This is a genomic window from Achromobacter sp. NPDC058515 (assembly GCF_042721735.1).
Classification (GTDB): domain Bacteria; phylum Pseudomonadota; class Gammaproteobacteria; order Burkholderiales; family Burkholderiaceae_B; genus Achromobacter.
In genome coordinates this window covers 71,785-129,455 of the sequence record NZ_JBHXNI010000015.1, presented here as the reverse complement: position 1 = coordinate 129,455, position 57,671 = coordinate 71,785, and the positions used below count along the sequence as shown (strand labels likewise).

General features: G+C 66.1%; 42 protein-coding genes and 1 tRNA gene (1 of these 43 running past the window's edge). 17 read left to right on the top strand and 26 right to left on the bottom strand.

Annotation, left to right across the window (positions count from 1 at the left end; all coding sequences use genetic code 11):
- On the bottom strand, positions 1-1,202 hold the 5' portion of the coding sequence (locus ACFWP0_RS23285) for an LPS-assembly protein LptD (protein WP_377846091.1). 1,180 nt of this gene lie to the left of the window's left edge; only the first 1,202 of its 2,382 coding nucleotides appear in the window; its start codon is at positions 1,200-1,202; its stop codon lies beyond the left edge, outside the window.
- A 168-nt stretch (positions 1,203-1,370) separates the two neighbouring features.
- On the opposite strand from ACFWP0_RS23285, the gene ACFWP0_RS23280 reads away from it, so the two are divergent.
- From ACFWP0_RS23280 to ACFWP0_RS23255, 6 genes are all read left to right on the top strand, one after another.
- Positions 1,371-2,411, top strand: coding sequence for an aminoglycoside phosphotransferase family protein (locus ACFWP0_RS23280; protein WP_377846089.1), 1,041 nt, complete (start codon positions 1,371-1,373; stop codon positions 2,409-2,411).
- Positions 2,411-3,094, top strand: coding sequence for an N-acetylmuramate alpha-1-phosphate uridylyltransferase MurU (gene murU / locus ACFWP0_RS23275; RefSeq protein ID WP_377846087.1), 684 nt, complete (start codon positions 2,411-2,413; stop codon positions 3,092-3,094). The genes ACFWP0_RS23280 and murU overlap by 1 nt, the downstream gene beginning before the upstream one ends.
- A 147-nt stretch (positions 3,095-3,241) precedes the next feature.
- Positions 3,242-3,940: a DUF6776 family protein gene (locus ACFWP0_RS23270; RefSeq protein WP_377846085.1), complete on the top strand. Its 699-nt coding sequence runs from the start codon at positions 3,242-3,244 to the stop codon at positions 3,938-3,940.
- 123 nt (positions 3,941-4,063) lie between these two features.
- A complete protein-coding gene (locus tag ACFWP0_RS23265; protein WP_377846084.1) occupies positions 4,064-5,689 on the top strand; it encodes an FAD-dependent oxidoreductase in 1,626 nt (541 codons plus the stop codon).
- Positions 5,686-5,913: a hypothetical protein gene (locus tag ACFWP0_RS23260; protein WP_377846082.1), complete on the top strand. Its 228-nt coding sequence runs from the start codon at positions 5,686-5,688 to the stop codon at positions 5,911-5,913. The genes ACFWP0_RS23265 and ACFWP0_RS23260 overlap by 4 nt, the downstream gene beginning before the upstream one ends.
- Positions 5,910-6,365, top strand: a complete 456-nt coding sequence (locus ACFWP0_RS23255) for a MarR family winged helix-turn-helix transcriptional regulator (protein ID WP_377846080.1) — start codon at positions 5,910-5,912, stop codon at positions 6,363-6,365. Before ACFWP0_RS23260 ends, ACFWP0_RS23255 begins: the two co-directional genes overlap by 4 nt.
- Positions 6,366-6,377: 12 nt before the next feature.
- Here the strand turns inward: ACFWP0_RS23255 and ACFWP0_RS23250 are convergent, their stop codons facing one another.
- The 3 genes from ACFWP0_RS23250 to ACFWP0_RS23240 all read right to left on the bottom strand — a co-directional run bounded on the left by ACFWP0_RS23250 (position 6,378) and on the right by ACFWP0_RS23240 (position 8,217).
- Positions 6,378-6,704: a 4a-hydroxytetrahydrobiopterin dehydratase gene (locus ACFWP0_RS23250; protein WP_377846079.1), complete on the bottom strand. Its 327-nt coding sequence runs from the start codon at positions 6,702-6,704 to the stop codon at positions 6,378-6,380.
- Between the two features lie 83 nt (positions 6,705-6,787).
- Entirely contained in the window at positions 6,788-7,435 is a 648-nt protein-coding gene (locus tag ACFWP0_RS23245) for an OmpA family protein (protein ID WP_377846077.1), read from the bottom strand.
- 125 nt (positions 7,436-7,560) lie between these two features.
- The gene (locus tag ACFWP0_RS23240) at positions 7,561-8,217 is read right to left on the bottom strand and encodes an HAD family hydrolase (protein WP_377846075.1); all 657 of its coding nucleotides are present in this window, start codon (positions 8,215-8,217) and stop codon (positions 7,561-7,563) included.
- Positions 8,218-8,420: 203 nt separating this feature from the next.
- Between ACFWP0_RS23240 and ACFWP0_RS23235 the strand changes: the two genes are divergently transcribed.
- Positions 8,421-8,765, top strand: coding sequence for a hypothetical protein (locus ACFWP0_RS23235; RefSeq protein ID WP_377846073.1), 345 nt, complete (start codon positions 8,421-8,423; stop codon positions 8,763-8,765).
- 107 nt (positions 8,766-8,872) lie between these two features.
- On the opposite strand, the gene ACFWP0_RS23230 is transcribed toward ACFWP0_RS23235, so the two are convergent.
- Both ACFWP0_RS23230 and ACFWP0_RS23225 read right to left on the bottom strand, forming a co-directional pair.
- Positions 8,873-8,948 (bottom strand) — tRNA-Lys (locus tag ACFWP0_RS23230).
- Positions 8,949-9,099: 151 nt separating this feature from the next.
- Positions 9,100-9,846 (bottom strand): SDR family oxidoreductase, encoded by a 747-nt coding sequence (locus tag ACFWP0_RS23225; protein WP_377846071.1) that lies wholly within the window; start codon positions 9,844-9,846, stop codon positions 9,100-9,102.
- A 116-nt stretch (positions 9,847-9,962) separates the two neighbouring features.
- On the opposite strand from ACFWP0_RS23225, the gene ACFWP0_RS23220 reads away from it, so the two are divergent.
- Together ACFWP0_RS23220 and ACFWP0_RS23215 are read left to right on the top strand one after the other, a co-directional pair.
- Positions 9,963-10,610, top strand: a complete 648-nt coding sequence (locus tag ACFWP0_RS23220) for a TetR/AcrR family transcriptional regulator (protein ID WP_377846069.1) — start codon at positions 9,963-9,965, stop codon at positions 10,608-10,610.
- A gap of 11 nt (positions 10,611-10,621) precedes the next feature.
- Positions 10,622-12,205 (top strand): sensor domain-containing diguanylate cyclase, encoded by a 1,584-nt coding sequence (locus tag ACFWP0_RS23215; RefSeq protein ID WP_377846067.1) that lies wholly within the window; start codon positions 10,622-10,624, stop codon positions 12,203-12,205.
- Between the two features lie 4 nt (positions 12,206-12,209).
- On the opposite strand, the gene ACFWP0_RS23210 is transcribed toward ACFWP0_RS23215, so the two are convergent.
- A complete protein-coding gene (locus ACFWP0_RS23210) occupies positions 12,210-14,285 on the bottom strand; it encodes an AsmA family protein (protein WP_377846065.1) in 2,076 nt (691 codons plus the stop codon).
- A gap of 347 nt (positions 14,286-14,632) precedes the next feature.
- Between ACFWP0_RS23210 and ACFWP0_RS23205 the strand changes: the two genes are divergently transcribed.
- Entirely contained in the window at positions 14,633-16,552 is a 1,920-nt protein-coding gene (locus ACFWP0_RS23205) for an LTA synthase family protein (RefSeq protein ID WP_377846063.1), read from the top strand.
- 1 nt (position 16,553) lies between these two features.
- On the opposite strand, the gene ACFWP0_RS23200 is transcribed toward ACFWP0_RS23205, so the two are convergent.
- Positions 16,554-17,165: a DNA-3-methyladenine glycosylase I gene (locus ACFWP0_RS23200; protein ID WP_377846061.1), complete on the bottom strand. Its 612-nt coding sequence runs from the start codon at positions 17,163-17,165 to the stop codon at positions 16,554-16,556.
- 156 nt (positions 17,166-17,321) lie between these two features.
- Between ACFWP0_RS23200 and ACFWP0_RS23195 the strand changes: the two genes are divergently transcribed.
- Positions 17,322-17,783: a YkgJ family cysteine cluster protein gene (locus ACFWP0_RS23195; protein WP_377846059.1), complete on the top strand. Its 462-nt coding sequence runs from the start codon at positions 17,322-17,324 to the stop codon at positions 17,781-17,783.
- Positions 17,784-17,815: 32 nt separating this feature from the next.
- Here the strand turns inward: ACFWP0_RS23195 and ACFWP0_RS23190 are convergent, their stop codons facing one another.
- The gene (locus ACFWP0_RS23190; protein WP_377846057.1) at positions 17,816-18,595 is read right to left on the bottom strand and encodes a helix-turn-helix domain-containing protein; all 780 of its coding nucleotides are present in this window, start codon (positions 18,593-18,595) and stop codon (positions 17,816-17,818) included.
- A gap of 107 nt (positions 18,596-18,702) precedes the next feature.
- Here ACFWP0_RS23190 and ACFWP0_RS23185 point away from each other — a divergent pair, with 107 nt between their 5' ends.
- The 3 genes from ACFWP0_RS23185 (at position 18,703) to ACFWP0_RS23175 (ending at position 19,986) form a co-directional block, all read left to right on the top strand.
- Positions 18,703-19,143, top strand: coding sequence for a Fur family transcriptional regulator (locus ACFWP0_RS23185; protein ID WP_377846055.1), 441 nt, complete (start codon positions 18,703-18,705; stop codon positions 19,141-19,143).
- Positions 19,140-19,559, top strand: a complete 420-nt coding sequence (locus ACFWP0_RS23180) for a hypothetical protein (protein WP_377846053.1) — start codon at positions 19,140-19,142, stop codon at positions 19,557-19,559. Before ACFWP0_RS23185 ends, ACFWP0_RS23180 begins: the two co-directional genes overlap by 4 nt.
- Positions 19,560-19,695: 136 nt before the next feature.
- Entirely contained in the window at positions 19,696-19,986 is a 291-nt protein-coding gene (locus ACFWP0_RS23175; RefSeq protein WP_377846052.1) for an MSHA biogenesis protein MshH, read from the top strand.
- Positions 19,987-19,998: 12 nt separating this feature from the next.
- Here ACFWP0_RS23175 and ACFWP0_RS23170 read toward each other — a convergent pair whose 3' ends face one another.
- Positions 19,999-21,450 (bottom strand): GntP family permease, encoded by a 1,452-nt coding sequence (locus ACFWP0_RS23170; RefSeq protein WP_377846050.1) that lies wholly within the window; start codon positions 21,448-21,450, stop codon positions 19,999-20,001.
- A 4-nt stretch (positions 21,451-21,454) separates the two neighbouring features.
- Positions 21,455-22,498: a patatin-like phospholipase family protein gene (locus ACFWP0_RS23165; protein WP_377846048.1), complete on the bottom strand. Its 1,044-nt coding sequence runs from the start codon at positions 22,496-22,498 to the stop codon at positions 21,455-21,457.
- Between the two features lie 308 nt (positions 22,499-22,806).
- On the opposite strand from ACFWP0_RS23165, the gene ACFWP0_RS23160 reads away from it, so the two are divergent.
- The 3 genes from ACFWP0_RS23160 to ACFWP0_RS23150 all read left to right on the top strand — a co-directional run bounded on the left by ACFWP0_RS23160 (position 22,807) and on the right by ACFWP0_RS23150 (position 26,553).
- The gene (locus tag ACFWP0_RS23160; protein ID WP_377846046.1) at positions 22,807-22,980 is read left to right on the top strand and encodes a hypothetical protein; all 174 of its coding nucleotides are present in this window, start codon (positions 22,807-22,809) and stop codon (positions 22,978-22,980) included.
- 154 nt (positions 22,981-23,134) lie between these two features.
- Positions 23,135-24,382 (top strand): HlyD family secretion protein, encoded by a 1,248-nt coding sequence (locus ACFWP0_RS23155; protein WP_377846044.1) that lies wholly within the window; start codon positions 23,135-23,137, stop codon positions 24,380-24,382.
- On the top strand, positions 24,379-26,553 hold the full coding sequence (locus ACFWP0_RS23150) for a peptidase domain-containing ABC transporter (protein WP_377846042.1): 2,175 nt from the start codon (positions 24,379-24,381) through the stop codon (positions 26,551-26,553). Before ACFWP0_RS23155 ends, ACFWP0_RS23150 begins: the two co-directional genes overlap by 4 nt.
- On the opposite strand, the gene ACFWP0_RS23145 is transcribed toward ACFWP0_RS23150, so the two are convergent.
- The 15 genes from ACFWP0_RS23145 to ACFWP0_RS23075 all read right to left on the bottom strand — a co-directional run.
- Positions 26,492-27,127, bottom strand: a complete 636-nt coding sequence (locus tag ACFWP0_RS23145; RefSeq protein WP_377846040.1) for a response regulator — start codon at positions 27,125-27,127, stop codon at positions 26,492-26,494. The two genes, ACFWP0_RS23150 and ACFWP0_RS23145, sit on opposite strands and share 62 nt — an antisense overlap.
- On the bottom strand, positions 27,124-28,920 hold the full coding sequence (locus ACFWP0_RS23140; RefSeq protein WP_377846039.1) for a hybrid sensor histidine kinase/response regulator: 1,797 nt from the start codon (positions 28,918-28,920) through the stop codon (positions 27,124-27,126). The genes ACFWP0_RS23145 and ACFWP0_RS23140 overlap by 4 nt, the downstream gene beginning before the upstream one ends.
- Positions 28,921-28,957: 37 nt before the next feature.
- A complete protein-coding gene (locus ACFWP0_RS23135) occupies positions 28,958-29,668 on the bottom strand; it encodes a DUF2968 domain-containing protein (protein ID WP_377846037.1) in 711 nt (236 codons plus the stop codon).
- A gap of 101 nt (positions 29,669-29,769) precedes the next feature.
- Positions 29,770-30,393, bottom strand: a complete 624-nt coding sequence (locus ACFWP0_RS23130) for a hypothetical protein (RefSeq protein WP_377846035.1) — start codon at positions 30,391-30,393, stop codon at positions 29,770-29,772.
- A gap of 39 nt (positions 30,394-30,432) precedes the next feature.
- A complete protein-coding gene (locus ACFWP0_RS23125) occupies positions 30,433-30,744 on the bottom strand; it encodes a hypothetical protein (RefSeq protein ID WP_377846033.1) in 312 nt (103 codons plus the stop codon).
- Positions 30,745-30,842: 98 nt separating this feature from the next.
- On the bottom strand, positions 30,843-31,523 hold the full coding sequence (locus ACFWP0_RS23120) for a response regulator (protein ID WP_377846032.1): 681 nt from the start codon (positions 31,521-31,523) through the stop codon (positions 30,843-30,845).
- Positions 31,524-31,554: 31 nt separating this feature from the next.
- Positions 31,555-33,435, bottom strand: coding sequence for a TolC family protein (locus tag ACFWP0_RS23115; protein WP_377846030.1), 1,881 nt, complete (start codon positions 33,433-33,435; stop codon positions 31,555-31,557).
- A gap of 297 nt (positions 33,436-33,732) precedes the next feature.
- Positions 33,733-34,983, bottom strand: a complete 1,251-nt coding sequence (locus tag ACFWP0_RS23110; protein WP_377846028.1) for an HlyD family type I secretion periplasmic adaptor subunit — start codon at positions 34,981-34,983, stop codon at positions 33,733-33,735.
- Positions 34,984-34,994: 11 nt separating this feature from the next.
- Positions 34,995-37,289, bottom strand: coding sequence for a type I secretion system permease/ATPase (locus ACFWP0_RS23105; protein WP_377846027.1), 2,295 nt, complete (start codon positions 37,287-37,289; stop codon positions 34,995-34,997).
- Positions 37,290-37,459: 170 nt separating this feature from the next.
- Positions 37,460-44,593, bottom strand: coding sequence for an Ig-like domain-containing protein (locus ACFWP0_RS23100; RefSeq protein ID WP_377846026.1), 7,134 nt, complete (start codon positions 44,591-44,593; stop codon positions 37,460-37,462).
- 333 nt (positions 44,594-44,926) lie between these two features.
- The gene (locus ACFWP0_RS23095; RefSeq protein ID WP_377846024.1) at positions 44,927-46,111 is read right to left on the bottom strand and encodes a hypothetical protein; all 1,185 of its coding nucleotides are present in this window, start codon (positions 46,109-46,111) and stop codon (positions 44,927-44,929) included.
- Complete coding sequence (locus ACFWP0_RS23090; protein WP_377846022.1) at positions 46,108-49,671, bottom strand: Ig-like domain-containing protein; 3,564 nt, start codon at positions 49,669-49,671, stop codon at positions 46,108-46,110. Before ACFWP0_RS23090 ends, ACFWP0_RS23095 begins: the two co-directional genes overlap by 4 nt.
- Positions 49,672-49,773: 102 nt before the next feature.
- A complete protein-coding gene (locus tag ACFWP0_RS23085; protein ID WP_377846020.1) occupies positions 49,774-50,697 on the bottom strand; it encodes an OmpA family protein in 924 nt (307 codons plus the stop codon).
- A gap of 140 nt (positions 50,698-50,837) precedes the next feature.
- Positions 50,838-55,331: an Ig-like domain-containing protein gene (locus ACFWP0_RS23080; protein ID WP_377846018.1), complete on the bottom strand. Its 4,494-nt coding sequence runs from the start codon at positions 55,329-55,331 to the stop codon at positions 50,838-50,840.
- A 107-nt stretch (positions 55,332-55,438) separates the two neighbouring features.
- On the bottom strand, positions 55,439-57,671 hold a 2,233-nt coding region (locus tag ACFWP0_RS23075; protein ID WP_377846016.1), incomplete at its 5' end, for an Ig-like domain-containing protein.

Here is a 57,671-nt window from a genome sequence, read left to right as displayed (position 1 = left end):
TCCACATCGAAACCGCCCCAATCGTAGCGGGCGCCGCGCAGGTACAGTTCGGGTTCCTTGTCGTACGGCGGCACCAGCGGCGCATCGGGATCCTGCAGCGTCTGGTACTTGTAGACCTGGGCGTACGCGCTCCAGTAGTTCGAGGCCCAGCCCACCCGGCCGCGCTGCGGCAGGTAGGTCGTGGACGCCTGGTTCAGCCCCAGCTGGGAAATATCGCGGAAGTAATTGTCGTCCGAGACCTTGGCGATATCCCAGTCGGTGTAGAACCCGTGGGAGAACGTCTGCTGGTGGCGCCACCAGTACATCCAGCGGTCTTCGCCGGTGACGTTGTCATCGGGCAGGTAGGTGCCATTCAGGGCGCCGGTGTAGCCGTACCCCATATAGCGGAACTCGCCGCCCAGTTGCGTGCCGCGCTTGGAGAAATAGCGGGGCTGCACCGTCATGTCGTAATTCGGGGCCAGGTTCAGGTAGTACGGGATCGACATGTCGAACCCGCCCTGGCTGGTCGTGCCGTAGGTCGGTATCAGGAAGCCGGACTTGCGCTCGCGCTTGACCGGGAAGGTCAGGTAGGGCGAGGCCAGGATAGGCACATCCTTGAAGTACAGCACGCCGTTGCGCGCCACGCCTTCGTTCTCGTCGAAATCGATGTCGACCGTATTGGCCTTGATGTACCAGGACGGCTCCGGGCAGGGGCACCCGCTGTACGTGACCGTATGCAGCCGCATCTGCGACTTGCTGAAGATTTCCGCGTGCTCGGCGACGGCGAAGCCGCCCGTGGCGCCCATCCAGAAATTCGGCTTCTCGATCTCGCCCGAATACTTGTCCACATTGAACGTGGCGGTCGGGCCCGTGACCAGGGTGCCGTCGCGCATCATCCGGGCGTTGCCCTTGACGTCAACTTCGCCGGTATTCTTGCGGTAGTTGATCTCGTCGCCCTTGATCACGCCGTCGATGCGGCGCACTTGCGCGCTGCCGCTCAAGGTCAGGTCGGAGTCGGGGTCGCCCTGGATGCTGTCCGCTTCCATATAGGCGGGGATGCCGTCATCGGGCAGGCGATGGATGCGCAAGCCGGGAGACGTGCGCAGCTCCGGGGTGGGCGTGGCGGACGGCGCGGGGGCCGCGGCGCCAGGGCTGCCTTGAGCCTGAACGGCTCCGGCGGCGACGCTGACAGCAGAGAGGATCAACCACCGAACCTTGCGCACGAATGAAAACAGCCCTTTTTGACCATGGGAGAGCCAGACAAAGGCGCCCGAGCGGGGCCAATGCTAACGGAAACGAGCCGGTATTATAGAGAAGCCGCGAACAACGCCCAGCCTTATGTTCGCGGAACGAAAATTTCAGCAATATTGCCCATCTGACACGGATCTTCCTTGAAAAACGATCACGACCCCCGCCTGGAGCAGATCCGCAACTGGCTGGAAGGCCTGCCCGCCTCCCTGGACCTGGCCGTGGACACGCTGCGCCCGGCCTCCGCCGACGCCAGTTTCCGCCGGTACTTCAGGCTGGATGCCGGCCAGCGCACCCTGATAGTCATGGACGCGCCCCCCGAACACGAAGACTCCCGCCCCTTCCTGCATGTGGGCCAGCTGCTGGCGGACGGCGGACTGAACGTGCCCGCCGTGCTGGCGCAGGACCTGGAACAGGGGCTGCTGCTCTTGTCCGACCTGGGCGAGCAGACCTATTACCAGCGCATCCAGGCCGGCCTGGAAGATAGCCAGCTGCAGACGCTGTACCGCGAAGCGCTGGCCGCCCTGGTCAAGCTGCAGCAGGCCTCGACCGCCGGCCTGGCGTCCTACGACACGGCCCGCCTGGCCGACGAACTCAAGCTGTTCCCCGAGTGGTATGTGCAGAAGCACCACGACGCCACGCTGGACGACAAGACCGCCAACGCGCTTGAAAAGATTTTCGCCCTGCTGTCGGCCAGCAACGGCGGACAAGCGCAGGTCCTGGTGCACCGCGATTTCCATTCGCCCAACCTGATGGTCTGCGACCAGCCGCAGTACGGCCCCAATCCCGGCATCATCGATTTCCAGGACGCGCTGGCCGGCCCCATCACGTATGACCTCGCGTCGCTCGTGACCGACGCCCGGACCACCTGGGAAGAACCCCAGCAACTGGACTGGGCCATCCGCTACTGGGAAATGGCGCGCGCCGCCGGCCTGCCGGTGGAAGCCGATTTCGCGGACTTCCACCGCGCCTATGAATGGATGGGGCTGCAGCGCAACCTCCGCATCCTGGGCGTGTTCGCGCGCCTGAACCACCGCGACGGCAAGGCGCACTACCTGGCCCACATGCCGCGCGTGAATGGCTATGTGCGCCAGGTGGCCCAGCGCTACGGAGTCTTCACGCCGCTGCTGCGCCTGCTGGACCGCCTGGACGACCGCCAGGTCAGCGTGGGATACACGTTCTGATGCAGGCCATGATTCTTGCCGCGGGCCGCGGCGAGCGCATGCGCCCGCTGACCGACCGCCTGCCCAAGCCGATGCTCGCGGTGGGCGGCAAGCCGCTGATCGTCTGGCATCTGGAACGGCTAGCCGCGGCCGGCATCCGGGACATCGTCATCAACCACGCATGGCTCGGCCATGAGATCGAGCGCGCGCTGGGCGACGGCAGCGCCTACGGCGTGCGGATCCGCTATTCGCCCGAGGAAACCGCCCTGGAAACCGCCGGCGGCATCGCCCAGGCGCTGCCCATGCTGGGCGACGCGCCGTTCCTGGTGATCAATGGCGACATCTGGTGCGACTGGGATCCCGCCGCGGCCAGGGACGTCGCGCCGCGCCTGCCCGAAGCGGGCGCCTGGCTCCTGCTGGTGGACAATCCCGCCCAGCATCCCGCCGGCGATTTCCTGCTTGCCCCGGACGGCCGCGTCCACGCGCAGGGCGAGCCTCGTTTGACCTTTGCGGGCGTCGGCGTCTACCATCCCTCGTTGTTCGCGGATGTCCCGCCCGGCGCCGCGGCGCCCCTGGCTCCCCTGCTCCGGCAAGCCATGGCGCGGGACCTCGCGCGCGGCGCGCGCCACGCCGGACGGTGGACGGATGTCGGTACGCCGCAACGGCTGGCCGACCTGGACGCGGCGCTGCGCAAGGGCCTGTAACACCCACATATTTCACAATATCAAGGTGCGCAACCAGGATTGTCCGCGCACCCAACGCCCCCGGCTAACGGGGTATTCTCTGACGCTTTGGCATGCGCGCGCTGCGTGCCCACGAGCAAATACACAGGAAGTTTTCTAGGAATGGGGATGTTCGGAAGATCGCAACGGGCCGTATTCAAGCCCTCCGTATACCAGCCAGGCCAACGCACGCGGCGCATGCCGCGCTGGCTCGTCTTGCTGCTGGTGGGTATTGCCCTTGGCGCGGGCGGCGTGCTCTTCCTGCAAACCAACTACGGCCCGCAACGGCTGACCGTGGAGCAGTCCGAACAGCTGCACAGCGAGCTCAGCGCGGCCAACCTGGAACGCCAGCGCCTGCAAACCCAGCTCGAAGAAGCCACGCAGCAGCGCGACGCCAACAAGTCCGGCCACGAAAAGCTGACCAGCGACCTGGCCGAATCGCGCGCCCGCATCGACACGCTGAACAAGGAACTGGTCCTGTTCCAGGACGCCATGCCGCCCGATCCGCGCGGCGGCAATCTGGGCATCCGCTCGGCCACGTTCAAGCGCGCTCCCGGCCAGCTCGACTACCAGGTCCTGGTCATGCGCGAAGACCGCCAGGGCGCTCCCTTCAAGGGCACGCTGACCTTCTCCATCGACGGCACCCATTCCAATGGCCGCGCCGCCACGGTCACCCCCGAAGGCCCGGCCCTCAACGTAGACCGCTACGACTACGCGCTGGGCCAGCTCAAGCTGCCCGACGGCTTCACCCCCAAGGTGGTGGTGCTGCGCGTAATGGACGGCGCCCAGAAGCAGCAGGCGATGCGCATCTATTACGTGCGCAACTGAGTCCGGCCCGCCAGCCCCGAAAACCCGCCCCATCCGGCGGGTTTTTTTATGTGCTCCAAAATTGGTTGCGCGCGCAACTTATCAGGCATATAGTTGCGCAAACAACCAAATCATGGAGACAGCATGACGCTCCCCTCGCACGTTCCCGTCCTGATCGCCGGCGGCGGCCCGGTAGGCCTGACCTTGGCCGCGCTGCTGGCCGAATACGGCATCGCCTCGCTGACCGTGGAAGCGGACGACGACTATTGCAGCGGCAGCCGCGCCATCTGCATCTCGCGACGTTCGCAGGAAATCCTGGGGTGGGTGGACGCCGACCAGCCGCTGATGGCGACCGGATTGGCCTGGACCGGCGGGCGCAGCTACTTCCGCGATCGCGAGGTCCTGCATTTTGAAATGCCGCATGATCCCTTGCAGCGCTACGCGCCCATGGTCAACATCCAGCAGTACGCCATCGAGGAGTACGCCCACCAGGCCATGCAGCGCCGTCCCGGGCTGGCCGCGCTGCAATGGTCGGCGCGCGTGCTCGGCCTGCAGACCGATCCGGACGGCGTCTCCGTGCAAGTGCAAGCCGGCGACCAGCGCCAGACCGTGCGCGCCGACTGGCTGATCGCCTGCGACGGCGGACGCAGCACGGTGCGCGAGGCCATGGGGCTGAAGCTGGAGGGCATGCAGTACGAAGGGCGCTACGTCATCGTCGATATCGAACAGGAATCGCAGCGCCCGGTGGAACGCCTGGCCTGGTTCGACCCGCCGTCCAATCCCGGCTCCACCCTGCTCATGCACCGGCAGCCGGGCAACGTGTGGCGCGTCGACTACCAGATCCGCGACGGCGAAGATCCCGAGGAAGCGGTCAAGCCGGAAAATGTGCTGCCGCGCGTGCAAAGCCACCTGGACATGATCGGCGAAACCGCGCCCTGGAAGCCGCTCTGGATTTCCATCTACAACGCCAAGTGCCTGACGCTGGACCGCTACCGCCACGGGCGCGTGCTGTTTGCCGGAGACGCCGGCCACCTCGTGCCGATCTTCGGCGTGCGGGGACTGAACTCGGGGCTGGACGACGCGGGCAACCTGGCCTGGAAGCTCGCCTGGGTGCTGAAGGGCCAGGCGCCCGACAGCCTGCTGGACAGCTACAGCGTCGAACGCGTCCACGCCACCCGCCAGAATCTGGCCTACGGCGCCAAGAGCACCGAATTCATGGCGCCGCCGGACTTCGGCTTTCGCCTCATGCGCGAGGCCGCCCTGCGGCTGGCGCTGGTGGACGAAGCCGTCCGGCCGCTGATCAATCCACGCCAATCCGCGCCCATTTCGTATGACGCCTCGCCGCTGAACCTGGACGACGGCGCGCCGCAAGCCGGGCCGGCAACGGCCCCCGGCCAACCCGCCCCCGACGCCCTGCTGCAAGAAGGCGGCGCGCCGCGCTATCTCAGCGCATGCTTCGGCGCGGGCTTCGTGGCGCTGGCGCTCGCGCCCGACGCCGCCTTGTCGGCGGAGCTGGACGCCCTGGCCGCCGCCACCCAAGACGCGCCCCATCCGCTGCGCGTGCTGCGCGCCGGCGCGGACGGCCTGCGGGACGCGCACGGCCAATTGCGCCAGCGCTACGGCGACGCCCCCTCCACCGTGTACCTGCTGCGCCCGGACGGCTATGTGCTGGGCCGCTGGACGGCGCCCGACGCCGCCATCCTGCGCGCCGCGCTGGCGCCCTACTATCCTTCGGTCGCCGCGACCGCCACGAAGAAAGGCCAAGCATGAACAACGATGAACTGGACCAGGTCTACACCGGCATGGCGCAAGCGCTCACGCGCGTCGGGGAATCCCGGGCGCCGCTCTTCCTGTCGATACTGGGGCTGTCGCTGCTGAGCCGGCTGCCCGACGCGCAGGACGCGATGGCGCTCTTGGCGCAGGCCGAAGCGGCCAGCCTGGCCGACGGCCCTGTGGCAAACTATCCGGCCTCCACCCCTGCCCGCCCGACGTGAAACCGCCCGCCCTGGAACGATTCCTGACCTACCGCCTGCACGTGCTCAACAAGATCACGGACCGGGACACGAATCGCGCCTACCTGAAAGACTGCGATATTCCCTTGGGCGAAGCGCGCTGCCTCGCCGCGATCGGCCGCTACGCGCCCTTGTCGGTCAAGGACCTGGCGCGGACGGCCAACCTGAACAAGGGCCAGGCCAGCCGCTCGGCGCAGGCGCTGGTGGATCGCGGCCTGGTCGAAAAGACGGTATCCGCGTCCGACGGCCGCGGCGTGGTGCTGGCGCCGACCGCGGCGGGCCTGGCGCACTACCGGCGCATCATCGACCTGATCGCCCGGCGCAACGACGAGATCTTCGCCTGCCTGAGCGCCCATGAACAACGCCAGCTCGGCGACATGCTGGATCGCCTGATCGGGCACCTGCAGGCCGGCGCGGACACCGAAGACGACTGAGCGCGCAGCCGCTCAGGCGCCGGTTTTCGGCGCGGTCGCTCCCGCCTGCGCGGCGGCTTCGTCCATGAACTGCGCCATGCGCACATCCAGTTCGGTCACGCCGCCGGCGTCATGGGTGGTCAGGGTCACGTCCACGCGGTTGTAGACGTTGGTCCATTCGGGATGATGATTCAGCTTTTCCGCGAACATGGCCACGCGCGACATGAAACCGAAAGCGGCATTGAAGCTGGGGAAACGGAACCGCTTCTCGATGGCGTCGCGCATGGCTACCGCCTGCCAGCCGGTAAGCGCGGCGACGGCGGTATCGGTGCCGATACGGGCGGGAGGGAACATGCTCATGACAGACTCCGGAAACAAAAGGCGGCGACGCAATGCGCCGGCCGCCTTGGACAAGGGACGTGCCCGTGCTTGCCGCCCCGGGCTTAGTGCTGCACCGCGTACAGGTAGATCTCCACGCGCCGGTTCAGCGCGCGCCCTTCGGCGGTCGCATTGTCGCCGATCGGATCATTCGGGCCACGGCCCTCGACCGTCAGGCGGCCCGCCGCCACGCCCTGCTTGGCCAGGTAATCCGTGACGCTCCTGGCGCGATTCACCGACAGGGTCTGATTGTGCGCCAGCGCGCCGGTGCTGTCGGTATGGCCGACCACCTTGGCCCGCAGTTCGGGATGCTGGTTGAGCGAACGCGCCACGCTGTCCAGGACCGGCAGCAGCGCCGGCTTGAGCTGCGTCTTGTCCGTGTCGAACGACACGCCGCTAGGAATATTGACCTTCAGGCTGCCATCGGGCATTTCCACGACGTCGATGCCCAGCGACGAGGCGCCGGACTTCTGGACGTCGTCCTTGACGACCTTCCAGTTGTAGCCGACCAGGCCGCCCGCCACCGCGCCAATGCCGGCGCCGATCGCCGCGCCCTTGCCATGCCCGATCAAGGCGCCGATGCCGGCGCCCAGCGCCGCGCCCGCACCCGTTCCCACAGCGGTATTCGTTTGCTGTTGCGTGGCGCACCCCGCCAGCAACGCACCCGCGGCCGCAACCACGGCGATCCGGTTGAGCATTCTTCTTGAATTCATGGCAACCTCCACTGTCCCATCGGTGCGCCGGATCATTCCGGCCAGAATCATGCTAGCAAGCGTGAGTCTGCCGACGCGCAACATTTTGTATTGCCGCTGCGCGGGCCTGCGTCCGACCCGCCCGCTCAGCCGGCGCCGAATCGCGCAAGCCAGGGCAAGGCCGCCTCCAGCCGGGGCGACTGCGCCTCGGGCGCCGCGGCGCCCTCCGGCAGCGACAGGCCCACGCGGTTGTGCCAGTACGTGCGCAGCCCCACCTTGCTGGTGCCGAACATGTCGTAGCCCGAACCGGCAACGAACGCCGCCTCCGATGGCGCCACCCGCAAGCGCGCCAGCGCCAGCTCATAGGGGCGCGGATCGGGCTTGTAGTAGCCCGCGGCTTCCGAAGTCACCACCACATCCCAGTCCACGCCCAGCAGGCCGGCCGCGCGCCGTCCCAGCCGCTCGGAACAGTTCGTAACCACGCCCAAAAGGCAATGCGGCCGCAGCGCCTGCAGCAACTCGCGCGCGCCGTCCCAGGCCGGCAACTCGTCCCACTGGGCTTCCAGCGCGGCCGGCGCGCTGGCCGGCAATCCCACCGCCGCCGCGGCCTCTTCCACCAACTGCTCGTAGGGCTGATAGGCGCCGCAGCCATAGGTGCGCCGCAGATACTCCGCCCGCCAGGCCCGGCCTTCGGCTTCGGACCCCGCGGCGCGGTTCCAGACCGTCCAGGAATCAAGCAGCGCGGTCAGAAGATCGAACAGGACCGCGCGCGGAAAGGCGGTCGAAACAGCGGGACTGGACATGAGGGACTCTCCGGATGGCAATGCGGCCACTATAGAGAGCCCGGCCCCCGCTGTGGTTTAGCCGGCCTGCACCCATCGTTAAGCTCGCGCTTAATGCCGCTTTCTTTCACAAGCGGCCGGACTCAACAGCTTGCTCACGCGCAGTCCTTCCGGTTGACACGTATGCGCGCAAAGCTATCATGCCGATGTCGACGGAGGCCTCCATGTCCATAGCGCGCACCTACTTTTTCAACAAGATGGGCGACGATGATCTCGCCGGATTGTTTGGCAAGCGGGAGAATTTCTTTCTTGAAAACGTGGACGCGCTGAATCCGACCATTGCCCGCATCCAGGCCATGCTAAATAGCGAGGGCATGAGCAGCGCGGTGCTGCGCGCGCCCGCCAATCCGGCCCCGGCGTTCAGCGAACTGTTCCCGCCGCTAGGCTTGATCGGGGCTCTTTTTCGCGCCCTCGCATCCTCCGCCCGTCCCCGCGCCGACGTGACGTTGCGCCTCACCTCCAATACTTCAGTGAGCGTGATTTTTGCTCGCCCGAGATCGTCGGGCTAGGGAACTTCGCTTTCGCTCGACGCGCTGCCGCCAGCCGGCGGATGCGAGCGCGCAATGAAAAACGCCTTAGTCGCTAAGCGGCTAAGGCGTCATTTCATCAAGAATTCTGGTGGGCTGTGAGTGGCTCGAACACTCGACCTACGGATTAAGAGTCCGCTGCTCTACCAACTGAGCTAACAGCCCTGCAATTCACTCAGTCCCGATTCACTTTGCCGCGCTTTTTTGCATTGGCGCCGCTGCGTTTCGTTATGTGTGTAGTGCGAAGAAGCAAGATTATATGTAGCTTTTTTGGTTTGTGCAAGTCGCCTCGAAAAAAGCTGTCAGGGGACCTGAATCAGGCAGCGTATCCGCCATCCACCGACAGGCTTGCCCCCGTGACATAGCGGCCGTCCGGGCCCGCCAGGAACGCCACCATGCCCGCGATGTCGCGGGTCTCGCCATAGTGCGGCAGCGACAGCACCGCAACCAGGCTGCCCGCCCGCTCGCCGTCGGCCGGGTTCATGTCGGTGTCGATGGGGCCGGGATGCACCACATTGGCAGTGATGCCGCGCGCGCCCAGGTCGCGGGCCAGGCCTTGGGTCAGTCCCACCAGCGCCGACTTGCTCGCGGCATACAGCGCCACGCCGGCGCGGCCTGCCCTGCCCGCCAGGCAGCTGCCGATATTGATGATGCGCCCGCCATCCGGCATGGAGGCCTGCGCCGCGCGGATGGCGACGAAAGGCGCGCGCACATTGATGTCCATCGTCTGTTCGTAGTCCTCAAGGCTGGCGTCGCCGATGACGCCGGCCAGGAAAATGCCGGCGTTGTTCACCAGCACGTCTACCGGCCCCAGCTCCTTGATGGCTTCTTCGACCGCCTGCCTGACCGCTTCCGCATCCGCGGAATCGGCCTGGATCGCGCGCGCGCGGCGCCCCTGCGCGGCGAGCTCCTGCGCCAGCGCCTGCGCCCCGGCGGCGGACGATGCGCTCACATAGGTAAAGGCCACATCCGCTCCGTCGGCCGCCAGGCGGCGCACGATAGCCGCGCCGATGCCCCGGCTGCCGCCGGTCACGAAAGCCACTTTGCCAGTCAGATTCTGCATGTTTGAACCTCGTTTTGTAGTGATCAGTACAAATATAATCGCCGCATTTCGCCGCGGCCGTCAATCATTTTTTTATCGATCAACACAAAATATGCCTCGCAGGTAAAATCGCGGCTATGGCAGAACGTGGGCGTCCCCGGAACTTCGACCGGGCCCAGGCCTTGCAAAAGGCCATGGAAGTCTTCTGGTCGAAGGGATATGAAGGTGCATCGCTAACCGATCTGACGGCGGCGATGGGCATCAACTCGCCCAGCCTCTATGGCGCATTCGGCTCAAAGGAAGATCTTTTTCGCGAAGCCGTCCAGCTCTATCGCGAAACCGAAGGCGGCTCGGCAAGGCGCGCGCTGCAGGCCGCGCCCACCGCGCGCGACGCGATCCAATCGATGCTGCTGGCCTCCGCGGAACGCTTCACTGCGCCCGGCCGGCCGCCCGGCTGCATGATCGTGCTGGGCGCCCCCGCCGGCTGCGTAAACCACGCCAGCGTGGGCGACTTCCTCGGAGACAACCGCCGGGAAATGCAAAGCCGCATCCTCGCCCGCCTGAACGCAGGCGCCTCGCAAGGCGAACTGCCCCCCGGCGCGGACCTCAAAAGCCTGGCGGCCTTCTACACGACGGTCCTGCACGGCATGTCCATCCAGGCCCGCGACGGGGCCAGCCGCAAGACCTTGCAAGCCGTGGCGCGACAGGCGATGTGCGCCTGGGACGCATTGACCGGACACAGCCTGCCTCCCTCGGGGGTCCCCCCGGGCCGCGCCCGTTCCTGACGGACACTGCCATGTTCCGCATCGACCTACGGCGCCTCATCCTGTGGATCAGCTTGCTGTCGGTCATCCTGGTCCTGGCTGGCGGTCTGCATGCCAGCTACCTCGTGCAGCGCGACATGCTCCTGCGCAACGCGCTGGAGGTGAACCGCGTCTACGCGTCCAAGCTCGCCACCACCACCGACTCCTTCCTGAGCGATATCCGGCGCTACCTCTCCTACAGCGCCGACATGCTGGCCGACATGGAGGCCCATCCCGAGCTCATGAGCGCCGAAACGCGGCGCCAGGAGCAGCAGCTGGGCCACTTCAATTCCAGCTTCGTCGCTTCGCCGCAAGGCAAGGTGCTGGCGGTGTCGACGTCGTACCCGCAACTGCTGGGACAGCAACTGACCAGCGACGCCGTCGCCCACGCGCTGGCGACCAGGCAGCCGACCATCAGCGAACCCTTCCAGGCCCGCAACGGCCGCTGGCAGATCCTCTACACGCAGCCCATCTTTTCGCGCGACTACCGCTATCTGGGATTCATCGCCGGGTCGCTCTACCTGCACGAAGACAATGTGCTGGACCGCTTGCTGGACCGGCATTTCTACCGCGACGACTCCTTTCTTTACGTGGTCGACCGCAAGGGCACGCTGATCTACCACCCCGACCGCAGCCAGCTGGGAAAGACCGCGCCCGACAATGACACCTTCGCCTCCGCCCGGCGCGGCGAGACCGGCGAGATGCGCTACATCGACGATCAAGGCCGCGACATGCTGGCCGGCTACGCGCCCGTGCCCAGCACCGGCTGGTGCATCATTGCGCAACGGCCGGTCGCCAGCACCTTGCAGCCCCTGGGCGACCTGCTCATGGCCACCGCCCGCAACACCTTGCCGCTGCTACTGATCTCGGTGGCCTTGATCTGGCTGCTGTCGCGCTGGATCGCCCGGCCGCTGGGCGAGATGGCGGGCATCGCCAAGCGCATGCAGGACCCGGACTCGGCGGAGCGCATCCGCAACGTGCGCTCCTGGTACTTTGAAGCCGCGCAGCTCAAGCGCGCGCTGCTGATGGGGCTGGCCTCGATCCACAACAAGATCAGCGACCTGCGGCGCGAGACCACGACGGATACCCTGACCGGCCTGCTGAACCGGCGCGGCCTGGACGAAGCGCTGGCGCTCTTGCAGGCTGACGAGGCGCCCGTGGCGATTGTGGCCATCGACATCGACCATTTCAAGAGCATCAACGACCGCTATGGCCATGCCGCCGGCGACCGCGCCTTGCAGGTGCTGGCGACCATGATGCGCGAGGGATCGCGCAGCGGCGACACGCTGGCGCGCGCCGGCGGCGAAGAGTTCGTCATGCTGCTGCCGGGCGCCACCGAGACCGCGGCCATTGCCATTGCGGAGCGGCTGCGCAAGCGCCTGGCCGTGCACGACGCCCCCGCCCCCATCACCATTTCGGCGGGGGTGGCGCACTATCCCGAGCATGGGGCGACGCTCGCGGCGGTGTTCCAGCGCGCGGACCAGACGCTCTACTACGCCAAGAACCAGGGCCGGGACGCCGTCTGCGTCGCGGACGACGCCGCCAAGGACGGCTCGCGGCGCGTGTCCTCGGCCTGATCCGCTATTTCCCCTTGGCGGGGGCCGGCGCCTTGGGCGGCTTGCGCATCTGTTCCAGCAAGGGGCCGCAGGCGTTCTCGTCCGTGGTGCTGGGAGCAATCAGCGCCAGCAGGCCGGCCGCCGGCGTCAGCAGCACGCCCAGGGCAACCATGCCCGCGCCCCGCGCCGCCAGCGGCAGCACATGCACGCCCACGTCGGGCGAGCCGAAGGTGCCGCGCACGTACAGCGGCGAACGCAGCGAGAAGATGCGGAAGCCCTTGCTGTCGGGCGTGATGTCCATGTCCATCGTCTCGTTCTTGAAATCGGCCTTGCCGGTGATGCTGATCAGCGCGTTCTCGGTGTCGAACACGAACACGCGCGGCGTCATCACGCCGTTCTTCATCTCCAGGTCCGCCGCGCCGCAATTGATCTTCACCTCGTCGTCGCCGAACAGCTTCGAGACGACGTAGTTGCCGACGTTGAGCCCCGCGATCTCCATCAGGCTGCGGCTGATCACGCCATCGTTGACCAGCATCTTGACATCGCCCGTGGCCGACCCCAGCAACGCGGCCACCGAGTTGCCCGTGCCGCTCACCGCCAGGTCTCCGTTCAGCTCGCCCAGCGTCTTCTGCATGGCTTCGGTCGCCGGGAACAGCTGCTTGAGCCGCAGGCGGCGCGCATGCATCTCGACGCGGCCGGTGAGCGGCCCGCCCGAGCCGTCCAGGCGCGCCGTGGCGTTCATGGCGCCGCCCGCCATGCCAAAGCGGACCGGGTCGAGCGTCAGCTTTCCGTCTTGCAGCACCACATGCACGGACAAGTCGGACAAGGGCAGCTTGCTGTCGTGAACGATGCGCGCGGCGTCCAGGGCGACGTCGGCGTCCATGTCGCGCCACCGGTCGGTGCGGAAGGCCTGCGTGGGCAGCACCTTGCCGCCCTTGGGCTTGGCGGGCGCATCCTTGGCCTTGTCCGCGGCGGCCGGGGCGCCGCCCGACGGCACGCCGATCAGCGGCCCCAGGTCGGCCATGCGCAACAGCTTGGACGACAACTTGCCGGTCAGCTTGGGACGGGGCGAGCCCAGCGCGAAAGCGATGTCGCCATGCAGATCGCTGTTGCCGACCTTGCCGTTAAAGCCCTTGTAGTCGAACACCGCGCCGCCCGGATTCTGCAGCTTGGCCACCAGATGGCCGTCCGTGGAGTACGGCGGCGTATCCGGCAGGGTGACGCCGGTCAGCGGATACAGCTGGGCCATCGATGCGCCGGACAGTTTCAGCCGCAGGTCCAGCGCGCCCAGGTTTACCGGGTCGGTCAGGGTGCCCGCGACCGACGCCTTGGTGCCGCCGATGGCGACGTCGGCCTGGACCGGAAACGGTTGGCTGGCATCCTGCAGGGCCAGCATGCCCCCGACCTTGCCCTCGCCCTTGGTGGCCAGGCCCTTGTACTTGCCGTCCACTTTCCAGCCGAACACATAGTCGCGTGGCCGAGGCGCCGAGCCGTCTTCCGCCGCGAAGGCGGCCCCGGCCACGTCCGCGAACGGGACGGGCTTGCCCAAGGGATCCACCAGCACGGTCAGGTCAGCCTTGAGGATCTCGTCGACCAGCCCCACGCGGCCCTTGTCGAAGCCGATCTCATTGATGTCCAGCACCCAGGGCGAAGGCTCGCCGGATTCGGGCAGCGTGAAGACCCAGTTGGCCCGGCCGTCGGCCAGCCGCTCCAGGTCCGCGGCGGGCTCGGTCAATTGGATGCGGCGGATGACGACGCGCTGGCGCAGCAGCGGCAGGGGAGCCAGGCTGAACTCGCCGCGCTTGAGGGTGGCGAACTGGGGCGCCTTGGCCCATGGCGTGTTGGCCACCGAAATGTCGTTGGCGATCACGCGCGGCCATGGCACCCAGGCGCGCCAGCCGCCTTCGTCGGGTTCGCGCTCCCATTTCACGCTCAGGTCGCCATTGATGGCAAAGGGACGCCCGATGGCGGCGCTGGCCCGTTCGTTGATCATGGGCTTGGCGCGGTTCCAGTCGAAAGTGGCGATGGCCACCACCAGCACCACTGCCAGGAGGACAATGCCCCCTACAATCCCGATCGCTATTTTTCTTGTTCGCGTCATGGTTACTATCCTTGGCGTTGCAGCCGGCCTCGGTTGCCGGTCATTGTTACCGCCCAAGGGTATCGCGGCCCACCGCGCCGGTTAGGCGAGCCGGCCTCATAATGTGTGCGGATCTTTCCGCGCATGGCTGGCCGGGCGGCGTTGTGCGGCACACGCACCCAGGGTCCGCGCAGCACGAAGCGTGCCTGGGCCCGATCCGGGTCGTTACAAAACGAAATGGCTCAGGGCGACCGGAGATGACGGAAAGGCCTGCATTCGCCGAATATTCCACGCCGGCAAGGCTCCAATGCCTGAATGATTACCTCCGCCCCCCACCGGGCCGGATAGCAGAACAACCTGGAGGCCCGATGCGGCATTCAACCTTGATTTTCGTGGCGGCGGCGTTTGCGCTGCTGACGCTCAGCCGCCTGGCCTTCGCCGCGTGGCAGTGGCAGCGCGTGCGCAATGCCGGCGGCCTGTTCCCCCTGCTGCTGGGAGGGCTGCGCATCGACGCGCACCAGATCGCCGTGCTGGCGGCGCTGCCTGCCGTGCTGTCGCCCCTGCTGGGCCACTTCCCCGCCGCCGCCGCGGTGACAGCGGTCTGGTATCTGCTTGCCTTCATCCTGCTGGCCTTCCTGGAAGTCGCCACCCCGCCCTTCATCCTGGAATACGACAGCCGACCCAACCGGCTGTTCGTCGAATACCTGAAGCATCCCCGCGAAGTCTCCAGCATGCTCTGGCGCGGCTACAAGGCAGCGCTCGTGGGCGGGCTGGGCGCGCTGGCGCTGATCGGCTGGACCGCTTTCGAACTGCTGGGCCACGCGCGGCCCGATGCCCAACTGAGCTGGTGGCAGATGCCGCTCGCCAGCGTGGCGATCCTGGCCGTGGTCATCCTGGCCATCCGCGGCACCTTGGGCCACCGCCCCATCAACCCGTCCTCGGTCGCCTATTGCTCGGACGGCATGCTCAATACGCTGGCGCTGAACTCGCTCTACAACGTGTTCTACGCCATCTACAGCATGAAGAACGAAAAGTCGGCGTCGGCGGTGTACGGCGGCATGGACGACGACAAGATGCACGAGCTGGTGCTGGCGCAGTCCGGCCTGCCCAATCCCCCCGCCAACCCCGACTACCCCAGCCTGCACCGCCAGCCCGCCACGCGCAAGACGCCGCGTCCGCTAAACCTGGTGATCATCCTGGAAGAAAGCCTGGGCGCGCAGTACTGCGCCGGGCTGGGCGGCGCCGACCTGACGCCGGAGCTGGACGCCCTGGCGCGCGAAGCCTGGACCTTCACGCGCGCGTACGCCACCGGCACCCGCTCGGTGCGCGGCCTGGAAGCCGTGGTCACCGGCTTTTTGCCCACCCCCGCGCAAGCGGTGCTGAAGCTGCCCCGCTCGCAGCGCGGCTTCTTCTCGCTGGCCGACCTGCTGGGCCGCCATGGCTACCATTCGCGCTTCATCTACGGCGGCGAGTCGCACTTCGACAACATGAAGGGCTTCTTCCTGGGCAACGGCTTCCGGCAGATCATCGACCGCGCCGACTTCGTGGACCCCGCATTCGTCGGCACCTGGGGCGCCTCGGACGAGGACATGTTCACCCAGCTGGACCGTGTGCTGCGCGAAGACGGCGACCAGCCCACCTTCACGCTGGCCTTCAGCGTGTCGAACCATTCGCCCTGGGAGTACCCGGCGGGCCGCATCCAGACCGACGGCAACCCCGCCACCGTGGAAAACACCGTGCGCTACGCGGACTGGGCCCTGGGCCGGTTCTTTGAACGGGCCAAGGCCTCGCCCTATTGGGAGAACACGGTCTTCCTGGTGGCGGCCGACCACGACTCCCGCGTATTCGGCGCCAGCCTGGTGCCGGTGCGCCACTTCCATATCCCCGCCGTGATCCTGGGTGCGGGCATCCCGGCGCGGCGCGACGACCGCCTGATCAGCCAGATCGACCTGCCGCCGACCTTGCTGTCGCTGATCGGCGTGGACACCGAGCACCCGATGATCGGCCACGACCTGACCCGCAGCACGCCCGGCCGGGCCATCATGCAGTACGACAACACCTACGGATACCTGAAGGAAAACGACCTGCTGGTGATGGCGCCCAACAAGACGCCGGTGCAGTACCGCTACACGGCGCCGGAAGACTACGCGCCCGTGCCGCTCGACGCGGGCCTTGCGGCCGAGGCGCTGGCCCATGCGCTGTGGCCCAGCTGGGCCTACCGCGAAGGCCGGTATTGCCTGCCGGGGCAGGCGCCCGTGCAGACGGCCGAAGACAAGCCGGCAAGCTGAGCTACGCGGCCGGGGGCCGCCTGAACGCCTTGCGCTTTTTTTCGCTGAGGGCGTGGCAATGGCAGCCCGGACTGTGGTCGTTCACCATGCCCACCGCCTGCATGAAGGCATGGACCGTGGTGGGCCCGACGAACTTCCAGCCCAGCTTCTTGAGCGCCTTGGACAAGGCTATGGACTGCTCGGAGGTCGAGGCGCCATGGGCGACCGGCGCCCCCGGAGGCGCCTCGAAACGCCAGAGATACGCCGCCAGCGACCCTTCCCGCTCGATCATTTCCAGCGCGCGGGCGGCGTTGTTGATCATGGCCTCGATCTTGCCGCGGTGGCGCACGATGCCCGCATCGGCCAACAGCGCCAGCACTTCCTTTTCGCCGTAGCCGGCCAGCCGGGCCGGCTCGAAGTTGGCAAAGCCGCGGCGGAAGGCCTCGCGCTTGGCCAGGATGGTGCGCCAGCTCAGGCCCGACTGGAAGCCTTCCAGGCAGAGCTGTTCGAACAGCGCGCGGTCGTCTCCTTCGGGGCAGCCCCATTCGGTGTCGTGGTAGGCGATGTATTCGGCGGACGTATCCACCCAGCCGCAGCGGGCAAGGCCATCGGGAAAATCGGTTCTGGCAGTCAAGGAAGGCGCTCCTGGCGGCTATCGGGCTACCGATGCTACTCCAGCAACGTCCCTGAAAAAAGTCGTAGCAGCCGCGATTCAAATCCAGCTACTATTCCCAGCCTTGATCCCGCGCCGGCCCTCCCCGAGCGCGCCCCCGGATCGGACTTCCGCCCCATGTCCCTGCTAGAGACTTCCCTCCTCTCGTTCGTATCGCCCGCCGTGCTGGCCGGCGACGACCCGGCCGCCAATCCCTGCCTGGACTGCGGGGCATGCTGCTCGCACTTCCGGGTGTCGTTCTACTGCGGAGAGCTGGCCGGCGAAAACGGCGGCGTGGTGCCCCCGGAACTCGTCACCCAGATGAGCCCGCTGCGCGCCTGCATGAAGGGCACGGAAATGGGCGGCGGCCGCTGCATCTCGCTGCGCGGAGAACTGGGCAAGCCCGGCATCCACTGCGCCATCTACGAGAACCGCCCCACTCCCTGCCGCGAGTTCGATATCTGGATGCCCGACGGTTCCCCCAATCCCGACTGCCAGCGCCTGCGCCTGGGATTGGGCCTGCCCGCCGTGCCGCCCCGGCCCGACGCCGAAAACGACCCGCAAGGCCCCTTTCTGCCGGACCAGCCCGCCGCGGCCTGACGGCTCCCGCCGCCATGCGGCGCGGCCCGGCGCTATCCGCGGCCCGCGAGGTAGCGGGTGGGCGTCATGCCGAAGGCCGTGCGGAAGCTGCCGATGAATGCGCTGGTGCTTTCGTAGCCAACCGACAGCGCCGCTTCGGTCACTGAGCCGCCGCGGCTGAGCATTTCCAGCGCCCGCAGCAAGCGGGCCTGCTGGCGCCATTGCCCCAGGGTCACGCCGGTTTCCTGGCGAAACCGGCGCATCAGGGTGCGCGACGACATATTCAGCCGCTGCGCCCATTCATCGATGCCCGCGGTGTCGTCCGGCGTGCCCAGCAGCGTGTTGGCCAGATCCTGCAAGCGCGGATCGGCGGGCATGGGCAGCAGCAGGGGCGCATGTTCGCGCTGCCTGATCTCTTCCAGCAAGACCTCGAACAGCTGCGCCTGGTAGGCCGGCGGCATTTCATCCTGCGCGCCCGACGTAAAGCGTTCGATCAGCGCTTCGATCAGCTTGGAAGACGGCCAGGACCGGCAATGGGCCGGCAAGCGCTCGCACACGTCGCGACGCACGTACAGGAACGACCCGCGCGCCTCGCCGAACCAGCGCGCCCCGTGCTGCACGCCGGGCGGAATCCAGCCCAGGCTGCCCGGCAGCACCGTCCAGACCTCGGCGCCCGCCTGCACCAGCACCAGCCCTTCGTGAACCAGCACCAGCATGCCCTCGTCATGAACATGCGAGGGCACGGCAATGCCTTTGGATTCGCGGCGCCCGCGTACGCTGAACGGGGTCAGCAGAACGTCGGGCAGCGCGGGTGCGACGGCCACGTGAAGCATGGTTGGCAGGTTTGAGCTACAGGTTGACGGGTTCCCGTTAGCGGGTCCAGTTGAAAATGTACATCATTCTCATCAATCGGGCATCAGCCCCCCGAATGGAGAACCACATGGACCACACACGGCTGCGCGATGCCGGCATCAAGGCCACTTTCCCGCGCTTGAAGATTCTGGACATCTTTTATCAGCATGCCGACCAGCACATGAGCGCGGCGGACATCTACCGAAACCTCATTTCGGACCGCAGCAACATCGGCCTGGCCACGGTTTATCGCGTGATCACGCAACTTGAGCACGCCGGACTGCTCAAACGTACACAGCTCGACTCGCACACCACCGTGTTCGAGCTCAACGACAAGGGGCACCACGACCACCTGGTCTGCACGCGTTGCGGGCAGATCCAGGAATCCAGCGATCCCGCCATGGCGCAACTGGTCAGGAAAATCGCCAGGCGCTGCGGCTTCGAACTGGATTCCTACAGCCTGGTGCTCTACGGCGGCTGCGGCTGCACCAAGGACGCGCCCGCCATTCCCCACGGAGAATTCGAATGAACCGCGACCAGTTTTTCTTCCACGACCTGTCCCAATTCCCCATCGTTACCTCCCGGCACGGCGGCGCGCCGCAAGGCTATTCGGCCAGCTGGATCCGGGAGATGGAAATGCTGCTGGACAATCCCCAGACCTTCGTCATGGTGGTGCCCGACATGCAGCAGGAAGCCGGCCATGAGGACCGCAAGGCCATGATCGAATGGCAGACGGCCAACATGCCGCGCCTGAAGGCGCGCTGCCGGGCGTTCATCGCCGTGGAGCGGGACACGCAGGCGCTGGACAAGATACGCAAGCGCGGCGAAAAGATGGCCCGCGCCTTCGGCATGCCCTTCCTGGCGGTCGCCACGACCGGCGAGGCCGTGCAGTGCGCCCGTGAACTGCTCGGACAGGCCGGGCCTGGCGGCTTCAACGTGGACTAGCAGTCCTCGGCCATGGCCCGTCCCGGGCGCATGATCCCGCGTCCGATTTAAGAGTTGGCCCGCCGCGCCGTTGTTCATGACAGGCGCGGCGATCCCCGCGGCGCCTTCCGCCAACCCTGAATACGCCCCCGGACGCATGAACCACGCCCTCGCCTGCCTGTTTTGCCAATCGACGCTTGCGCAGGGCGCGGCGCTGCTTGAAAAGAATGGCGCGGCCATCTGCAAGACCTGCGTGGACCAATTCTCCGCCCTGTTCTCCGAACGGGCCTGGGTCATGGCGGCGACCGCCCAGGAACAGCTCGACGTGCTGCTGGACGAAAGCAGGCGGGCCCTGGAGCAGAGCGAAACCCTGGCCGAACGCGCCCGCTGCTGCGGCCTGAGCCTGAACGAGCTGTCGGCGGCGCTCCCGGCGCGCACCCTGTCCTGATCGGGGTCCGCTTCAGAACGAGCCGAGCGCGCCGCCCAGTGCGATGACGGCGGCCAGCCCGATGATGGGCCCGACGATGCCCACCACGACTATGTTCATATAGCCTTCCCGATGCGTCGAGCCGCAAACGGCCAGGAGCGTCACCACGGCGCCGTTGTGCGGCAGGCTGTCCAGCGTGCCCGCGCCGATTACCGACACGCGATGCATCAGCGCCGGATCGATCCCCAGGGTCTGCGCCAGTTCCATGTAGGTGCTGGCCAGCGACTGCAAGGCGATGGTCAACCCGCCCGACGCCGAACCGGTCAGGGCCGCCAGCACGTTGGTGGCCACGGCCAGCGACACCAGCGGCCCGCCCTCGATGGACAGCACCCAGTCGCGCACCAGCGCAAAAGAGGGAAGCGACGCGACCACCGCCCCAAAGCCGACCAGGCTCGCGACGCTCAGCAAAGGCAAGGCGGATGCGTTCACGCCGGCGTCCATGGTGTCGCGCAGCGACGGCAGGCGCCGGTAGTTCAGCGCCACCAGCACCGCGATGGCCGCGAGCAGCGCGGTAATCACCGACCAGACGCCGCCGACGGCCGCCAGGCTCGTGCCGCCCCATCGCGCCTCGGCCAGCCATGCAGTATCCATGCGCGGCAGGACGACCAGCGTCATGAGCAGGTTCACGAGTATCACGACCGCCAGGGGAATGCCCGCCACCAGCGTCGACGGCGTGTCCTCGCTGCGCTGGCCGTGATGGATCTCGGCGGGGTCGAACTCGCGCGACACGGTTGCGCGCTCGCGGACCACCACGTCCTCGGAGACGTCGGCCTCCATGCCGCCGGGCGCGACATAGCCCTCGCCCGCGCGCCGCGCCGATGCTTCGGCCCGCGTCAGCCACCACAGGCCAAACGACAGCATGATGGCGCTGGCGATGATTCCCAGGCCCGGCGCGGCAAACGGCGTGGTCGAAAAGAACGGCATGGGAATGGCGTTCTGGACGGCGGGCGTGCCGGGCAAGGCGGTCATCGTGAACGTGGAAGTGCCAAGCAGGATGGCCGCCGGCATCAGGCGCACCGGAATGCCGGCCGCCTTGAACAGGGCGTGCGCCATGGGCGCCAGCACGAAGAAGGCGACGAACAGGCTGACGCCGCCGTAGGTCACGATGCCCCCCGCCAGCACCACCGCCAGGATGGCGCGCTTGGCCCCGAGCTTGCGCGTCATGACGTTGGCGATCGCCGTCACGGAGCCGCTGTCGGCCATGAGCTTGCCGAACAAGGCGCCCAGCAGGAACAAGGGGAAGAACTGCGCGACAAACCCCGCCGCGCCGCCCATGAAGGTCTGGGTCCAGTGCGCCAGCAGCGGCTCGCCCGCCGCGGCGGCAGTCACCATGGCCGCCGCGGGCGCCAGCAACAAGATGCTCCAGCCGCGATAAGCGAGCCAGATCAGCAGGACCAGCGCAAGCAGGATTCCAAACAGGCCCATGATGTCAAACCTCTCCCAGCATTTCGTCGATGTCGAGGGTCGAGCGCTTGCCCAGGTCCTGGCCATGCGCCGCAAGAAAGCTGTCCGCCGCCTTCCTGCCTTCGTCCCGCAGCATGCACAGGAACGGCCATTCGGCGTTGAGCTTGGACGAGTAGCCCAGCTCCACCATCATGTCCGACGACACCCGGTGTATGCGCATGTCCGCCCACATCGCGCCTTCGCCATTGCCCGGGTCGGCCACCTGGCGCAGCAGCGCGATCATGCGCAGCTCCTTGAGCAGCGGCGCATTGAATGTCACTTCGTTCAGGCGGTTCAGGATCTCGCGCGCGCTGCTGGGTATGCCGGGACGCTCGACCGGATTGATCTGCACCAGGATGGTGTCGCGCGATTTGCATTCGCGCACCAGCGGCGTGATGGTCGGATTGCCGCTGTAGCCGCCATCCCAATACGGGTCCCCGTCGATCATCACGGCGCGGAACATCGTGGGCAGGCAGGCCGAGGCCAGCAGCACGTCGGCGGTCACCTCGGCATTCTTGAACACCCGGCCGCGGCCCGTGCGCGCGTTGGTCGCCGTGATGAACAAATGGATGGGGGTCTTGGCGAGCTCATCGAAATCGATGGCTTCTTTGAGAATGTCGGAGAGCGGATTGAAGCCCGATGCGTGCAGGTCATAGGGCGAGAACACGCGCGAGGCCAGATCGAAGGCGACAAACAGCGGCGAGTTGTCCAGCGACCAGGAGCCCATCAGCACGTCGAAGGGGCTGCGGCGAAACGGGCTGAAGGCGGCCGCCTGCGATACGCGGCGCCAGAAATCCTCCAGCGCGGCGCGCGCGCCATCGGCGCCCCCGCGCGCATGGCCCAGCACCAGCACGGCGGCGTTCATCGCGCCGGCGGATGTGCCCGAGATGCCGTCTATGCCCAGCCAGGGCTCTTCCAGCAGCCGGTCCAGCACGCCCCAGGTGAAAGCGCCATGAGCGCCTCCGCCTTGCAGGGCAAGATCGATCAACAGGGGATCGCGGGAGGTCGCTGATGCTTTGGATCGGGCCACTATGGAACTCCTTGCTGGGGTGCAGGGACGCGCTGGCGATCGTAGAAGACTGCGATATGAACGATGTTGCAGTGCACATATCGTGTGATCGTTATACGCGATGCCCCGGGAAAACGAAAGTGCTTCCCATCTCTACGACTAAAGCCCGATGCGCCTGCACCGGGCCGCTGCTACTGTCCGCATCGAGCCGGTCAGCGGTTGGGGCCACGGTGCTCCGCCGCATGGCAATGCGGCGGGAGCCGTCCGTCCGCTGACGCTCAGCCGACGCCGACGCGGCTCCTTTCGTCAGCAAGCAGCAGGAGATCGATATGAAAAAGACGTCCACTAAGAAGGATGACGCCAGGAGCCAGATCCGGCCCTTGAGCGCCGAAGAAATCAACGCCGTCAGCGGCGGCGCCAACGCGAAAAAGCCGCAGGCTGCGCTCCCGCAATCGAGCCGCGGCAGTTCCAGGCCTGTAACGAAGTCGCATTTCTTCGCCTGATCCGGCCGTAGGCGGCATGGCATTCATGCCTGCCGCAGCTTGTGCCGGTACCGGCAACAAGGCTTGACCCGCGGCGGCGCGCCCGCCGCGGCTTTTTCCCTTTTTCCCGGGGCTGCGATGCTTGCGCCCCGAACCTCATGCAGGTCCTGACGCCGTGCCGCTCTATCGCAAACAGGCGCTTGCCGCGCAACGTTCCGTCGGTCTGGGCGATATCGTCCTGATCCGGCCGGTGTCGTTCGCGCTGGTCACGGCGGTGCTGGCCGGCTTCGTGCTGGCCGTCTGCCTGTTCCTGGCGTTCGGCACGTACACCAAGCGCGCAACCGTCAGCGGCCAGCTGGCGCCGGATACCGGGCTGCTCAAGCTCTATGTGCCGCAAGCCGGCATCGTGCTCGAACGCCCTGTGCGGGAAGGCCAGCACGTCAGCGCGGGCGATGTGCTTTACGTGGTGTCCGGCGACCAGCAAAGCGCCTTGGGCGACACGCAGGAAGCCATCAGCGCGCAGATACGGCAGCGCCAGGAAAGCTTGCGCCAGGCGCGCCAGAAGACCCTGCTGCTGCAGCAAGGCGAACACGACGCCCAGGCGGCCGCCATCGCCGGCCTGAAGGCCCAGCTGGCGGCGATGGACAGCCAGATCGCCGGCCAGCGCAGCCGGATCAGGCTGGCCGAAGACAGCGCCCAGCGGTATCGGAGCCTGATGGAGAAAGGCTATCTTTCGCCCGAGGAAACCGACCAGAAGCGTTCGGAACTATTGGACCAGCGAAATCAGCTGCAGTCGCTGCTGCGCGACCGCATCGGCATCGCGATGGACCTGTCCGGCCGCCAGGCCTCGTTCGCCGAGCTGGCGCTGCGCCAGCAGAACCTGCTGGCGCAAGTGGACCGGGACCTGGCCGGCGTGGCGGTCGAGCTGACGCAAAGCGAAGCCAGGCGCCGGATCGTGCTGACCGCCCCCCGGGCGGGCGTGGTCACCGCCGTGACCGCCGACGTGGGACAGGCCGTGGACACCCGCCGGCCGCTTGCCGCCATCGTGCCGGCGGACGCGAAGCTGCTCGCCGAATTGCTGGCGCCCAGCCGCGCGGTGGGGTTCGTCGCGCCCGGCGACCGCGTGCTGATCCGCCTTGCGGCCTATCCCTATCAGACCTTCGGGCAGCAGGCCGGCGTGGTCCAGACCGTGACGCGAGGCGCCCTGCCCGAATGGCAATTGAACGACGCCGCCGCGGGCGCAAGCGGCCAGGAAGCGATGTACCGGATCACGGTGTCGCTGGACGCGCCCGCGCGCGGGCCGCAGGGACAGGAGCTGGCGCTGCGGCCCGGCATGCGGCTGGAGGCGGATCTGCTTCAGCAGACGCGCCCCTTGTATCAATGGGCGTTTGATCCCGCCTACCGCCTGTCGGGAAAACTATGAGCATGCTTGAACGCCTGACGCTGGGGGTAAAGCGGCGCGTACCCCGGCTCCTGCAGACCGAGGCGGCCGAATGCGGCCTGGCCTGCGTGGGCATGATCGCGGGGTTTCACGGCCACCACCAGAGCCTTGCGGCCTTGCGCGGGCGCTTTCCCGTGTCGCTGAAGGGAGCAACGCTGGCCACGCTGATCCATGTGGCCAGCCAGCTGGGCCTGGCGTCGCGGCCCGTCAAGGTCAGCCTGGGGGCCTTGAGCCATCTGAAGCTGCCCTGCATCCTGCATTGGGAGTTCAACCACTTCGTGGTGCTGACCTCGATCAACGCGCGCTCGGCCACCCTGATCGATCCGGCCTCCGGCACGCGCAAATGCTCCATCAGCGAGCTGTCCGCGTCGTTCACCGGCGTCGCGCTGGAACTATGGCCCACCCCGGACTTCCAGGAGGCCAACGAGAACAAGCCCGTGCGGCTGCGCGAACTGACGGGGCGCGTCTCGGGCCTGGGCGGCGCGTTCTCGCAGGTGCTGCTGCTGGCGCTGGCGCTTGAGATCCTGACCGTGGTCCAGCCGTTCTTCCTGCAGTGGGTCGTGGACCATGTGCTGAACACCGGCGACCGGGATCTGCTGACGACCCTGGCGCTGGCCTTCGGCCTGCTGATGGCGATGAAGCAGCTGACCTCGGTGGCGCGCAGCTGGATGCTGCTGGTCATGGGCACCACGCTGAACCTGCAATGGCGCACGAATGTGTTCACGCATCTGCTGCGCCTGCCCGTCGGCTATTTTGAAAAGCGCCATCTGGGCGACGTGGTGTCGCGCTTCGGCGCCATCGATGCGATCCAGCGCACCGTGACGACATCGTTTCTGGAGGCGGTGCTCGATGGCCTGGTCATGCTGATCACGCTGGTGCTGATGTTCCTGTACAGCCCGCCGCTGGCATGGATCGCCCTGGGCGCCATGGCGCTGTACGGGCTGGCCCGCTGGACCGGCTACGCGCCGCTGCGCCATGCGACCGAGGACCACATCGTGCACGCGGCCAAGGAGCAATCGCATTTCCTGGAAACCGTGCGCGGCGTCAAGGCGATCAAGCTGTTCCAGCATCAGACCGACCGGCGTTCCAGATGGCTGTCGCTGCTGGTGAACGAGATCAATGCGGACCTGCGCGTGCGGAAGTGGGAACTCTTCTTCCGCACGTTCAACGGCCTGCTGTTCGGCCTGTCGTCGATCGCGATTCTCTGGCTGGGGGCAAGGCTGGTGCTGGACGGCCAGTTCACGGTAGGCGCGCTGCTGGCGTTCATCGTCTACAAGACCTTGTTCGACCAGCGCGTGGCGGCCCTGCTGGACAAGCTGGTGGAAGTGAAGATGCTGAGGCTGCAGGGCGAACGCCTGGCCGATATCGTGCGCGAGCCGCCGGAGTCCGTCGACGAGACGCCGCGCGCGCAAGGCGCGCACACGCATCCGCCGGCCATAGAGGTCCGCAACCTGCGCTTCCGGTACAACCCGCAAGAGCCCTATGTGCTGGACGATGTCAGCTTCCGGATCGAACCGGGCGAATCGGTGGCGATCACGGGGCCATCGGGCGGCGGCAAGACGACCTTGATCAACATCCTGCTTGGCATCCTCCCGCCCACCGATGGCGAAGTGCTGATCGACGGCGTGCCGGTGCGCGGAGCAGGAGCGGCGTCCTTGCGCCGGATCGCCGGCACCGTACTGCAGGACGACGTGCTGTTCGCCGGATCCATCGGCGAGAACATCAGTTTCTTCGATCCGCAATATGATGCCGACCGCGCCAGCCGCTGCGCCGGGATCGCCGCGGTCCACGACGACATCTGCGCCATGCCCATGGGCTACAACACGCTGGTGGGCGACATGGGCACGGTGCTTTCCGGCGGCCAGAAGCAGCGGGTGCTGCTGGCGCGCGCGCTGTACAAGCAGCCGGCCATCCTGTTCCTGGACGAGGCGACCAGCCATCTGGACATCGCGCGGGAACGGGTGGTCAATACGGCGATCGCCAGGCTCGACATGACGCGGGTGATCGTGGCGCACCGCCCGGACACGATCGCGGCGGCCGGCCGGGAAATATCCCTGGCGGCGGGTAAAGTGGCCCGCGACAGCGGGCAGGCTAGACAGGCTTCCCGAACACGCCGCCGCGCCGAGCCACTAGCGTCGCCTGCGTACGATTGAGCACGCCCAATGTGCCCAGGATGGCCGACACGTGCGTCTTGACGGTCTTTTCCGTCATGTTCAGCTGTTCCGAGATTTCCTTGTTGCGCAGTCCGTCGCACATCAGGCGCAAGACCTCGCTCTGGCGCGGCGTCAGCGCGCGCAGCAAGGCGGCCTCATCCTGCGCGCCTGCGGGCAGCGTGGCCACGGGCGCGCCGGGATGGGGCAAAGCGTCGTTGACGGCTTCTAGCGCGGCGGCAAGCTCCTGGCAGCTGGCGGACTTGTTCAGGAAGCCCTGCGCGCCGGCGTCCATGGCGCGGCGCCTGTCCTCGGGGTCCTGCGAGGCGGACAGCACCAGGATGCGCAGCTGCGCCCGGCGCTGGCGCAAGCGCTTGAGCAGGTCCGCCCCGGACATGTCGGGCAGGTAGAAATCCATGATGACGTTCTGGATCGCCATGTGGCGGTCAAGCACCTCAAGCGCCTCCTGGCCGCTGGCGGCCGGATGAATCGTCAGGCCGGGCGCCGCGTAGTCCAGCGCCATCGCCAGCGCTTCGCGGAACATGGCGTGGTCGTCGATCAATAGCACTGCCGTCATTCGGCGTCTCCGGTGGATGGGTTGGCGCGCCTGGCGTGCAGCAGGGCCGTCACGTGCTCGCGCAGGGCCTGGACCTGCACCGGCTTGTGCAGCAGCGGGACGCCGCGGGCGGCGGCCTCGGCCAGCCGCGCCGGATCGGTGTCGCCGCTGACCAGCAAGGCGGGCAGGTCCGGGTCGTTGTATTCCTCTCGCAGCCTTTCGATCACGTGGATGCCGGTTTCGTGCTCGCGCAGCCGGTAATCGCTGACGATCAGCGAGGGGCGCTCGGCCAGCGGAAGCACGCGCTCGAACAACGCGTTGCCGCTGGTGGCGGCGATGACGCGGCAGCCCCAGCTTTCGAACAGCATGGACAGGCCCGCCAGATTCTGCGCGTCGTCGTCCACCAGCAGCGCCAGCGTACCGCGCAAGTCCTCGCCGGATGCGGGCGCCGGGGGCAATGTCGGGTCCGCCCCGGTCGCGGACAGGCTGGGCCCGGCGGAATCGGAGAACGGCGCCGTCAACATGAAGACGGTGCCGCGGCCGACTTCCGAGCGCAGCGCAAGTTCGTGCCCGAGCAGCCGGGCGGTGCGGCGCACGATGGCCAGGCCCAGGCCCAGCCCCTTGCCGCGGTCGCGCTCGGGATTGCCCAGTTGATGGAATTCCCAGAAGACCCGCTCTTGCTCTGGCTGCGGGATGCCGGGGCCGTTGTCCCAGACCTCGATGCGCAAGCGGTCCGCGACGCGCCGGCAGCCGATCAGGACGCGGCCGCCGGCGGTGTGCATGATGGCATTGCTGATCAGGTTGCGAAGGATGCGTTCCAGCAGCACGGGATCCGACCGCACGCTGGCCGCGCACGGACGCACGCGCAGCCGTATCCCCTTCTCGCCGGCTTGCGGGGCGTACTCGGCCCGCAGCTGGTCCAGCAGCGGCCTTATCCGGAACGTCTCGACACGCGGTTCGATGACGCCGGCATCCAGCCGCGACAGGTTCAGCAGCGCGTCGAACAGATGGCCCATCGCGGAAATCGCGCTGGCGATGTTGTCCACAAGATAGCGTCCATGCCGGGACAAGGGCTCATTCGTCAGCAGGCCCAGGAACAGGTTCACGGCATGCACGGGCTGGCGCAGGTCGTGGCTGGCAGCCGCCAGGAAGCGGGACTTCTCCAGGTCGCTGCGCTCGGCCGCGGTCTTTTCCTGGCGCACCTGGTCCAGCAGCGCCAGGTTTTCATAGCCCAGCCGCAAGGCGTCCAGGTGGGTGCGGTTCATGCGGTGAATGAAGGCCAGCGTCGCGACCAGGTACGCGAGCCCGCCCGTCACCAGCGCCAGGTGGATGGCGGAAGGCTGCGCCGCCAGCGCGATGAACATCGGCGCGAAGGCCGGCACCTCGAACGCGTACATCACCGGCAGCATCATGTAGTTCGAGTAGATGGCGCCCGTGCCCAGCCCGAACAGGATGACGATGAAGAACAGCTGGTATTCCAGGGGGACGAAGAACGTCCAGTAGGCGAAAGGCAGTCCCCACAGGATGCCCGAGCACAGGTTGCCGAGCAGCATGCGGCGCACCCAGCGCCGGGCCGCCGACGGATCGGCCCGGCTGCGGTCGTACGCGACCATGGCGGCCAGCCGCAGCCCGCCTGTGGCCAGCGTGGCGGTGATCCACAGCAGGATTTCCTGCCGGGGAAGCACGTCAAGCAGCGCGAACGCGGAAAAGCAGGCTGTGATCAGCGATCCGGCCAGCGCGAACGGGAAGCTGCGGCGCAGCGCGTCGACCTGCACCTGGCCGATGCGGGCCGCGTAGGACGGGCCTGGCGGCATGGAGGAAGAGGACGGACCGATAGGAGGCTGCCCCCGCTTACTTGCCGCGCCTGGCGCCGGGATTGGCCACGACCTGCGCCTGCTGCGCCTGCAGGGCGTCGATCTGGCGCTGCAGGTCGCGCAGCTGCTGACGCACGTCGTTTTGCTGGTCGGCGAGCGCGGTGGTTTCCTGGCGAGATTGCTCCTGGCGTGCCGCCACCTGCTGGTCCTGCTGCAAACGCAAGCTGCGGTCGGCCTGCAAGGTGCTGAGTTCGACGTTGCGGCTGGCCAGCAGCCTTTCGGTAAGCGCGTATTCCGCCTGCAGCTTGATCCGCTTGATTTCCACGTCGGCCAGGTCGGCGGATTGCGCGGCGAAAGCGCGGTACGTCGTTTCGGCCTGCTTGTCCGAGGTGGTCTTCAGGACCCGCCAGAAATCCTTTTGCTGGAACAAGGCAACGTAATACGTCAGGTCGTCCGGCTTGAACAGCAGGCTGGCGCCGTAGCTGCTGTTGTAGGTGGTGCGCAATTCCGACACCTGGCGGCCCTGGATCAATCCCTGCAATTCAGACACGGTGGACGAGGACCGCGCGGCAACCGCGGGCGAGATCTCGGGCTGCGCGATCGGCACAGCGGCCGCCTGGGTGCCCTCGACCTGTTTGACCGTGGCCCGGGGCGCTTCGGATGGCGCCATGGCGCAAGCGGCCAGGCCCGACAAGACCATACCCGACAGCGCAATGCGAGCAGCCGCAGGGACAAAATGGACGTTCATGCCTTCCCCAAAAATTCGTTGCGAAACTATAGCAACTATTACTGAGCGACGAGTTTCGTTTACATTCTCTTAAGTATGGCTTTCGCCTCTGCGAGAATTTGTTAATGCGCGGCACTCCGCCCTTTCAGCCGCCCCAGAAACACGGGCAGGGTTATCTTGCCTGGACCGCATGCAATCAGCAGCAGCAAATACGAAGACCAGAACAAGCGCTCCTGCAACGTGCCGATATTCGAAAGATTCCAGAGCCACGGACAAAGAAACAGCGCGGCGCAATGAGCCGCGAACAGCACAACGCTTGCCAGTTCGGGAGCCACGGCCAGAAGCAGGAAGATCGAAAACACCAGGTTCATGATCGTGAGCAGTCCCGTGGCCAGCGTTGACAACACGGACGCAAACACACCCTGTTGCTGCTGCTGGAATATATCGGCGGCGCTTGGCCAACCCGCCGGCGAATTGAACTCCAGCGCGATGAACTGGAAAGCCAGATAGGCGCGCAACAGCAAACCCGCAACGTGCGGCCACGCTTCGCGCGCGTCGCGCAGCAGTTCAAGGTTGAGAATCCCTTGGGGCGAAAAGCGCCTGGAACCGAGGTGTGGCGAACTGCGGCTGCTGGTATCTTGAACAGGCATAAAATCCGGAATCAAAGCCGATGGCGCGGCCGGTCGCGCCTGCAGCCGTGCCGATTCTCGGGACGACCGGACGCAGCCGTGCATGGCAAATCGCATTGCCGGACGCCAAAGGAAAAGTAAAAAAAATGTTTCGTGTCAGTCGGGCCGGTCGGACGCCATCAGGCTCATCGCGGATACGTCTTGCTCGCGCTCCCAGATCTCGGTCAGCAGCCGACGCCGCTTGGGCGATGCGAGCAGGAAATCATTCATCTGGGAAATGAACTTTCCCTGCCCTCTTTCGTTCAGGTGGGCGAACTTCAGTAAGGCGCGGTGAATCGCACCATTGTCATGCTTGTTCACAAGTGTCCCCAGCAGAAACTTTTGCGCGCGTAAGCCAGATCGCGACAAACCAGAATCAGGTCCGTTCGGAGCTTTCCGCGCGACGCGGCGGCTGAATTGATTCTTCACGGTGTTCCATACTGTGACCCAGTGTAAGGATGTGGTCTAAGCGTGACAATAGGACAAGTATCAAAAAGCATCGGTGTTACATATGCCGAACCGCAGGGTCATCCGGAACCCTCCGGCTCCTGCTGGCGGCTGGCAACGGCAAGCCCGGTTTCATAGGCAAAACGAAAAAGATCGGCATCCCTTTCTATGCTCAGTTTTCGCATTGCGCTGGTTTTCTGCGAGCTGACGGTTTGCTTGGTCCGGTTCAGTTGCTGCGCAATTTCATTGATCGAGATGCCCGAGACGTAAAGACGGACAACTTCCGTTTCACGCCGGGACAACTTTGGATTTCCGGCCTTTGCGGTGGAACTACTGTTGTCGGCGAGCTGATTTGCCGAGCGCAGCCTGGGGGACAGGTACGGCGCGCCCGCATAAACCGCGTGAATCGCGGAAATAAGATGCCCGATGTCGTCCACCTTGTTCAACACCGAATACACCCCGATCTTGTTCATTTCCTTGATGATGCCGAGATTGTCGATGGTGGTGAAGACAATGATCCGCAAGTCGGGGTACCGCCGGCGCAAGAAGGAAAGCATGCTCATGCCGTCGCCGAATTCGCCTCCGGGCATGACATAGTCGGTGATGAGGATGTCGCACGGCAAGCGCGACAGCTGGTCAACGATCTCGGTTGAATTCCGGGCCGTACCCACGACGTGCAGCGTGTGTATACCGGCCAGTTCATGCTTGACGCCAGCAATCAGCGTGGGATGGTCATCGGCGATGATCAAGTTTATTTTCATGTCGTGTCGGTACTGTCTGTGCTGATGGCGCTCATCCGCCGTTCTCCTGTAGCCATGTTCCCAGGCGGCCCGCCCGGTTGTATCCGCGCAAGATCGCCAGGTAGCCGTCATAGCGGCTGTTGACTTCATTCACGCGATTATTGTGGTGATCGCTTTCCGCGATCAGCACATCCAGCAGCGTTCTTCTTCCCAAGTGGTACCACTGTTCAAAGAAGGCCTTGCGCACGCGATCGGTTTCCGCGGTCAAGGACCGGTAAAGGTCCGCGCGGGCAAGGAATGTCCTGGCGTTTTCGTCCGCCGTGCGGATCTCGTACTCGAGATCCATGGTTTGCTGCGCTTTGCGCTGCCGTTCCGCCACGGCGCGCAGCGAAGCCGCGCTCTGCGCGGCGCGCATCGAACCGCCGCGAAACAGCGGCCAGCTGATAGTCACCATGGTTTGCCAGGACTGTTCGCGTCCCAGCGAATCCTTGGCGGTCGATTTGTTGACGACCCAGTCCAGCTGCGGCTTCTGCCCGGCCTTCAGCGCTTGCGCATTCAGTTCCGCGGCCTCGGCGGCGGCTTCGGCTTGCAGCAGGCTGGGATGTTCGCGTACCGCGACCAATAGCGCGTCCATGTTGGCAGGGACCATCGCCCAGTCGCGGTTGTCCGGCAGGTCGACGGCCTTTTCACCAATCAATTTGCGAAGCTGGATCTCGATATCGCGCATTCTTGCCGCGGCCGCGTCCCGGCTGGCTTCGGCCTCGAGCAGGCGGGCGCGAGCCTGGGTGAGCTCGCTGGCGCGACCCCGGTCGATCATCACGATCTCGTTCAGCATGTTCATCAGCGTGCTCATGCGGTCCACGTACTGCTGGCTGATCCTGACGATGCGGACGTTCTTTTCCCGCTCCGCAATATTGCTGGAGACGTCGAACGCCAGCGACTCCAGGTCCGCCAGGTATTTCTTGCTCGCCGCGGTGGCCAGCTGCCCCCGGCTCTCGATGACCTTGCTGACTCGCCCCCAATCGAAGACGTTGGTCGTCATGTTCAGCGAAACGCCCTGGCGCGAAGCGTAGGTGTCGGACCCTCCCCCCAGCGTGGCGGCGCGCGAGTTGGCGCCCAGGTCGATCTGGGGCCAGCGCTGGCCCTTGGCCTCGCTCACGTCCTCTTCGGCGGCGGCCCATTCCGCCTGGGCCTGCTGCAGCAGCGGGCTGCGCATCACGGCTTGCTGCAAGGCTTGCGAAATCGCGTTGCGAATCTGCGGCTCCGGCACGGCGCCTGCGGACGCCTGGCCGTCCACATCCCGTTCTTCGGCAAGCCACTGTGAAAAATGCCCGCCTCGCGTCGGCGCATTGTTCGTGGGCACACCCGGGTCGGCCTCGGCCGCCGCGGCCGCCGCATTCAAGAAAGACGACTCAGGGTTCGAGGCCGTCCGGGATTGCCCGGCGGTGGCTGACGCGGCTGATGCTTGCACGCCCTCTTCGACCGCAACCGGGATGCCGGGCGGGGATTCGGGGGCTTCGGGGGCTTCGGGCGGCCAGCCAGCTATCTGAAGATCAGTGCCGGAGGGCTGGACGAACTCGGCGCGAGAAACAGGAAGATGCCAGGTCTTGACGCTTTCGCCGCGAGGTTCGGCAGGAGGCGAAACCCGTGCAGGCCGCTCCGGCGGCGCGGAAGGGAGCGGTTCCGGGCGCGGTTCCAGAAGGATAGTCGGAACTGGCGCGTGGCTTGGCTTCGGCATCGACACGACGTCGGCGCGCGCTGGCGCCGCCTCAAGCTGGATGGTGACGGCGGCCGGCGCTTCCCGCACCGGCGCCGGCAATGGCAGGGCTGCGGGTGGCGGCGTAACGGCGGGCACCGGCAACGGCGCGGCGGCAGGTGCAGGCAACGGCGCGGCGGGCGCAGGCAACGGCGCGGTGGACGCGGGCTGCGGCATGGCGACAGGCGCCGGACCGGCAGGCATCGAGCCGCGATGGGCCTCCGGCCGCAATTCCACGACCCGCGGCGCCGGCGCCGTGTCGGCGGGTAGGGTTTCAGGCGCTGCCGCGGAAGGCCGGGGCGCAACCCCGCCCCATTCCATCAAAGGGTTATGGGACAGCAGCCCTTGCGCGCGAACCGGGGCGAACGTGAGGCAAAGGCCACAGGCCAGCGACAGCGACACCGCATGGCGGGACCATTCAAGAGACGAACGCTCCCCAGACGTGCTTCTTCTGTACAGCAAATGCATGGTTTCTTATCTTTCCCGGAATGCTTCTTGCGCCTTGAAGACCGGCTTGAGCAAGTAATCAAGAATGGTCTTTTCTCCCGTGCGGATTTCCACCGTGGCCGTCATGCCGGGAATGATGGGCAGCTTCTTTCCAGCGGCCTCAAGCCAGCTCGTGTCCGTCAGGACTTGCACGCGGTAATAGATCGCGTCTGGCCGCCCCGCCGCCATCTTCTTGTCGTCCTGGAGCGTGTCCGGGCTGATGTGCACGACTTCGCCGCTCAAGCCGCCATAGATGCCGTAGTCGTACGCGGACACCTTGACCTTGGCCGGCAGGCCCGGCCGCAGGAACGCGACGTCCTGCGGCTTGATCTGGCCTTCGACAATCAACTGGTCTTCCAGCGGCACGATTTCCATGATGTCGTCGCCGGGCTGGATGACGCCGCCTATGGTGCTGATGCGCACGTTCTTCACGGTGCCGTACACGGGGGCAACGAGCGTGGTCCGTTCGACGATGTCCTTGCGGCCCACCAGGTTCTCGGTGATCTGGGCGACTTCGAGCTCTACCTTGACGAGTTCGGCATTGGCCTCGCCCTGGTACTTGTTGCGCCGTTCGACCATCTGCACCTGGAGGTCGTTGGCTTGCCGCTGCATGCGCAGGATTTCAACCTCGGACATCAGCCCGCGCTTGGCCAGCGGTTCGGCCAGGGCGGTTTCGCGCATGATCAAGGCATGGCTGCGCTGCAGCGCGTTCAGGCTGTCTTCCAGCGCCTGCCTGCGCGACATATAGGCGTTGGTCTCTTGCTCCACGACATTCGGGTGCTGCTTGACCTCCTCGGGAAAGACTAGAGGCTGCCCGTAGGATTCCGCATTCAACCTGGCCATCATCGCCTTCAGGCCAACCTGCTTGGTGTACAGCTCTTTGTAGGTAGCCTGGGCCCGCGTGGGGTCGATCCTGGCCAGGACCCGGCCCTTTTCCACGATATCGCCTTCGCGCACCAGGAGCTCGGACAGGATGCCGCCTTCCAGGCTTTCGATGACCTGTTCCCGGCTCTTGGAAATGATCTTGCCTTCGCCTTGGGTGATTTCCTCCACCCGGGCGTACTTGGCCCAGGCCAGGCCCGCAACCAGCAAGGCGGCAAACAGGTACAGGATGGCCTTCGAGCCGGGAGTGGTCTGCGTCAGCAGGGATTCGCGCAGATCGCTCATGAAGGCGGCGTCGCCGCGCTGCAAAGGGGCGGAACCGGCGCGCGCTGGCGCGCGCCGCAGGAAGTTCAACATGGAAGGCTCCGTCAGGCCGCCTGGGCGGCAATGGATTGCGCTGCGGCGCCGGCAGGTTTCTCTTCCGGCGCGGCCGGCGGTTGCGTCGTGGGCCGAGGCTTGCCGGGGCTGGCGGCAGCCCGGTTCTCATTGGCATTCAACGAAGCGATGACCTTGTCCTTCGGACCGTCGGCCACCAGCCTGCCCTCGTCCACGATCATGATCCGGTCCACCAGGCTGAGCAGCGACATCCGGTGCGTGACCAGGATCACGGTCTGGCCCTGCGTGGCGCGCGCCAGATGCGACATGAACAGCGTTTCCGTCTGCGTGTCCATGGCGCTGGTGGGTTCGTCCAGCAAAATGAGCTGCGGGCTCGCCAGCAGCGTGCGGGCCAGCGAAACAAGCTGCCGCTGGCCGCCCGACAGCCCTTCGCCGCGTTCGCCGATGGGAAGGTTGATGCCCATGGGATGCTTGCGCGCCACCTCGTCCAGGCCCGTCAGCCGCAACACGCGCAGGAACGCTTCGGCCGAGGCATCCGGACGGCCGATCATGATGTTCTCGCGCAAGGTGCCGAAAAACAGCCTGGCCTCTTGCCCGACGTACCCCACGGCGCGCCGCCAATCCGCGGGATCGATCTGCGTCACGTCGATGCCGTCTATCAGCATCTGGCCGCCGGTCGGCTGGTACAGCCGGGCCATGATGCGCAGCAAGGTCGACTTGCCGCTGCCGATCCGGCCCAGGATGGCAACGCGTTCGCCTGGCGCGACGGACAGGTTGATGCCTTGCAGCACCGGCGGATTGGGCTTGCCCGCAGGCGCGGGATACTCGAACTTCACGCCCTTGAGCGTCAACTGGCCGCTCAGCGCGGGCTGCGGCAGGTATTGCTTGCCCACTTCGCGGTCCAGCGGCAGGGCCATCAGCTTGTTCAGCGAGCTCATGGCGGCCTTGGCCTGCTGGAATCGCACCGCCAGGCCCACGACCTGCCCCAGCGGCGCCGTCGCGCGCCCGGCCAGCATCACGGTGGCGATCAGCGCGCCCTGCGACAAGTCGCCGGCGCCGATCAAATAGACGCCGAAGACGACAATGGCGACGGTTTGAACCTGCTGCAGGAACGTGACCATGTTCATGGCCATGCTGGACAGCTGGCGAGACTTCATCGAGGTGCTCGCGGCGGCCGCGCTGAAGGCTTCCCAGCGCCGGGTCATATAGGCTTCGCCGCTGACGGCCTTGAGCGTTTCCATCCCTTCCACGGACTCCAGCAGCACCCCCTGCTTGAGCGAGGATTCGCGCAGGTTCTCGCGCATGGTGCGCGCCAGCGGCCATTGGATCCCGACGCTGATCAGGACAATACAGGGAATCATCAGCAGCGGAATCCAGCCCAGCGGCCCACCCACGGCGAAGATCACGCCGACAAACAGCAGCACGAACGGAAGGTCCGACACCGCGGACAGCGTGGCCGACGCGAAGAAATCCCGCACCGATTCGAATTCCCGCAATTGGTTGGCGAACGCGCCCGGCGAGGCCGGCTTGTGCTCCATCTGGATGGCCAGCGCCTGCCGGAACAGCACCGAGCCCATCACCAGGTCGGCCTTCTTGCCCGCCACGTCCAGCAGGTGCGCCCGGACATATCGCGCAACTCCTTCGAAGACCATGGCGACCGCCACGCCGATGGCCAGCGACCACAGGGTGACGTAGGCCTGGTTGGGCACCACCCGGTCGTACACGTTCATCGTGAAGAAAATGCTGGCCAGCGCCAGGACGTTCACCAGCACCGCGCCGATCGCGGCGCTGCGGTAGTAGCGGCGGTATCGCCACAGCGTCGAGAACAGCCAGTGGCCGGCGGCGCGCGGCGTCTCGTCGCCGGCCCGCGTATCGATGTGGGCCGCTGGCTTGGCCAGGATCGCATGGCCCGCATACCACGTGTCGAGCTCATCATGCGCGACCTGCACCGGCTTCATGCCGATGTCCGGCATGATGACCTGGTACACGAGCTTCTTGTTCTCGTCCCTGCCATAGCCCATCAGAATGGCGGCGCCCTTGTCCTTGCGCAGCAGGATCAGGGGCATGACATAGGGGGAGAAATCGTTGGCGCGGCGGCGCACCAGGCCGCTCGTCAGCCCGGCATTGGTCATGGCCGCCATGGCAAGCGAAGGGCTGAGCAGCGTGCCCTTGGGCAGGCCGGCGCACAGGGCTTCGGGGCTGCGGCGGATACCGTGCGTCGCGCACATCCACTGCGTGGCCTGCAGCAAGGTATCGACAACGCGGGTGGGCGGCGGCAGCTCAGCGGAGGAATTCTCTGGTGCAGCGGCGAGACTCTCCGACGACATGGGAACTCCTAAAAGTGGAAGGCAAGGTGGGTTTATCGGATCGCGCCAAGCACTGTAGAGTCCCCAAGACGCCGGGTGTGTCTGAAAAATCCGAATCTCAGCCGTTTTGCGTGGGACAAGTACGAAAAAAGCCTGCGCCGGGGCGTGAGCACGCCCACGCCCCGGGTGGCTTACATCAGGCCGACGGCCTCTTGCTCCTCGATCGGCATGCGCAGGCTTGCGGCCGCATCGCGGTGGGCGTCCGCCGCGGCGGTCTCCACCGGCGCGTCGACCTGCGCGATCCAGTCATCCAGCGCGGCTTGCGCGGCCTCGCCATCAGGCTTATCCGCGACCGCCTGGACCTCCTCATCGTCAAGCAGCAGGTCCGTCTGCCCGTCGGCAAGCAGATCCTCGATGCGCAGACCCAGCGTGCTGTCCGCCTGTTCCGGATCGGCCGCATCGAGGGCCGCCTGGACGAGATTCCCGTTCGCATCGACCACGCTGGTATAGACATCCCCGTTGAAATCGGCCCGGTCGTAGAGCGGATCGGAATGCACCCAGCTGACCCGGTACCCGCCATCGTCCAGCGCCATCACGGTCGGCATCAGGTCGGGCGAGCTCGCCGTATTGGCCGAGATGAGGGTCTCCCCTCCCACCCTGTTGCCCGCGGCGTCGAACGTCTGCCCATAGATATCCGCCGTATTGAAGCCCGTGGAACGGGCCCAGACAACGGCATAGCCGCCCGTTTCCAATGCAACCACGTCAAGCTGCACGCTCAGCCGGTCAAAGGAGACGCCGTTGACGCCGTCCGTCGACGTATTGACCATGGCCTCGGGCCCAGAGCGCGGAACGAGGGCGCTGCCGTTCCAGTCGAACGTCCTCGAATAAACGTTGAACTCGTCCATCGAACCCGGGGCCGGGGTGCCCGGGGCCCCGCCCGCCGTGTGGTTGGACGCCCACACGGCCACGTAGCCCCCGCCCTTGAGCCCGATCATCTGAACGCCGATCTGGAAGCCCGACGTTTGGGTGTTCAGCAGCTGGGCGCTTCCGATCGCCGCTCCCGTCGAAAATTTCCTCGCATGGAACACCACATCTGGGACTCCTCCAAGACCGCTTCGCCCCTGCACGACGCCAAACGAGTCGGCATCAAGCGCGACCGCGCCGAAACTGTCCGTGCCAGTCTTGTCGCTTATCGCCCCGCTCGGAAGATACGGGTAGTAGTCCACATACCCGCCAGAGAAATTGTCTCCGAGTACCCACGCCACCGCATCGATAGGTGACCCATCGGCCGCGAACCGCTGGAAGTGCTGCCTCATGGGAATGCCGGCGCCGATATGATCCCCAGGATTGATCGAGCCGCCGGTATAGAGCAGGACGAAGGAGCCATCGCCCATCGTCACCAGCTTGGGCGTCAACTCGACACTTGAGCGCCGGTTGACCGCGAGGTCCTCGATGAAGTTGCCCGAGGCGTCAAAACTCGAGAGATACACCTTCTGGCCGCCCCCATTGCTCAGCTTCGCGTCGCCGCCATTGGTCGCGTAGGCAACCATGAAAGACCCGTCAGGCTTGAAGCTGACGTCGTAGTTGGCGACATACTGCTGTCCCTTTTCCGCCGAATAGCCGATGTAGCGGTCGCCTGCCGCCGCGCCCTGGGCAATCGCCGCCCGCTCGCCCAGCGCCTTGCCATCGGCGGAGAAATGCTGCGCATACAGCCGGTAGTCAAACACCTGGCCTTCGTCCGACGCATAGAACATCCAGTAGCTGCCATCGGCCATGGAATACGTCTTTGCCGCAGCCTGGTCGCCAAACCCGTCGATGGCGAGAGCCGGGTCGCGGTTCACATCGATCAGGAACTGGCGCGACATCTCAAGCCCGGCGCCATTGCCGTCGACGAGCACGGCCGTATAGCTGTGTTTGCCCGCGGCCACGTCCTCCAGCTGGAAACGCCAATCCCTGCCCGTGACCGTCGCTGTCCCGACGAGCCGGCCGTCTTCGTAGATGTCAACCCGCTGCCCGGCCTGGAGGCTGTCCGCCAGCGAACCCTTCAGCAGCGGCGAGGCGTCGTCGGTCTTGGCGCCGTTGCCCAGGACGCCATGCACGGCGCCGGCATCGTCCTCGAAGGACTCGATCTTCAGCGAGGACGTCTTGCCCAGGTGCAGGGTCTCGGCGAGGGTATGCCTGTCTCCATCGGCGTCGACCACCTCGAAGGTCACCGCAACCGGAAGGTCCGGCAACGGACCGTCGCTTTCGACCTTGAAGTTTCCGTCCGCTGCAATCTGCATCGACAGTCCTGGCTCGATCTGGATGGTCACCGGCGACGCGCCAAGCACATACTCCGTTCCGCCCACGGTCACCTTCAGCAGCTTGAACCCACCGTCGCCCCCAAGCGCGATGGTCTGCTGATAGCCGAGGCTGCCGTCCGCGCCAAAGAGATTTCCCTCGACCGCGACCGTGTTCTTCAACGCCGCGGCCAGGTCGGCCGGGTCGGCGACGCTGAGGTACTCGTCGCCCGGGCCCAGGGCCGCCTTGATGTACTCCGAAGCCGAGGCGGCGGCCTCGTGGATGCCGACGCCGTAGACGTCGACCAAATCCTTGTACCGTCCGTTGACGAAATCGATCCAGCCTTGAGGCACGACGCCGCTATTCGGTTCGCCATCCGTCAGGAAATAGACTTTCTGTTCCCAGCCCGGCCGCACATCGAAGGAATGGCGGATCAACCTCTGGGCCTCGGTCAATGCGGCGTCATAATTGGTAGTGGCTTGCGGATCCAGATACGTGATCGTCCGGAGCCATGCCTTGGCCTCCTCGAAGGAAGCAAAGCTCCGGCTGTACTCCACGGTCCAGCTGAAGACGACGATATCGACATTGAACGCCGTCCCCGCCGCATACACATCGGCATACTTGTCAAGGAGTTCATGGACGGCCTTGATCTGGACGTCCCATTTGGTCTGCATGCCTTGCGGCGTGTTCCCCATATTAAGCATCGACCCCGATTTGTCCAGCACGAGCGTGAGGTTCACGCCCGCCACCGGCGCCTCGATATCGCCGATGAGGAACTCGCCGGGCGAGGCGCGCAATTCGTCGTTGACGACCTCGATCCGGCCCGTTTCCGACACCGACTTTCCATTGGCGTCCCTGGCGGTGATGGTCAGGTCGTTGCGAACAGTCTCCCCGGCAGCGCCGCCGCTGGTGTCGTGCGCCTTCGGCGTGTCCAGCGTATAGGTGTAGCTGTACTTGCCGTCGCCATGGCTGGCGATCGCCAGCGTGTCGCCGCCCAGCTTGTAGGCCGGATTTCTTGCAAGCTCGCCCACGCTGACGGTTCTTTCCTCGCCGCCGAGCCTGAACGTGACCTCGGTCACGTCGCCGCCAAGCGTGAAGTCGCCGCCTGCAATCCGGTCGCTTGTCGTGCTGCCGTCATTGGCGGCCCAGTCGATGCCCGTGCCGTTCGCGAGAGCCGCCTCATGCACGGCCGTGTCGGTCGCGGCGAGCGTGAGCATATCCTCGCGGATCAGCGTGGCCGGGTCGGATATCCCGCCCTTGTTGCCAACCGCGTCGATCACGCGGGCGGTGTACGTGTAGCTGCCGGTGCCCAGGCCATCGTCCTGGAACTCCCAGTCCTCGCCATTGACGACGGCGTCTCCAAGATACGCGCCGTCGCGATAGACCGCCACGCGGTCGCCGGCATCGAGGCCCTGGCTGAGCGTGCCCTTCAGCTTGGGCGAGGTGTCGTCCGTGGACGGCGCCGCCGCAAAGGTGAAATCGCCCTGCGAAACGCCGCTATCGTCGAAATAGCCGTCGACCGAAGCCACCGCCCCAGGCGGCGTCAGGTCTATGGTCAGCGTGAAATTCCAGCTGCTGCTTCCGCCATCCAGGTCGGAGGAAGTCGCCGTGTAGACGTGCGTTCCTTCATCCTGCTCCGGCGGGGTGTAGCTCCAGTTGCCGTTCTCGTCCGCCATGGCAGACCCCAGCACCGTCGAGCCCTCGGAGATCGTCACCAGTTTGTAGGGCAGCGCCCGCCCGACCAGGGTGGGCGTCGTATCGTCGGTCGCGCCGTGGTTGGCGACCGGGCCGGTGACCAGGCCATAGTCGTCGATGGCCTTCTCGATCGTGACGCTGAAGGTGCCGAACCGCAAGGTCTTGGCAATCGTTGCGGTGTCGCCGTCGGCGTCGCGCAGTTCGAAAGTCATCGGCACCGTGAAATTAGCGGCGCCGCTCGGAAGCGTCAGCTTGAACGTCCCGTCCTTGAAGATCTCCATCGAGCCCCCGTCCTGGAGCGCCACGGAGACGCTGTCGCTTGCCCCGAACGCGTAGGCCGTCGAGCCCACCCGCACCGAGCCCAGGATGAAGCCGCCGTCGGCGCCCAGGACGACGCTCTGGTGTTCGCCGATCGGGTTGGGCGAATCGAACAGATTGCCTTCCGTGACGACGGTGCTGCCCAGGATGGCCGCCAGCGCGCCGTCATTGGTGACCGCGTAGTACTTGTCGCCGGCATCATTCGGATTGAGCACCTTCTGCACCGCATCGTGGCGCTGGCCGGATTCGAAGCCTATCCCGTAGACATCGATGATGTCCGTGTTGGCGCCGCTGATGAAATCCTTCCAGCTCTGCGGCGTTTCCAGCATGGCGGGGGTCATCTGGCCCGAGCCAGGACTGCCGTCGGAGATGAAATAGACCTTCTGGTTCCAATCCGGATGCAGGTCCATCGACTTCTGGACGGCATCCTGGATCAGGTTCACCCCGTCGGTCCAGTTGGGATTGAACGCCGAGGTTCCGGCGCTCAACGCCTGGTCGATCCAGGCCTTGGCCGCGTCCAGGGAGTCCACGGTCTTGGTCTTCAGCAAAGGCTGGCCGCTGCCGTCCCAGCAGAACAGCGTGAACGTCAACGGCGTTCCGGGCGCGTAGGCATTCCCATAGCTGTCGAGCATGCCCTTCAAGCCCGCCCTCAGCTCCGGGAAATGGCTCGCCATGGAGTTGGAGTAGTCGACCGCGACGGTGATGTTGACGCCGGGAACTTCCGCCTTGGCGACATAGAAGTCGTCCGGCGAAGCCTGGATCTCGTCGTTGACGACCTCGATCCTGCCGGTCTCCGACACCGACTTGCCGTTGGCGTCGGAAGCCTTGATCGTCAGGTCGTTGCCGATTTTCTCGCCGACCGCGCCGCCGCTGGTGTCGTGGCTCTTTGGCGTGTTCAGCGTGTACGTATAGCTGTATTTTCCGTTGCCGTGGCTGGTGATCGCCAGCGTGTCGCCGCCCAGCGTATAAGTCGGGTTGCCGGCCAGAGCCGAAACCGGCACGTCGATAGCCTCGCCGCCCAGCGTGAACTTGACATCGGTCACGGTGCCGCCGAGCGTAAACCCGCCCCCCGCCGTCGAATCGGACGTGGAGCTGCCGTTCTTGAAAAGCCAGTCGGCACCCGTCCCGCCTTGCAGGGCAGCCTCGTGCGCGACCGTATCGGCCGCATGCAGCGTAAGCATCTCCTCGCGGACCAGCGTCGCCGGATCGGAGTCGGCGCCTTCGTTGCCTGCCGCGTCGATCACGCGGGCCGTGTAGACGTAGCGGCCATCGCCCAGCCCGGCGTCCTGGTATTTCCACGTCGTGCCGGCGACGTCGGCAAGGCCCAGGTACTCGCCGTCGCGATAGATCGCGACGCGCTCGCCGTTGCCCAGCGCCGGATCGAGGGTTCCCTTGAGCAGCGGCGACTTGTCGTCGGTGGACGGCGCCGCCCCGAAGCTGAACTCGCCCTGCGACTCGCCGGCGTCGTCGACGTACGTCGTGATCGATACCGTATGGGCCGGTTTCGTGAGGTCGATGACAATGTCTTGCGACGTCGCGGGGCCGACCTCTCCCTTGGTGTTGACGACGCGGGCCTGCAGCGTGCGCTCGCCTTCGGCCAGGGCGCGGGCGGTGTTGTCATGCACCCAGTGGTTGCCAACCTGGACAGCATTGGACCAGCTTGCGCCGTTGTCCATCGAGATCTGCACCACTTCGCCCGGGTTCAACGCCCGGTCGACCTCGACCCGGACCAGCAGCGTACTGTCGCTGGTGATGTAGTCGGTGGCGGAGCTCCCCGTGTCGTCGGTGATGCCCACGAAGGCGACCTTCGCGGTCGGCACGGGAATCGTGTCGACGACGATCGTGTACGACTTCGACGACAGGCCCGTATTGCCCACGAAGTCCGACGCCCGGGCGGAGAACTTGTATTCGCCATCGGGCAGCGGGTACATCGGCTTCCAGCTCCACGCGCCGGTGCGCACGTCCGAGGTGATGCTGGCCACCGGCACGCCGAAGTTGTAGATCGTGACCAGGGAATTGGGCTCGCTCTTGCCGCTGAGGGTCGGGGTGTTGTCCTTGGTCGACCCGCCGTTCGGAACCTGGTCGCCTTGGGGGTTCAGCAGATTTTCGCTGACCGACGCAATCGACGTGCTGCCCGGGGCGATCGTGTCGACGATGAAGATGAAGCTGGACGACGGCGGCGCTCCCGACCCCGCATCGCGGGCCGACAGGATGTGGCCGCCCTCGGAAAAGGGGATCTCGGGCGCGAAGGACCAGGTTCCATCCGCGCCGACCGTCACGCTGCCGATCACTGCGCTGCCATCCAGGATGTTCAGCTGCGCGCCGGCCGGGCCGGTGCCGAAGATAGCCGGCAGGTTGTCGTCGATGATCGCGTTGGCGCCCAGCTCGCGCACCTCGCCGCTGGTGCTGACGTCGTCGACGATATGCGTGACCGCAATCGGAAGATCGTCGAACGCGGGCGCGGCGGCGGACGCGACCTGCGCATCCCCGCTGGCCGGCAAGGCCGTGGCCATCGCCATCGCGGGCTGCGCTTGCGTGGCGGCGGATTGGACAGCGTCGGACGCTTCGCCCGGCACGGCGGCCGGATTGGCTTGCGCCGTGTCCTGGGCATGCACCGACTGCTTGATATGGTGCAGCGCCACGGCCTCCTGCTGCTGGTGCCAGAAGCCAAGGCGCTCCGCCGCGAGCATTGCCGGACCTTGCGGCGAGGCGCCGTCGGCGCCCAGCAACCGCTGATAGGCGCCCTCGCCATCCATGCCGTAGACCTCGCCCTGCATGGCGTAGAAATCCTCGACGATGACGACCGGTTTTTCCCAGCCCGCCGACCGCAGGCTCACGTACAGGTCGTTGCCCGCGCGCGCGGCCGTCAGGTCCTCCGGCAGGGCCGTGCCGGCGGCTTCGGTAAACAGGTACTGTCCGCCCTCGAAGGCCGGAACCCGCAGCGTATCTTTCAGCGCATGCAGGGGTTGGAGCTGGAAGCTGCGCTTGTCGGACAGCACCGCGAAGTTGGGGTTCCAATTCGTTTTCTTCACTTCGGTTCCTTGCAGGTAGGATTGCGTCGAGCGATCACGTACGAAAAACACCGGCTGGCAACCAGCCGGTGTTTTTCCAGAGCGAAGTACGGGGACATCGGTTGCCCACAAGCGCGGCGCCCGGGCGCAAGGCAACGCGCTCGCGCGTCGGCTGGCCGTTCAGGGCGGGCCCGGGAATGTGCCCATTGCCCGCATTTACTGGATCGCACCGGGTACTGTAGAGCCCCCGAGACGCCAAGCCTGTCTGAAAAATCCGAACTTGATATGGACTACTCCAGACGGCGGGAAGAACAGCCGGCATCGGGGCGCGGGCAAGCCCACGCCCCGCTCGGCTTACACCAAACCGACGGTCTCTTCCTCAGCCGCCGTCCGCAGGCTTGCCGCCGCATCGCGGTAGACATTGGCCGCAGTGCTATCCACAGGCGAGTCGACCTGCGCGATCCAGTCATCCAGCGCGGCTTGCGCGGCCTCGTCGCCAGGTCCATCCACGACCGCCTGGGCCTCCTCATCGTCAAGCAGCAGGTCCATCTGCCCGACTGCAAGCAGATCCTCGATGCGAAGCGCCGGCATGCCGTCTACCTGTTCCGGATCGGCCTCATCCAGGGCCGCTTGGACGAGATTCCCGTTCGCATCGACGACGCTGGTATAGACATCCCCCTTGAAATCGGTCCGGTCATAGAGCGGATCGGAATGCACCCAGCTGACCCGGTACCCGCCATCGTCCAGTCCCGCCACGGTCGGCATCAGGTCGGGCGAGGTATCCGTGTTGGCCGAGATGAGGGTCTCCCCTCCCACCCTGTTGCCCGCCGCGTCGAACGCCTGCCCATAGATATCCGCCGTGTTAAAGCCCGTGGAACGGGCCCAGACGACGGCATAGCCGCCTGTCGCCAATGCGGCCGCGCCTAGCTGCACGCTCAGCACGTCGAAGGAGACGCCGTTGACGCCCTCCGTCGACGTATTGACCATGGCCTCGGGTCCAGAGCGCGGAACCAGGGTGCTGCCGTTCCAGTCGAACGCCCGCGAATAGACGTTGAACTCGTCCATCGAGCCCACCGGCCCGCCCGCCGTGTGGTTGGAAGCCCACACGGCCACGTAGCCTCCGCCCTTGAGCTCGATCATCTGCGCGCCGATCTGGAAGCCGGCGGCCTGGGTGTTCAGTTGCAAGGGGCTCCCGATCGTCCCTCCGGTCGCAAAGCTCATCGCCTGGAAATACACGTCAGCCGGCTCGCCTCGTCCGAACACGACGCCGAACGAGCCGGCATCAAGCGCGACCGCGCCAAAACCGTCCGTACCCGCCTTGGCGCTTGCCGCGCCGCTGGGAAGCGAGGCGTTGTAGTCTCGATACCCGCCAAGATTCCCGCCGAGTTGCTGCGCGTTCGCATCGACAGGCGATCCATCGGCCCGGAACCGCTGGAAGTACGGCATCGCGGACGCACCGGGCGAGCCGGCATCCATCGAGCCGCCGCTGTAAAGCAGGACGAAGGAGCCATCGTCCATCGTCACCAGCTTGGGCGTCATTGCGACAGTCGTGGCCCCCCAGCCGCGAGATCCTTGATGAAATCGCCCGTGGCGTCAAAGCTCGAAAGATACAGTTTCCCGCCGGTCCCGTTGGCCAGGTCAGCGTCGCCGCCGTTGGTCGCGTACGCAACCATGAAGGACCCGTCAGGCTTGAAGCTGACGTCGTAGTTGGCGACATACTGCTGGCCCTTTTCCCCGGAATAGCCGATGTAGCGGTCGCCGGCCGCCGCCCCTTGGGCAATCGCCACCGGCTCGCCGAGCGCCTTGCCGTCGGCGGAGAAATGCCGCGCATACAGCCGGTAGTCAAGCAGCTTGCCTTCGTCCGAGGCATAGAACACCCAATGGCTGCCATCGGCCATGGCGTACGTCTTCGCCGCGGCCTGGTCGCCAATACCGTCGATGGCGAGTTGCGGGTCGCGGTTTACGTCGATCAGGAACTGGCGCGACATTTCAAGTCCGTCGCCATTGCCGTCGACGAGCACGGCCGTATAGCTGTGCTTGCCCGCGGCTACGTCCTCCAGCTGGAAACTCCAATCCCTGCCGATGACCGTGGCCGTCCCGACGAGCCGGCCATCTTCGTGGATGTCGACCCGCTGCCCGGCCTGGAGGCTGTTGGCCAGCGAGCCCTTCAGCAGCGGCGAGACGTCGTCGGTCTTGCCGCCGTTGCCCAGGACGCCGCGCTCGACGCCGGCCTCGTCCACGAAAGCCTCGATCTTCAACGTGGAAGTCTTGCCCAGGTGCAGGATCTCCCCAAGGGTAAGCCTGTCTCCGTCGCCATCCACCACGTCGAAGGTCATCGCAACCGGAAGATCCGGCAGCGGACCGTCGCTGTCGACCTTGAAGCTTCCGTCGGCGGCGATCTGGATCGACAGTCCTGGCTGGATGACGATGGTGACCGGCGTGGCGCCAAACACATGCTCGGATCCGCCTACCGTCACCTTCAGCAGCGTAAATCCGCCATCGCCGCCAAGCGCAATGCTCTGCCGATAGCCGAGCCCGACGTCCGCTCCAAAGAGATTCCCCTCGATAGCGACCGTATTCTTCAACGCCTCGGCCAGGTCGGCCGGATCGGCGATGCTGAGGTATTTGTCGCCCGGGCCCAGGGCCTGCTTGATGTACTGCGAAGCCGCGGTGGCTCCGGCGTCGATACCGACGCCGTAAACCTCAAGGAGATCCTTGTAGGGCCCCTTGACGAAGTTGACCCAGGCTTGAGGCACCTCGCCTTCATTCGGCTCGCCATCCGTCAGGAAATAGACCTTCTGTTCCCAGCCCGGCAGCACATCGAAGGACTGCCGGATCAGTTTCTGCGCCTCGGTCAAGGCGGCGTGGTAATTGGTAGTGGAGAGAAAGTCCGGGCGCCCGACCGTCTGGAGCCAGCTCTTGGCCTGCTCGACGGAACTAAAGCCCTGGCTGTAGTCCACGCCTGTACTGAAGACGACAAAATCGATATGGAACGCCGTTCCCGACGCATACGTGTCGGCGTACTTATCAAGGAGATCGTGGATCGCCTTGATCTGGATGTCCCATTTGGTCTGCATGCCTTGCGGCGTGTTCGTCGTCCCTTCCATCGACGCCGATCTGTCCAGCACGAGCGTGAGGTTCACGCCCGCCACCGGCGCCCGGGAATCGCCGACGAGGAACGCTCCAGGCGACGCGCGCAATTCGTCGTTGACGATCTCGACCCGGCCCGTTTCCGACACCGACTTTCCATTGGCGTCCCTGGCGGTGATGGCCAGGTCGTTGCGGACCGTCTCGCCGACGGCGCCGCCGCTGGTATCGTGCGCCTTCGGCGTGTCCAGCGTGTACGTATAGCTGTATTTTCCGTCGCCGTGGCTGGTGATCTCCAGCGTGTCGCCGGCCAGCTTGTAGGCCGGATTTCTCGCAAGCTCGCCCACGCTGACGGTTCTTTCCTCGCCGCCGAGCCTGAACGCGACCTCGGTCACGGTGCCGCCAAGCGTAAAGTCGCCGCCCGCCGTCCGATCGCTTGTCGTGCTGCCGTCATTGGCGGCCCAGTCGATGCCGGTTCCGTTCACGAGGGCCGCCTCATGCACGGCCGTGTCGGTCGCGGCGAGCGTGAGCATATCCTCGCGGACCAGCGTCGCCGGATCGGAGTCGTCGCCTTCGTTGCCAGCCGCGTCGATCACGCGGGCCGTGTAGACGTAGCGGCCGTCGCCCAGCCCTGCGTCCTGGTATTTCCACGTCGTACCAGTGACGTCGGCAAAGCCCAGGTGCTCGCCGTCGCGGTAGATCGCGACGCGCTCGCCGTTGCCCAGCGCCGGATCGAGGGTTCCCTTGAGCAGCGGCGACTTGTCGTCGGTGGACGGCGCCGCCCCGAAGCTGAACTCGCCCTGCGACTCGCCGGCGTCATCGACGTACGTCGTGATCGATACCGAATGAGCCGGTTTCGCGAGATCGATGACGATGTCTTGCGACGTAGCGGGGCCAGCCTCTCCCTTGGTGTTGACGACGCGGGCCTGCAGCGTGCGCTCGCCTTCGGCCAGGGCGCGGGCGGTGTTGTCATGCACCCAGTGGTTGCCAAACTGGACAGCATTGGACCAGCTTGCGCCGTTGTCCATCGAGACCTGCACCGCTTCGCCCGGGTTCAGCGCCCGGTCGACCTCGACCCGGACCAGCAGCGTATTGTCGCTGGTGATGTAGTCGGTGGCGGAGCTCCCCGTGTCGTCGGTGATGCCCACGAAGGCGATCCTCGCGGTCGGCACGGGAATCGTGTCGACGATGATCGTGTACGACTTCGATGACAGGCCCGTATTGCCCACGAAGTCCGACGCCCGGGCGGAGAACTTGTATTCGCCATCGGGCAGCGGGTACATCGGCGTCCAGCTCCACGCGCCGGTGCGCACGTCCGAGGTGATGCTGGCCACCGGCACGCCGAAGTTGTAGATCGTGACCAGGCTGTTGGGCTCGCTCTTGCCGCTGAGGGTCGGCGTGTTGTCCTTGGTCGGCCCGCCGTTCGGAACCTGGTCGCCTTGGGGGTTCAGCAGATTTTCGCTGACCGACGCAATCGACGTGCTGCCCGGGGCGATCGTGTCGACGATGAAGATGAAGCTGGACGACGGCGGCGCTCCCGACCCCGCATCGCGGGCCGACAAGATGTGGCCGCCCTCGGAAAAGGGGATCTCGGGCGCGAAGGACCAGGTTCCATCCGCGCCGACCGTCACGCTGCCGATCACGGTGCTGCCATCCAGGATGTTCAGCTGCGCGCCGGCCGGGCCGGTGCCGAGGATAACCGGCAGGTTGTCGTCGACGATCGCGTTGGCGCCCAGCTCGCGCACCTCGCCGCTGGTGCTGACGTCATCGACGATATGCGTGACCGCAATCGGAAGATCGCCGAACGCGGGCGCGGCGGCGGACGCTGGCGCGGCCTTGGTTGGCGCGGCATCGGCCGCCAAGGACGCGCCGGCTGCTTCGGCATACAGATGCTTGCCGCCCTCGAAGGCCGGAACCCGCAGCGTATCCTTCAACGCATGCAGGGGTTGGACCGGGAAGCTGCGCTTGTCGGACAGCGCGGCGAAGTTGGAGTTCCAGTTCATTTTCTTCATTTTTATTCCTGCGGATGAGATTGCCACGCGCGATGGCGCACGAAAAAAAGACACCACCCCGGCTGATTCCGGGCGGTGTCTTTCAGTAGCAGGACGCGGACGTCAGTTGGCGTTCAGATTATTGATCCGGATCACGACGCGACGGTTGGGCGCATAGCAGGCGATCAGCTCGGACCGGCTGCCTTCGCAGTCGGTCACGACCGGGTCCCTGCTGCCCATGCTCTTCATGGAAAGCAGGCTGCGCCTGACGCCATGCTCGGCCAGGAATTCCATGACGGTCTTTGCGCGCGCGGAGCCCAGGCGCATGTTGGACGCATCCCCGCCGATCTGGTCCGCGTGGCCGATGACGATGATCTCCTCGATGTCCTGCTGCCTTTGCGCCAGCTTGCTGGCCAGCTCTTCCAGGTGATCGCGGCCTTCCGCCGTGATGTCGCGGTATGCCGACTTGTTGAAGGCGAACAGCACGTCGCTGCTCAGGATGAGGTCTTGCGTCTTCAGCTGCCCGGCCGGGTTCTGGCAGGGCTGCACCGTCGAGGCCCGCGACACGACATGGATCTGTTCGCGCGCGTTGACCAGGCCGCGCTCGGCGTCGGCGCGGCTCACCGGAACCGGGGCGCCCTCCTTGCCGCGGCCAGCGGCGACGAAGTACGTATCGCCGGCGGTGACAGTAGCGCGGTAGATCAGGTCCGTCTTGCCGCGGTACAGCGGCGCGTCGTTCTCGAAGGCGCCCAGCGTATGGTCGCCCGGCGCCAGGCAGATAACGGTAAACCCGCCAGGCAGCAGCGTGGTGTGATACTCGCCGTCGATGTAGACGTTGGCGCCGGGCGCATCCTGCCCGGCCGCGCCGTCCCGGAAGTACACGAGCTGGGCCTGCTCGCTGGTGGCCGGCGTTACGGGCACATAGTTCTGGCCAAAGGCCGCCATGGACGTTCGGGCCTCGGCGGCCTGCGGATCCAGCCCCGCGTGCACCGCGAACAGTACGAAGCCGGCGATTGCCGTACTCAGGAAATTCTTCACTCGAAACATATCGTCAACTCCCGCCCGGCCGCTGGGGTAGCGGCCGGACGTTATGAAAAAGGGAACTGGACATCCCTGCTGCAGGCCTGTCCAGCGGTAAGACATGGCGGATGGAAACGGGCATCCCGTCCGCACCGCCAGTGCTTGCATCAGGCCATGGCGACCTCTTGCTCGAACGGCGCGGGGACGTACGCGTCGATGGGATAGCCTTCGCATCTGGCGGGATCCGCCGCAACGGCGTCATCGGCGCCCCAATCGCTGGCCTCTGGGAACAGGCCGTCCACCCTGATCGAGTCGGCGCCATCCTTGGCGATCAGGTCGGCGACGCTCTCCGGTTCTTGCGGGAACAATGCATCCGGGCTGTCGCCCAGCACCTCGTCCAGGTAAAACGGAACTCCTGCGCCAAAGACGATCTGAGCGGAATTCTGCGGAACGAACGCCTCTATCGTGCGGGCGGCATCCGTGTATACGTCGAAGACATCGCCATCGAGCGTATGGGTGCCCAGCTTGAGCCACTGGTCGGCGCCGCTCCGCGTCAACAGGTCCACCTTGACGTCGCTGCCGCCTTCGACAAGAAGCTGGACCTTGCCGCTGCTGGTGACCAGCCCGACTTCTCCCAGGCGCGCCACGTCGTTCTGCGAGAGCTGCAGGCGGTTGTTGCCGCTGCCCAGGTCGAACTGCTCGATGCCGCGAACGCTCTCGCCCGCCTGCGACAGGTTGAAGACCTGATTGCTGCCGCCAAACACCAGCGTATCCACGCCCAGCCCGCCATCGACGCGCACGAACGAGGCCTGGTCGACGGTGATGCGGTCGTCTCCCGCGCCTGCGTAGACGACGTCGTCCCGGCCTATGCCGGAGATGATGTCATCGCCGCCGCCGCCCGCGATCCGGTCGACCGCGCCGTCCACGCCGCCGATCACGTCGGCGTTGCCGGTAAAGCCCTGGGTCAGCTCGGCGGTCTCGCCGTAGTAGATCTTGTAGCTGCCTGCGTCGTTGCCGCCGGCGTCGGACTCCCATGACGGAATGGCGATATCCGCCACGCCGTCGCCGTTCCAGTCGCCCATTGCGGTGTTGGAGCCCAGCCGGTCGTCGGCCAGCCCCGTCCACTTGATCGCCCGGCCTTGGCTGACCAGCGTATCGAGGTTCGTATTGGCGCTGAAGCCGCCGCCCTTCTGGCCGTACACGAGATAGGCCGCGCCGGCGCACGTGCCGCCGTTGATCGTCGCGTTGGGCGCGCCGACCAGGAAATCATCGATGCCGTCGGCGTTGAAGTCAAAGCCGCCGCTGACGCCGCTGCCCAATTGCGCGTAGCCCATGTCATTGGAGTTCAGGACAAAGCCGTTGACGCCATTGAGCCTGCTCAGGTCGATGTCCGACCAGTTCTGGTCCCGCTTGCCGTAGATGACGTACGCCCGGCCGGGGGAATTGGCGTCGTTCAGCCTCTTGTCGCCCCAGCCCGGCGAACCGATGATGAAGTCCGCCACGCCGTCGCCGTTGATGTCCCCCAGGGTCGACACGGTGGTCGAGCTGCCGAACCACAGGTTGCCATGGGCGTTCTTGCCCATGTCGTTCTTGACGTCGCCGAGCTGCTCGCCGACTTCGGTGCCCTGGAGCAAGACGCCGTACTGCCTTATGTCCTTGAGCTCCATGGTCGGGGCGAATCCGCCGCGCTGGCCGAAGACCAGGTAGGCATTGCCGGCTTCGGCCATGCCGAAGGCGGTTTCGCGCGGTGCGGCGATGACGAAGTCCACGATGCCGTCGCCGTTGACGTCGCCCACCGCATTCATGGTGCTGCCGGTGGCAACCGTGCCCCTGAAGGTCGTGTAGGCATTCGGGTCGATCGGCTTGCCGGTCGCCATGTCCGTGATCGTCGGGTTGCCGGCTGGCATCTTCAGGTTGTGGCCGCCATAGAGCTGCTTGGCATTCTCCCCGCCATAGATGATGTGGGTCTCGCCTTCGTGCGAGTCGGTCACCAGCAGGTCGTCGTAGCCGTCGCCGTTGACGTCCGCGAACGCGGCATCGGCGCCCACCCAGGCCGATCCCCAGCCTATGCGGGTGGCGTAGGTGGATGCCCCGTCGTAGGCGGGCTTGAGGTACAGCGTGCCCGGCTTGTCGCCGCGGCCATAGATCACGTGCGCGCCGTCTTCCAGGTGCGAACCCACGATGATGTCGTCGTAGCCGTCGCCGTTGAAGTCTCCGCCGCCCTTGACGTACAGGCCTGTCTTGGCATTGTCGCCGGCGGTAAGGCCGGAACCGTCAAGCTTGATGCCTTGCCCGGCTGTCATTCTCTCGATGCCGTTCTCGAAGCTCGGCAGGCCGGCCGTCGTCCCATAGACGAGATAGGCGTTCGAGCCCTTGATGTCGTGCTTATGGTCGTACTGGTTCGCCGGCGCGCTGACAATGAAGTCCTCGATGCCGTCGCCGTTGAAGTCGCCGGCGCTCTTGAGGTCCCAGCCCAATCCCGAGTAGGGAGTGTTGCTGTTCGTCGTCGAGGCGACTTCGATGCGGACGTCGAACTCGCTGGACTGGGGGCCTTCGGTTCCGGCGGCGCTGACATTCCTTGCGGTCAGCGCGTGCAGGCCGCTGGCGAGCTTTACGTTGTTCTGCTGCGTATCGTAGTCCCAGTTGCCGCCGGCGTCCGCCTTGGCCTGGCCGATGAGCTTGCCGTTGTCGTAGATATTGACCAGGCCATTGGGCACGGCGTTCTTGCCGCGCAGGTGCGGCGAGACGTCATCGGTGGTGGCGCCGCTCTTGAGCCAGCCCGCCGAAGGCAGGATGTCGTCGTATATCTCGGAAATGGTCGGCGCGGTCTTGGGCGCCGACAGGTCCACGACAATGCCGAACGCGCTGGAGGTCTCTCCCAGGTTGCCCGCTTTGTCGACGATGACGGCGGTATAGCTGTAGCTGCCTTCGGCCAGGCCGGAAAGCGGATAGGTCCAGCCACCGGCCCCATCGGCTTCGGCCTTCCCGACGTACTGGCCGCCGGCGTAGATGTGCACCTCGTCGCCCGGCTGCAGGCCTTTGACGGTCCCCTTGAGCAGGGGCGAGGTATCGTCGGTAACGGTTCCCGATCCAAACTCGCCCTGCTTCGGGCCGGCATCATCCCCGTAGACTTGTATGGAAACCTCGTAGTCTCCGCCACGGGGGCCGGTCATGTCGATGACAATGTCTTGCGAGGCGATGGGGCCCGGCTCGCCCTTGGTGTTGACCACGCGGGCCTGCAGCGTGCGTTCGCCCTCCGCCAGGGCGTTCGCCGTGTTGTCGTATACCCACTGGTTGCCCTGCTGGGTGGCGTTGCCCCAGGTCGCGCCGTTATCCATCGACACCTGCACCACTTCACCGCGGTTCAGGTCGCCCGCGACCTGGACGCGCACCAGCAGCGTGTCGTCCTTGGTGACGAAGTCCGTGGCCGACGAACCGGTATCGTCGGTGATGGACAGGATGGTGGGCGTGGCGCTCGGCACGGGAATCGTGTCGATGGTGATCGCGTACGACCGCGACATCAGGCTGCCGTTGCCCACGAAGTCGGACGCCCGGGCCGAGAACTTGTATTGGCCATCGGGCAGCGGGAACGGCGGCGTCCAGCTCCATGCGCCGGTGCGCACGTCCGAGCTGATAGCGGCCATCGCCACGCCGAAGTTGTAGATCGTGATCAGGGCGTTGGGCTCGGCCTGGCCGCTGATGGTGGGCGTGTTGTCCCGGGTGGAGCCGCCTTCCGGAATCGGCTCGCCTTGCGGATTTGCCAGATTCTCGGAAACCGAGGCAATCGACGTGCTGGCCGGGGCGATCGTATCGACGATGAAGATGAAGTTGGAAGACGAGGTCTGGCCCGTCGCCGCATCGCGCAGCGACAGGATATGGCCGGCCTCGGAGAAGGGAATATCGGGCGCCAGGGACCACGTTCCATCCACGCCGACCGTGACGCTGCCGATGACGACGCTGCCGTCCAGGATTTCCAGCCGCGCGCCGGCGGGGCCGGTGCCAAAGATTTCCGGCTGGTTGTCGTCGGTGATCGCGTTGGTGCCCAGCTCGCGCACCTCGCCGCTGAGGCTGACGTTATCGACGATATGGGTGATTTCAAGCGCGAAGCTGGCGGCCGGGGAAGGCGCGGCGGATTGCTGCGCAGCGCCCGGATCGGCTTGCGGCGACACCGCATCCGCGGCTGCCGGAATGCCTGCGTCCGGCACGGCGGCGGGATTGGCTTGCGGCGAGGCCTGGGCCTGCACCGACTGCCTGACATGATGCAGCGCCACGGCCTCCTGCTGCTGGTGCCAACTGCCCAGGTTTTGGGCCGTCACGGCGACCGGGCCTTGCGCAACCGAAGCGTCGGCGCTCAGCACGCGCTGATAGGCGCCGTCGCTGTCCATGCCATAGACGTCGCCCGGCTTCGCATAGAAATTCTCAACAATAGCGACCGGCTTTTCCCAGCCCGCCGAACGCAGGCTCAGGTACAGGTCGTCGGCCGAGCGCGCGGCCGCAAGGTCCTCGCCCAGCGGGGAGCCGGCAGCTTCCGTGAACACGTACTTGCCGCCTTCGATCGCGGGAACCCGCAGCGTGTCTTCAAGCGTCTCCAACGGTTGAAGCTGAAAGCTGCGTCTATCCGACAGCACGGCGAAGCCGGACTTCCAATTCGTTTTTTTCATCTGGGTTTCCTAATGGATATGCGATAAATCAAGGGGTCCAGAGGGCGTCCGCAGCCTGGGGCCGCCAGCCCGGCGCCCGCTTCTGGCGGGCGCCGGGCTGGACAGGCTTAGACCAGGTTCAACTGCACGCCTTCCTGGACCAGGATGTCGGCGTCCACGCCGCTATGGCGATACACCTCGTAGCCCACTCCCGCGACAGTGATGGAGCCCAAGCCTTCCCAGTCGCCCGTGTCCAGGCCATTGGGCAGCAGGTCGTCGAGTTCCACCTTGTCGCCGGCATTGCCCTTGACGACCATCTGCATCGTCGGCTCGTTGACAAACACGCCGCGGGCGCCCTGGTCCAGCACGTCGCTGAGCGACAGCTTCAAGGTGTTGTTCCCGGTGCCGGTGATGTCGATGATCTCGATCGAGCTCAAGCGGCCTTGCCAGGTCGTCAGGTCCAGCACCTGGTTCGCGCCTTCGAGCTTGAGCGTGTCCTTGCCCGGGCTGTCAAAGCTGCTGGCCAGGCCGCCTTCGATCAGCTTGACGTCCTGCAGGTTGCCGACGTTATCGACGGTGAAGATGTTGTCGTGGCTGGAGCCGTAGACTTCCGACACATCGCCCGTCACGGCCTGGTTCACGCTGGGCGCCGCGCCGGTACTCGCGTACTCGGACATGTTGCCCGACTGATCCACGATGGCGGCGCTGGGGCCGGACGCCTGCCCGATATCCAGCCTGGCCTGGCCGGCAGCGATGTCGGCGGTGGTCAGGGTGTACTCGAACTTGCTCGCGCCGCCGTCCGCCACGACCGCGATACGGTCGCCGGCGGCGACGTTGGCCGGGTCGAATCCGACCAGCAGCTCGCCGCCCTGGGCGCCGACCGAGGTCGGCGCTTTGGGGGTGTACTGCGCGCCGGGCGGGGTGAGCGTCACGTCCTGGCTCATGACGTAGCCTTGTCCGCCAGGGCCGGTCACGCGCGTCTGGATGGTCCAGCTGCTCCTGTGGGCATTGTTGTCCTGTGCGACCCAGTCCAGGCCGTTCACGAAGGCGTCAACCCAGGTCTGTCCGCCATCGGTGGAAACCTGGAGCACCTGCCCGACCGTCAACGCGCCGCTCAGTTCGCCTTGCATCAGGCGCCCCAAGCCGCCGTTGTTGGTCAGGAAGTCGTTGCCGTCGTGGCCCGAATCCTTGCCCATCGAGAACACCTGGGCCACCGGCACCGGCGACAGGATGAGTTCGAAAGGCGCAGACCTGCCGCTGACGTGCTGTGCCGCGTCCATGGCCTCGACGGAGAAGGAATGCGGTCCATAGGACAACGGCGTGCCGGGCGTGAAGACCCATGTGCCGTTGCTGCCGGTCGTGGTCCGGCCGATCTCCTGGTTGTTGTCGTAGACGATGATCGTGCTGCCCGGCACGGACTGCCCGGACAAGCCCGGCGTCGTGTCGTCGGTCACGTCGCCCGCCTGGAGATCGCCGCGCTGCGGCCCCTCGTCGTCGATGCCGTGCTCGATGGTCGGCGCGTCGAGGACAAAGATGACCTTCCACGGAGCGGACGGACCGCTCGTGTTGCCGGCCTCGTCCGTAGCCTGGACGGTGAACTCGTGTTCCCCTTCGTCCCAATCCTGCGTGGGAGTGAACTCCCAGTCGCCGTTCTGATTGGCCGTGGCCGCGCCGACCAGGTCGCCATCGTCATAGATCTTGACGGTGGAGCCAGCCTCGGCCTTGCCACGCAGCACCGGCGTGGTGTCGTTGGTCGAGCCGCCTTCGGCGATGGAGACCTCGCTGGCGCCCTCGTTGTTGTACAGCCCATCAATGCTGGGGCGTCCCGGCGGAACGGTGTCCACCTCGACCACCCACGGGTCGGAGGCATCCGAACGGTTGCCCGCCGGGTCCTCGAAGACCACGGTCAGCGAGTGAAGGCCGTTGACGAACGGAACCGGCGGCGTGAAGGTCCAGGCGCCATCGGGCTTGACCACGACGGCCGGCTCCAGCCGCGTGCCGTTGTCGTAGACATGGACCGTATCGCCCGGCGTGCCCCGGCCGCTGAGCGTCGGCGTCGAGTCGTCGGTGACCCCGCCGTTGCGGATGGGGCCCTGGATGTCGCCCACATCGTCGGTCACTTGCTCGAGGCCTTCCCCGAGGCGGGGCTTCTCCGGCTTGGTGATGTCGATGCGGAACTCGAAGGCGGGCGTGGGATCGCTCTCGCCGGCGGCCGCCGTGGTCACGGTGGCCGTCAGGCTGTGCGCGCCTTCGGACAGTTCGGCCGCGGGCGTGAAGCTCCAGTTGCCCGAGGCGTCGCTGGTGGTGCGCCCGATCTCGGTGGCCCCGTCATAGATGATGACGGTGCCGCCGGCCGTGGCG

Bases quoted from the DNA above. Each gene is read 5' to 3' on its own strand.
- murU (WP_377846087.1), top strand. From the start codon at position 2,411: ATGCAGGCCATGATTCTTGCCGCGGGCCGCGGCGAGCGCATGCGCCCG.
- ACFWP0_RS23270 (WP_377846085.1), top strand. From the start codon at position 3,242: ATGTTCGGAAGATCGCAACGGGCCGTATTCAAGCCCTCCGTATACCAG.
- ACFWP0_RS23265 (WP_377846084.1), top strand. From the start codon at position 4,064: ATGACGCTCCCCTCGCACGTTCCCGTCCTGATCGCCGGCGGCGGCCCG.
- ACFWP0_RS23260 (WP_377846082.1), top strand. From the start codon at position 5,686: ATGAACAACGATGAACTGGACCAGGTCTACACCGGCATGGCGCAAGCG.
- ACFWP0_RS23250 (WP_377846079.1), bottom strand. From the start codon at position 6,704: ATGAGCATGTTCCCTCCCGCCCGTATCGGCACCGATACCGCCGTCGCC.
- ACFWP0_RS23245 (WP_377846077.1), bottom strand. From the start codon at position 7,435: ATGAATTCAAGAAGAATGCTCAACCGGATCGCCGTGGTTGCGGCCGCG.
- ACFWP0_RS23240 (WP_377846075.1), bottom strand. From the start codon at position 8,217: ATGTCCAGTCCCGCTGTTTCGACCGCCTTTCCGCGCGCGGTCCTGTTC.
- ACFWP0_RS23235 (WP_377846073.1), top strand. From the start codon at position 8,421: ATGTCCATAGCGCGCACCTACTTTTTCAACAAGATGGGCGACGATGAT.
- ACFWP0_RS23225 (WP_377846071.1), bottom strand. From the start codon at position 9,846: ATGCAGAATCTGACTGGCAAAGTGGCTTTCGTGACCGGCGGCAGCCGG.
- ACFWP0_RS23220 (WP_377846069.1), top strand. From the start codon at position 9,963: ATGGCAGAACGTGGGCGTCCCCGGAACTTCGACCGGGCCCAGGCCTTG.
- ACFWP0_RS23215 (WP_377846067.1), top strand. From the start codon at position 10,622: ATGTTCCGCATCGACCTACGGCGCCTCATCCTGTGGATCAGCTTGCTG.
- ACFWP0_RS23210 (WP_377846065.1), bottom strand. From the start codon at position 14,285: ATGACGCGAACAAGAAAAATAGCGATCGGGATTGTAGGGGGCATTGTC.
- ACFWP0_RS23205 (WP_377846063.1), top strand. From the start codon at position 14,633: ATGCGGCATTCAACCTTGATTTTCGTGGCGGCGGCGTTTGCGCTGCTG.
- ACFWP0_RS23195 (WP_377846059.1), top strand. From the start codon at position 17,322: ATGTCCCTGCTAGAGACTTCCCTCCTCTCGTTCGTATCGCCCGCCGTG.
- ACFWP0_RS23190 (WP_377846057.1), bottom strand. From the start codon at position 18,595: ATGCTTCACGTGGCCGTCGCACCCGCGCTGCCCGACGTTCTGCTGACC.
- ACFWP0_RS23185 (WP_377846055.1), top strand. From the start codon at position 18,703: ATGGACCACACACGGCTGCGCGATGCCGGCATCAAGGCCACTTTCCCG.
- ACFWP0_RS23180 (WP_377846053.1), top strand. From the start codon at position 19,140: ATGAACCGCGACCAGTTTTTCTTCCACGACCTGTCCCAATTCCCCATC.
- ACFWP0_RS23175 (WP_377846052.1), top strand. From the start codon at position 19,696: ATGAACCACGCCCTCGCCTGCCTGTTTTGCCAATCGACGCTTGCGCAG.
- ACFWP0_RS23170 (WP_377846050.1), bottom strand. From the start codon at position 21,450: ATGGGCCTGTTTGGAATCCTGCTTGCGCTGGTCCTGCTGATCTGGCTC.
- ACFWP0_RS23160 (WP_377846046.1), top strand. From the start codon at position 22,807: ATGAAAAAGACGTCCACTAAGAAGGATGACGCCAGGAGCCAGATCCGG.
- ACFWP0_RS23150 (WP_377846042.1), top strand. From the start codon at position 24,379: ATGAGCATGCTTGAACGCCTGACGCTGGGGGTAAAGCGGCGCGTACCC.
- ACFWP0_RS23145 (WP_377846040.1), bottom strand. From the start codon at position 27,127: ATGACGGCAGTGCTATTGATCGACGACCACGCCATGTTCCGCGAAGCG.
- ACFWP0_RS23140 (WP_377846039.1), bottom strand. From the start codon at position 28,920: ATGCCGCCAGGCCCGTCCTACGCGGCCCGCATCGGCCAGGTGCAGGTC.
- ACFWP0_RS23135 (WP_377846037.1), bottom strand. From the start codon at position 29,668: ATGAACGTCCATTTTGTCCCTGCGGCTGCTCGCATTGCGCTGTCGGGT.
- ACFWP0_RS23130 (WP_377846035.1), bottom strand. From the start codon at position 30,393: ATGCGATTTGCCATGCACGGCTGCGTCCGGTCGTCCCGAGAATCGGCA.
- ACFWP0_RS23120 (WP_377846032.1), bottom strand. From the start codon at position 31,523: ATGAAAATAAACTTGATCATCGCCGATGACCATCCCACGCTGATTGCT.
- ACFWP0_RS23115 (WP_377846030.1), bottom strand. From the start codon at position 33,435: ATGCCGCAGCCCGCGTCCACCGCGCCGTTGCCTGCGCCCGCCGCGCCG.
- ACFWP0_RS23110 (WP_377846028.1), bottom strand. From the start codon at position 34,983: ATGTTGAACTTCCTGCGGCGCGCGCCAGCGCGCGCCGGTTCCGCCCCT.
- ACFWP0_RS23105 (WP_377846027.1), bottom strand. From the start codon at position 37,289: ATGTCGTCGGAGAGTCTCGCCGCTGCACCAGAGAATTCCTCCGCTGAG.
- ACFWP0_RS23095 (WP_377846024.1), bottom strand. From the start codon at position 46,111: ATGACGCCCAAGCTGGTGACGATGGACGATGGCTCCTTCGTCCTGCTT.
- ACFWP0_RS23090 (WP_377846022.1), bottom strand. From the start codon at position 49,671: ATGAAGAAAATGAACTGGAACTCCAACTTCGCCGCGCTGTCCGACAAG.
- ACFWP0_RS23085 (WP_377846020.1), bottom strand. From the start codon at position 50,697: ATGTTTCGAGTGAAGAATTTCCTGAGTACGGCAATCGCCGGCTTCGTA.
- ACFWP0_RS23080 (WP_377846018.1), bottom strand. From the start codon at position 55,331: ATGAAAAAAACGAATTGGAAGTCCGGCTTCGCCGTGCTGTCGGATAGA.